Source organism: Stenotrophomonas sp. STEN035 (assembly GCF_056759935.1).
Map to the genome: position 1 here is coordinate 1 of NZ_JBRRDY010000009.1, position 57,671 is coordinate 57,671.

Below are 57,671 nucleotides of genomic sequence, written 5' to 3' on the forward strand. Positions count from 1 at the left end.
GCTCCTCCCCCCGCTCCCCCCCAACTCCACCTACCCGCCCCCGACCGCGGAGGCTCGCTGCGTCCGCCGCCCCCCCCGCGCCTCCCCCCAGCGACCCCCCCCCCCCCACTACAGTTGGGGCCGTCGATATCGCTTGCACGCCGGCTGGAGTAGCCTGCTGGTCCCGCAATCGCAGTAACCGCCATGAGCGAACACAAAGCCCACCAGCTGTCGATGACCGTCCTGATGTCGCCGGAGATGGCAAACTTCTCCGGCAAGGTCCACGGCGGTGCAATCCTGCGCCTGCTCGACCAGGTCGCCTATGCCTGCGCCAGCCGTTATGCCGGCAACTACGTGGTGACGCTGTCCGTGGACCAGGTGACCTTCCGCCAACCGATTGCCGTCGGCGAGTTGGTCACCTTCCTGGCTTCGGTCAACTACACCGGCAACTCATCGATGGAAGTCGGCATCAAGGTCGTTGCCGAAGACATCCGCAAGGGCGCAGTGCGCCCCCCCAATAGCTGCTGGGCGTGGTGGTCCTGGTGCGCGCCAGCTCGGCCGGCCAATACGGTCAGGCTTTGCTGGTAAAGCCTCTGCCGAGCATGGCTCGGCACTACAGGAAAGGCTTCAACCGGTGTTCTGCACGCCTTGCGATACACCGTTCACGCAAGCCACCAGGGCACGCAGCAGGCCTTCGTCCTGGCGGTCACTTGCACGCCAGCGCTGCAGCAGGTCCACCTGCAGGATGCTGATCGGGTCGATATAGGGATTCCGCAGGCGGATCGACAAGGCCAGCCGTGGGTCCTGCTCCAGCAACTCCTGCTGGCCACTCAAGCGCTTCACCCAATGCGCGGTCAACGCCAGCTCCTCGCGGATCAGCGGGAAGAACTGCTCGTGCAGCGGGCCGGCCAGCTTGGAGAACTGCTCGGCGATATGGATGTCGCCCTTGCTCAGCACCATCGACATGTCATCGAGGAAGGTCTCGAAAAACGGCCAGTCGTGCGCCATCTCTCGCAGTGTCTGTTCATGCCCTGCATCAGCGGCGGCTTGCAGGCCACTGCCGACGCCGAACCAACCCGGAATCACCGCGCGCGCCTGGCTCCAGGCGAACACCCACGGAATCGCCCGCAGATTGGTCAGCGCCGCATCCTGACCCAGCCGCCGCGAGGGTCGCGACCCAAGCGTCATCCGCTCGATCACATCGATCGGTGTGGCCTGGCGGAAGTAATTCATGAACTGCGCATCACCAACAAAAGCGCGATACGCAGCTGAGCTCTGCTCGGCGACCAAGGCCATCACCGGCTTCCACTGCTCCTCGCGCGGCTCGTCGGCACGCGGGCGCAAGCTGGCACGCAATACCGCGCCAGCGGACTGCTCCAGCGAGCGCAACGCCAACGCACGGATACCGTACTTGCGATGGATTACTTCGCCCTGCTCGGTGACGCGCAGGCGGCCACCGATGCTGCCGCGTGGCGAGGCGTTCACTGCATGGGTGGTCTTGGTGCCACCGCGACTTATCGAGCCACCGCGACCGTGGAAGAAGGTCAGCTTGACGCCAAATTCCGCCGCCGTTTCCAGCAGCTCGACCTGTGCATGCTGCAAACCCCAACGCGAGGCAGCGATGCCGCCGTCCTTGCCGCTGTCCGAGTAGCCCAGCATCACCATCTGCACGTCATCACGCGCGGCCAGATGGGCGCGGTAGACCGGATCGGCAAGCAGATCACGCAGCGTTGCAGTACCACGCTGCAGGTCGTCGACGGTTTCAAACAATGGCGCTATATCCAACGGCACCGCGTTGTCCGCATCCAGCAGACCACCACGCCGAGCCAGCGCCAGCACTGCGAGCACGTCGCCACGATCATGCGCCATCGAGATGATATAGCTGCCCAAGGCATCGGCGCCGTGGCGACGCCGCGCGTCAGCCAGTGCAGCGAACACCTTGTCCAGACGCTGCCCGGCTTCGTCCTCGCCGCGCGCCAGCACTGCAGTGCCTGCGGCGTACGGCGACAGCAACTGCGCGCGTGCCGTATCGTCCAACGCGTCGAATGCATCCTGCCCGCCCAACACTTCGGCCAGCGCGCGCGAATGCACACTGGATTCCTGGCGCACATCCAAACGCGCAAGATGGAAACCAAACGTGCGCACGCGCCACAGTAGACGCCGCACCGAGAACCAGCCGGCGTGCTTGCCCTTGTTGGCGTCCAGGCTGTCGAGAATGAGCTGGATGTCGTGGATGAATTCTTCCGGTGACGCGTATGCCCCCGGAGCGTCTTCCAATGTCGCCTGCAGGCGCGCGCGCATGCGGTCGTTGAGCAGGCGGTACGGCATGTCGGCATGACGCGGGCGCGACTTCACCTGCGGCAGCAGTTGCTGGTACTCCTGCACACGCGCCTGAACTTCAGCACTCACACCAACCAGTTCGGTCGATTGACTGAGCAGGCTGGCCAGCGCCACCATGTCTTTCAGATACAGCCCGAGCACCGCGCTGCGCTGTGCGTTCAAGGTGTTGGTGATGGTGCCGGCGTCCACGTTCGGATTGCCGTCCATGTCACCGCCCACCCAGGTGCCGAAGCGCAGCAGACGCGGCAGCGGCAGGGTTCGGCCCCAGGTGTCGCGCAGCGCCTGTTCCAAGGATTCGTAGAACACCGGAATCACCCGGTACAGCACGCGAGTCAGATAGAAGCCGACATGCTCGCGCTCATCATCAACGGTCGGGCGCACTGGCGAGGAATCGGCGGTCTGCCACGATGCGGTCAAGGCCATGCGAAAACGCGCGGCATCGGCGGCTTGCTCGCCGGGCGTGCGTTGGCCGTCGAGGTTGTCGACCAAGGCAGCAACCATCAGTTGTTCTTTTTCCAGCAGGGCACGGCGCACGGCCTCGGTCGGGTGCGCGGTGAATACCGGTTCGATGTCGATCTGCGGCAGCCACTGCGCCAGTTCCTCCGGCGTCACGCCCTGCGCCTTCAGCGCAAGCAACGCGTCATGCAGGCCTTCCGGCTGCGGGCGCTTGGTGCCTGCGCGCTGGTAGTCACGGCGGCGTCGGATGCGATGCACGCGCTCAGCGATGTTGACCACCTGGAAGTAAGTACTGAAGGCGCGCACCAGCGCTTCGGCATCGCGTGGCGAACGTCCTGCCAACTGCGCGCTTAGCGGAGCCAACGGCGCCTGGCTTTCACGGCGGGCAATCGCCGCCGTGCGCACGTCTTCCACCTCGTCGAGGAAACCGGGCGATACCTGTTCGGAAATCAGATCACCAACCAGTGTGCCGAGGCGACGTACATCGTCGCGCAGTGGCAGGTCGGGGGTGGCGAAGACAACGCTGCTGCGGTACTCGTTCATCTAAGACGTAGAGCCTGGAGAGCGGAAACCCGTCAAGCCTACCGCAAAAATCAGCACAATTTTGCAGTGCACCAAACCTGAAACAGTTGCATCTGAATGTTGTCTGGCAGCTGTCCTTTTGGACAGAAAGGTACGCCGGATCAGTCAGTTCGAGGACATGACGAAACAGCGCTTCACCTGTAGTGCCGATCCATGCTCGGCACTACGTTGCTTCGCTCTTGCTCAAAGCCCCTCGCCCGCTTGCGGGAGAGGGGTTGGGGTGAGGGCGGCTTTTTGCTTTGGCCGGTAACGCCCCTGCCGAGCATGGCTCGGCACTACGGGAAGGCGCCAAAGCTTGCCCCTCCCCAACCCTCCCCTTTGCACTGCGTGCAAAAGGGAGGGAGCGGTTCATCAGCGCTTCTTGCCTGCCTCTGCACCCAACCAACGGTCCAGCCAGTCTTCGCTTTCGGCCAGCATCGTCATGATCGATTCGCGTGCGCGGTAAGCATGCGATTCGTTCGGCAGCATCACCAGGCGCGAGGTACCGCCCAAGCCCTTCACCGCAGCGAACATGCGCTCGCTCTGGATTGGGAAGGTGCCGGAGTTGTTGTCGTCCTCGCCATGGATGAACAGGATCGGGTCCTTGATCTTGTCTGCGTAATTGAACGGCGACATCTTCTGGTACACCTCCTGCGCCTGCCAGTAGTTGCGCTCTTCGGCCTGGAAGCCGAACGGCGTCAGCGTACGGTTGTACGCACCCGAACGCGCAATGCCCGCCTTGAACAGACGCGTATGCGCCAGCAGGTTCGCAGTCATGAAGGCACCATAGGAATGGCCGCCCACCGCAATGCGCTCGCGGTCGCCGACGCCACGCTTCACGACCTCATCCACCGCGGCCTGTGCGCTGGCAACCAACTGCTGCACATAGGTGTCGTTCGGCTCGGTGTCACCTTCGCCTACGATCGGCATGGTCGGGTTGTTCAGCACCACATAGCCCTTGGCCAGGAAGGCCTGCGGGCCCCAGTAGCTGATGGCATTGAAACGGTACTTGGAACCACTGACCTGGCTGGCATCGGCAGCAGATTTGAACTCAGCCGGGTAAGCCCACATCAGCAGCGGACGCGGGCCATCTTTCTTGGCGTCATAACCCGGCGGCAGCAGCAGGTCGGCGGTGAGCTCCACACCATCGGCGCGCTTGTAACGGATCTGTTCCTTCTTCACTCCACACAAAGCGGGCAGCGGATGGGCAAAATGCGTCAGTTCGACCGGCTGCGCATCTGCAGCCAGACCACGCGCATACAGATTGGCCGGTACGTCGTTGGATTCGCGATAGGTCAGGATGCGGCCTGCTTCGCCTTCGATGATGCCCAGCGGCATTTCGTAGTACGGCGCCTGCGAGTGGAACAGGCGTTCGCTCTTGCCACTGTCCAGGTCAACGCGGTCCAGGAATGGACGATCACCTTCAGCCGATGCGCCGTCACCAATGCGATAGAAGCCCTTGCCATCAGCGGTCAGCTGCAGGCGCGAGCGGCCGCCGTCATCCATCTGCAGCAAGGGCTCGCCCGGGTCGCTGTAGCGATCATCTTCCGAGCGCTGGACCAGCAGCGTTGCGGCCTGGTCCAGATGATCCGGGGCAATCTTCCACTGCTTTACCTGACGGCTCTTCCACCAGTACTCATCCAGCAAGGCCAACTCGCCATTGGCCCAGGTAACACCTGCGTAGCGCGAACCCAGCTGCGCCAGCGTCACCGGCGGCTTTTCAAAGGGTGCTGCCTGCAGCATCACCGCATCGCGCACCTTGGCCTCGCGCGACGGGTCACCGCCATCCTGTGCTTCGGCCCACACCAGCGAGGCCGGTGCATCGGCACGCCAACTGATCGAACGCACGCCGGTGGGCACTGCGTCATTGCCGGTCGGCAGGCCATCCACCAGCGGCAGACGCGCCACCGTGTGCACCAGCTTGCCCTGCGCATCCAGCACTTCGATGTTGCGCGGGAAACGGCTGACCGGCACCGCATAGGAGAACGGCCGCTGTACGCGCTGGCTCAGCAGGTACTTGCCGTCCGGCGAGGCCGACAGGCCCAGATAGATGCCCACCGCGCCGACCGGCTTGCTGTCGCCGCTGATCGACACCCGCACCGGCTGTGCCTGCAGGTAGTACTCGAACAGACGCGCATCGTCTTCGTTCTTCAACAGATCCTGATAGGTGCGCACGGTGCGCACGCCCTGCCCAGCCTCGGTCTGCTGCACCGCCGGCCCGATCGGGACGCCGTCGCCGTGCGGCGGCTCGCCCTGCCCGGCGGGACGCTGCATCACCAGCAGCGCATCGCTGCCCGGCAGCCACGCATAGCCGTTGCCGACGATGCTGTTCAGGCGCTCGGCCACCCGCCGCGCACTGGCGGTCTCCACATCCACCAACCACAGCTCATTGCTGCCGGTGGCCGGATTCAGTTGGTTGAAGGCCAGGTACTTCTGGTCCGGCGACCAGGCCAGCGAGGCCACCGACAGCGGCTGCGGCAAACCATTGATCTGGCGCTCCTTGCCATCACTGGTGGAGGCCAGCCACAGCTTGCTGCCGAACGAAAAGCGGCTGTCGGACACGGTCTTGGGATTGATGCGAAGGCCAGCCAGCTTCAGCTCCGGGGCCGCCACCTGGGCGATGGAGGGCAGCGCCGGGGTCTGCAGCAGCGCAGTCAGGTCACACTTGGGCGACAGGTACAGGCTGGGCGCGCGTGGAGCGTCCACCACGGCCTGCAGCGCCGCCGACGGCAGCCGGTAGCCTTCGCCCTGCTGGGCGCCCTTCTGCGCCGGCGGCGGGGTCAACGCCATGACCGGAGGTACCGCCAGCAGCAGGCCGGCGCACAGCACCAGGGCGGCCGAAGCGCGGCGACGGCGGTGGGGAGACAGGTTCATGGCGCATTCCTATTGGACGAAAACAATCCTCCAACTTAACAATCCCCATCGACGCTGGCCCCTGCCGTTGGTTGGGCCCGCGGCGCGGGCACGTCACCGCGATATACTGGGCGGCCCGTTCCGAGGGGCGCTGCGACCGTTGGGTGGACCCGTCCACTACAGCCCGTGTTCTTGCACGGACTTCCCAAACGGCCAGGCTCGGACGGCTTTCACGCAACAACGGCGCCCGGCGAACGCGAGCCTGCTCGCACCACACCGGAGCTCTAAATGAACGCTGTTGCCACTACCTTCTCGCAGGAAGGTGATTACAAAATCCGCGATATCTCGCTGTCCGATTGGGGCCGCAAGGAACTGGACATCGCCGAGCACGAAATGCCGGGCCTGATGTCGATCCGCCGCAAGTACCAGGCCGAGCTGCCGCTGAAGGGCGTGCGCGTGACCGGCTCGCTGCACATGACCATCCAGACCGCAGTGCTGATCGAGACCCTGAAGGACATCGGCGCCGAAGTGCGTTGGGCCTCGTGCAACATCTTCTCGACCCAGGACCACGCTGCCGCTGCGATTGCCGCCACCGGCACGCCGGTGTTCGCCTGGAAGGGCGAATCGCTGGAAGAATATTGGGACTGCACCCTGGACGCGCTGACCTTCACCCTGGCCGACGGCACCCTGACCGGTCCGGAACTGGTGGTCGATGACGGCGGCGACGTCACCCTGCTGATCCACAAGGGCTACGAGCTCGAGAACGGCAGCAACTGGGTCAACGAGCCGGCTTCCTCGCACGAAGAACAGGTCATCAAGAACCTGCTCAAGCGCGTTGCAACCGAGCGCCCGGGTTACTGGGCCCGCGTGGTCAAGGATTGGAAGGGCGTCTCCGAAGAGACCACCACCGGCGTGCACCGCCTGTACCAGCTGGCCCAGGCCGGCACCCTGCTGATCCCGGCGATCAACGTCAACGACTCGGTGACCAAGAGCAAGTTCGACAACCTGTACGGCTGCCGCGAGTCGCTGGCCGATGGCCTGAAGCGCGCGATGGACGTGATGCTGGCCGGCAAGGTTGCCGTGGTCTGCGGTTACGGCGACGTCGGCAAGGGCTGCGCCGCCTCGCTGCGTGCCTACGGCGCACGCGTGGTGGTCACCGAAATCGACCCGATCTGCGCCCTGCAGGCCGCAATGGAAGGTTTCGAGGTCAACACCATCGAATCCACCCTGGGCCGTGCTGACCTGTACGTCACCACCACCGGCAACAAGGACATCATCCGCATCGAGCACCTGAGCGCGATGAAGGACCAGGCCATCGTCTGCAACATCGGTCACTTCGACAATGAAATCCAGGTCGATGCACTGGTGGGCTACAAGGGCGTGCAGCACGTCAACATCAAGCCGCAGGTGGACAAGTACATCTTCCCGAACGGTAACGCGATCTTCCTGCTGGCCGAAGGCCGCCTGGTCAACCTAGGCTGCGCCACCGGCCACCCGAGCTTCGTGATGTCCAACTCGTTCGCCAACCAGACGCTCGCACAGATCGACCTGTGGGCGAACAAGGACAGCTACGAGAACAAGGTGTACCTGCTGCCGAAGAAGCTGGACGAAGAAGTTGCCCGTCTGCACCTGGAGAAGATCGGCGTCAAGCTGACCACCCTGAGCCAGGAACAGGCCGACTACATCGGCGTGCCGGTCGACGGCCCGTTCAAGCCGGACCACTACCGCTACTGATTTGCTTTGCCCTGTCTTGCTTTAGCCCCTCTCCCGTTCACGGGAGAGGGGTTGGGGTGAGGGCAAGCTTTGCAAAGAACGGGCGCCGCAAGGCGCCCGTTCTGTTTACGGCACAATCAGCCATCGCGACTGCCTGCCGCCTCCATGACTCCGCACGTCCCCGATGCCATCAGCGAACAAACCACCCTCGCCTGCGAGGTGATCCAGCAGCAGCTGGCAGCCAATCTGCTCGCCATTTACCTGTACGGCTCCGCGCTCGACGGTGGTTTGAAGCCACGCAGCGACATCGACCTGCTGGTGATCGTGGCCAACCACCCGGACGACGCCACGTTGCGGAATCTGCAGCGCGCACTACTGGCCATCTCCGCCCCACCCGGCCAGCACCCAACGCTGCGTGCATTGGAAGCGACGCTCATCGCCCTTGCTGAGGTTGTGCCCTGGCGCCATCCGGCACGTCGCGAGCTGCAGTTCGGCGAATGGCTGCGCCAGGACATCCTTGCCGACATCCTGGAGCCGCCATTGCATGATCCAGACCTGGCCATCCTCCTGACCAAGGCACGTCAGCACAGCATCGCCCTGTACGGCCCAGCCATTACCAAACTACTGCCAGCGGTACCCCAGCGCGACTTCCAACAGGCGCTGGTGGACACCCTGAAACTGTGGAATGCCCCCGACGACTGGCGTGGCGAGGAGACCAACATCGTGCTCACGTTGGCACGCATCTGGTACAGCACCCAGACCGGCCGCATCGCACCCAAGGATGTGGCCGCCGATTGGCTGTTGCAGCAACTACACCTGCAGCACCATGCCGTCGTCACCCAGGCACGCGATGCCTATCTTGGCCAAGGTGATCCCGCTGCGCTCTGGCCAGCCTCGCAGCTCACCGCCTTCATCCACGCCGCCAAAGTGCACATCGCTGCGATCCTCCCGCCAAGCAACGACTGAATCGCCATTACACAATGGTTTGTCGCATCATTGCCCAGCACCTCTCCTCTCAGGAAACACACATGACCAGCAGCGAAAAAGTCCAAGGTCCGGCATCGTATTTCCCGTCTATCGAGAAGACCTACGGCAAGCCTATAAAGCACTGGCTGCAACTGCTGGAGACAGTCAAGGACAAGAAGCACATGGAGCAGGTGGCATTCCTCAAGGAGCAGCACAACATCGGCCACGGCCATGCCAACGCACTGGTCGCTTACCAGCGAGCACAGAACGGAGGCTGACAGCCCCGCAGCAAGCCCCACACGCGACGGCAACGCGCCCGCCCCTCCCTGACAAAAATCCCACCATGCAGCCCACCCTCATCGAGCGCCCAGCCTTCACCGTCATCGGCATGGAAGCGATCTTCCGCGACGGCGAAGATGGCTACGCCGAACTCTGGCAACGCTTCATCCCGCGGGAAAATGAAGTCATCGGGAAGCTCGACCCCGTCGTCAGCTACGGCGTCTGCGCACCGCAGCCTGATGGCACGGTCCGCTACATCACCGGCTTCGAAGTTCAGGACGACGCAGCGATCCCGGAGGGCATGGTTCGCGCCCAGGTTCCTGCACAACGCTATGCCGTGTTCACCCACACCGGCACCGCCCCGCAGATCAGCGCCAGCTTCCATGCCATCCACGATCACCTGCTCGCTGAACACGGACTACAGGCAAAGGAAGGTGTTGATCTGGAACGCTACGACGCGCGGTTTGACGATCCGTTTGATCCAGCCTCGCAGATGGAGCTGCATATCCCGATCCACTGATCGGCAACGCCGGCAGCTTCGCGCACTTCAGCGACCACATGCAATTCCAGCTAGGAACGAAACCAAACGGGCGCCCTATGGCGCCCGCTTCGCATGCGCGCAGAACGTCAGCCGCGATGAATCGAGACACCTCCATCCACCAGCATCGCCGCGCCGGTCATGAATGAAGACTGGTCCGAGGCAAGGAACATCGCCGCCGCCGCCAATTCGCACGGATCAGCAATACGCTTCAGTGCATGCAACTGCGCCACCTGCGCCATCGCTTCGGGCGAGCCATTCATTTCATGCGCCATCGGAGTGTCAGTGCCGCCGGGCAACAAGGCATTCACTCGCAGTCCCTGCGGTCCGAACTCGGACGCCAATGCCTGGGTCAGGCCGATGATGCCGGACTTGCTGGCTGCATAGGCCGCAGCACCGGCGAAGCCCACCGTATGACCGACGAAGGTTGAAGTGAATATCAGGCTGCCAGCGCCGCTGCGCAGCATTGCCGGTACCTGATGCTTGGCAGCAAGAAACATCGCGGTGAGATTGGTATCCAACGTGCGCTGCCAATCAGCCAGCTCCACCTCCGGCGTCGGCCCCAATGGCCCCATCATGCCGGCGTTGTTGAAGGCCACGTCCAGCCGACCGTACTGGTCCAACCCCAACGCGACCAAGGCCTTTGCATAGCCTTCTTCGCAGACATCGCCCGGCAGGCAAACAGCGCTACCGCCACTGCTGGAAATCTCCATGACAAGCAGATCCAGCTCGACTGCGCGGCGCGCGCCCAATACAAGCGCTGCGCCTTCAGCGGCGAACAGCACTGCTGCAGCGTGGCCGATGCCAGAGCTGGCGCCGGTGATGATCACGACTTTTCCCTGTAGCTGCTTCATGTAAGCTCCAATCAACGAAGGAGCTGCATGCTGCACCCGCTACGGCAGCGTTGCCCGCCAGATTCGGACACCAAAGCCGGCGAGTCAGCGCCGCGACCGCTCAACCACGATGGCTGACATCACACTGCAGGAGAGAACATGAGCGACTTCACCGACGTGCGCTTCACCCTCGCCGTGCAGGACCTGGCCAAGTCCACCGATTACTACGCATCGGTCCTCGGCCTGCAGATGGACTTCAGCGCACCTGGCTGGAGCTTCATGTCGCGCGGCAGCTTCCGGGTGATGCTGGGCGAATGCAGCGATGCATTGCCGCCACATGCACTTGGTGACCACTCCTGGTATGGCTACGTCACCGTGTCGGATGCCGCTGCCCTGTTTGATGAATACCGAACCGCGGGTGCGGAATTCACCCAGCAGCTCGCTGACAAGCCATGGGGTATGCGCGAATTCGGAGTGCGCACCATAGACGGCCACAGAATCATGTTTGGCCAGGAGCTTTGAGGGTTCGCCAGGATGCAGACGGACGCTGGGCGCTGGAGCGCGCTTACCTCGGCTGTTGTAGGAGCGGCGTAAGCCGCGAAACTGGTACATCTGCAGATGGCACAAATACCTGCAAGCTCCAGCACCATCAGCTTCGCGGCTTACGCCGCTCCCACAGAGCAACCAGCTTAGATTGCGCCGGGGCGAAGGCGCAGGCTTCCAAGCACTTGATCCCATAGCCCCAACGCCTGCGCGTCCTCGCGGAATGCCGGTGCATCGGCCTTGTCTTCGGTCAGCAACTGCAACGACAGGAACGGGAACTGCAAGGACTCCGCGCGGCCCTGCGATTCCCACAGGAAGGCATACATCTTGCGTCCGCCATCTTCGGCGTGGGCAAGAATCTCCTGCCCCTGGATCGGCCCGACATTGCGTTCACCACGGCGCAGGTTGCGCATCCGCGCCGCGGCCGCAGCATATTCCGGCGGCAGGTCCGAAGCCCGTTGCAGCAAGGGCTGGTCGGGCTTGCCGGTGACATACGACATCAACGTCATGCGCGCACCGGGATAGGCACGCGGACGCAGGCCGATGGTCATTTCCTCGCTATTGATGCGGTTGCCAGCAATGAAACCCGAATCAATGCAGAAGCCTGCGGTCGTCGGAATGGTATTGGGATCGCGGTAGCTGATCCTTGGCCGCAAGGCGCGGTAGTTCTCGATCGCGGCTGGCAGCTTCGCGGCCTCGGTCTCGCCACTGACCAAGTATTGCACGTTGTGCGTTGGGTCCAGCACGTAAAGCTCCTGGCGATGGCCGGCGCGGCTACTTTCGCTTACCCATGAGGTAAGCAGCACCGCATTATCGTCAAAGGTTGTCGTGCTCACCGACATCGACTCACCACTGCGATGCCGGTCTGCTGTCAACGTCGCGTCACGCGCGGCCACTCGCTGACGGAACTCCTGCAGTGATACGCCGGTAGTCGTCTCAACCTTCTTACGTGCATACACGTAGCCGGGCTGGATCGAGGTCGCAGCAGGCACATCCAGCAGGAATCGGCCAACGCACAAAGTCTTCATTTCGCTTCCCTGTCGTTTCGGTGCCGCGCCGGCAACGCCGCCCGAGGCAAAGGTCAGTAGTACCGCAGCCAGCAAGCCATGCAACAGCGGCCGGCGCGTCATCGCGTGCAACAACTCATGCCCAGTCCGCGCCCTGTGCAAGCCGCACGGCGGCGTACAGTGTTGCCCAGCGGGTGCGCTCGTCGTTGTAGCTGCCTTGATGGTCATAGCCTTTTTTCCCTTTCAGCGCGTACTGCCCGCTACCGAAACTGCCTTGACGGAAACATCCTGTGACCTCAGCTTTAGGGGCCGCACCTGAACACGCCGGTACTGTGCCATCACCGGGATCGGTGGGATCAGCGATCTCCAGCTTGATCACACCAACGGCGTCCTGCAGTTTGATCTTGCCATTGTGGTTGTCCGATACCGGCGTCACCGAATCCACGCCGGTCATGCTGCCACCGCTCCAGGCCAGTGAACCCCAGGCGAGCTGTTTGGCGTCATCGCCGTAATGCGCGAAAGTCGGCTTGTGGTACTTGCGGGTGATGTCCTTATGAAAGTCCTTCACACCTTCGACAATGATCTGGAAATTGCTGCGCGGTGAAAGCGCAGGACCATCTTCTTCTTCGCGTGCCGATGCAGCAGCCGCTGTCGGCGCACTCGGATCAAGCAACTCGGTGTTGCCTTCGGGAACCAACCCATACCACTTGGTGTTGAGATAGATCTCGCTGTAAGGATCGCCGCCAACAGGCAGCTTTGGGCCCTCGTCGCCCAGCTGAAGCCACGCCTTACCCTCGTTGTAGTCAGCGGCAGGCAACAGCTCCAGACCGCCTGCAGATCGAGCCAGGATAGCCACCACTTCCCCGGCATCGCGACCCAGAATGATGCTGGGGGCACCGGTATAGCCGGCACGGCAATGGTGGTAAGTCGCCGCTGCGCCGGTCGCCGGCATCACGCCATGCGATATACCCAGCAACTTGCCGTAGTTGGCCACCTGCGACACCGCGCGCGCTACCAGGCCGCCCATCGAATGGGTAACCAGCAACACCTTCTGCGCGTTGATACCACGCGTGGCGTAGTACGGCAGGATCACGTTGTCGATGCGCGCGATGATGTCCTGGGCCGAGAAGCGATTGCTCTGCAGCCAGTTGTAACCACCGGACCAGACCTCGAAGCGGTAGTGCGCTGCATGCTTGGCCTGCTCCAAGGTGAGCGCGACATTGCCGCCTACCGTCTCGCCATATTCGGCTGGCGCACGCGCGCCCTCTTCCGCCCACCATGGCTGCAGCTTGCCCGCCGACATCAGGTCATTGAGCTTGCGGTGCATCTCGGCCATCACCGGGTTGTAGGCCGAGCGCATCAACTGGCCCCAGCCACGCTCGCGCGCCAACGCCTCGGGAATGACATCTTCCGCGTCCAGCGGGCCGCGATCATCCACCTCCGAGGTCCACGGATTCAACAAGCGTTGCCGCGTGGCGGCGCCACGGAACAGGAACACGAACATCTGCCCGATAGCACCCAGCACCGCGCCCACACCATCGGTGTTCGGCGGCCGCCATACCGGGTCGCCGGTGATCTTCGACTTCAGATTGGTACCCATGATGCCGGGCAGGAAGATGACCGGAATGACCGCATCAGTATCTGCTTCGACCACCTTGTCGCGCTTGTCCTTGACCTGGGTAAGCCGCGCACGCGCGACCGGCCGGCCATCCTCGTCCCAGTCTCCGCTGGGCAGTACAACTTCCTGTTTCTCTTCCATGCGCTAGACCTTCCCCAGAACCTTGATGAGCACCTCATCGATACCCTGCCCGCGCTGCCGTGGCAGGCGCCCCTGCGCATCGGTGACCACTTCGCTACGGCCACCATCACCGCGCGTGATCTGCACACGTGTATTGGGCATGGGATCGCCCGTGGCACGGTGCCGCACCACGTACACATCGTCGAACTGCGCGTCGGGCCAACTGTTCATCTCGGTGGACAGATGGGTGGCAGCGAGGAAGCTCTTCTTGCTCGCATGCACGGTGATCTTGCCTGGGCAGTTGAAGCTGATGTTGCCGCCTTCGATGGTGACGCTGGCACCACCGGTAGTGGCGATGTGCAAGGTCTTGCCGGCAGTCAGTTCCACTACGCCCTGGGCGCTGGCTGCGCGCAGCGCCTGCCGTGACTGAATGCGCACTTCGTCTTGTTGTGCCTGCACGTTCAATTGATCGGTGCCGGCCACAACGCTCAGCGCATTGCCATCATCGGCACCGCCTTCCACAGCACTGGCCAACATGCCAATGGCCTGGCCAGCGTGCAGGCGTGCAGCGCCCATCACGGCGGTATCGCTGTCGCCGCCACTGGCCAACAACAGGCCTTCACCGACCGACCAATGCAACGCCTGTCCTGCGACATGGACAATGCCGGCCGGCGCTGCGAACCCCAGCAGCGGATCACCGCTATGTGGTATCCGGCCCTCGCCCGCCGTCGCCTGACGTTGCTTGGCCTCGCTGCTTGCCGCCTGGTGTTCCATTCCGGAGACCGTGGTCTTGGCGCTGGCCAGCATCGCGGCGAGCGGTGCCTGATCTGGCACGATGTTGGAACGGTCCTTGCCGCGTGCACCTTCCTTCATCGCCAACGCGGTGGTCAGGTGCGTGTGCGCCGCTTGATTGAAACGGGTGCCCAGACCTTGCAGCTGATTGAGCAGTGCCGCCGGCTGCACGGCCTCACCGGCAGGACTGTTGGCGCGGTGTGCGTAAGCACTGAACCACGCGCCCGAGGTTGTGCGCACCGCACCCCAGGCATCACTGCGCAGTTCGAAGCCAGTGCCACGCAGGCTGCCCAGGAAATTGTCGGCCTGATGGCGAAGATGGCCAAGGCTCAACTGCGAGGTCTGCTGGCTGCTGGCCAGCTGTACACGCAGTTGCTGGTCGCTGTCATCAAACAGCAGGTGATTGCTGCCTTCACCGCCATCCCATTCGCGCGAACGGATGCCCCACACAGCGCCGGCATTGCGGTGCGCATCATCGCCTGCGCCAGCCGCGTGCCAGGCCGGTGCATGGCCGCCACTCAGATTGCCTTGCGCGCTGGCGGTGCCATCGCGCGCCTGTGCATAGGCGCTGTGATCGGCGTCGGCACTGGCACCCGCAGGCGTGGGCGCAACACCCGCTTCGCCACGGCCGTTGTACAGCGCGCCCAGCACGATGGGCCTGTCGATATCGCCATCGAGGAAACCAACCAGCACTTCCTGGCCGATGCGCGGCAGAAACTGTGCACCAACCCCAGGGCCGGCATAGCGCTGCGCTACCCGCAGCCAAGTGGTGTCGCCCTGTCCATCCTGGAAGTGGAAGCGCACCCGAATCCGGCCAAGGCTGTCGGCATGCACGTCCTTGCTGTTGCCACCCTGCCCCGCGACGACCACAGCGGTCTGATAGCCCGGTACGGTAGGCCGCGGATTGAGCCGATGACCGTTGCAATCCTCCAGCGCCGGCCGCCACGGCAAGCTCCGCTCGGTCGCCTTGAAGCGATTGGCGTAACCCACTTTCTCCGCATGCTGCCACAGCCCGGCATCCGCGCCCGTCATCGGCGCGCCACCCAAGGCATCGTCCATCGCTTGGCGTACATCGGTGGGCAGGTTGTTGATGCCTGCGTGCTCCACGTCCACCAGCAACAACTCCGGCGCGGTCGCAAACGGCGCCTGCTGCACCTCAATCCAGTTACCGGACTGGAAACCACGTACCGTGCCTTGGCCCTGCCAGCTGCGTCCGTGGACTTCATGCGCCTGCGCCTGCAAACGCGCGTACCAATCGGCCGCACCGGCATTGCTGAATGCATAGGCACCCACGGCGTCATAGCTTTCGCGCATGGAGGCGTCACCACCGCCGTCCAAGGGCAGCTGAGCACTGATGCTGCGCACCTGGCGGTAATCATCGCTGAGCAGACTCAGGCTGGTGCTGCCCAGGGCGCGGCGTCGGCCCAGCATCTGGATGCTGTCCGTGGATTCGGTGGCATCACTGCGGTGGAAGCGAACGCCGGCCGCCGCGCTGCTGGCGTCCTGCGGCAGGCTCAGGCTATCGGCGAAGATCTCCATGCCGTTGCCGCAAGAGGATTGTTCCTCGGCGTAGAGACGCCAACCCAGCCCTTCCTCGGCCAACAGCCGCTGCAGGAAATCCAGATCGCTCTCGCGGTACTGCACGCAATAGCTGCGCACGCGCGTACCAATGAATTCATCGCAGCCTTCGGCCCAGCGCCAATTGGCCAGGTCCGGATAGTCGGCAAGCACGGCGTCGACGATCTCGCGCACGCTCTTGTCCTGGAACACACGGCTGTGCCGCGCATGCTGCAGCCACCAGGTCCACGATCGCAGCGACACGCGATAGCGCACCAGTCCGCCATCACTGCCCATGCGCTGTGCGTGCGCAACCAGACCACTGCGTTGCTGCTCGCCGCCATCCGCCATGCGCATCACCAGCACCGCCCGAGTGCCAAGCAGCGTATCCAGCGCAACGCCTTGATCGGTGGACAGCACATCCACATCCGTCTGCGCATGCGCAGACAGGCCATCGCGGCCCCACCAGCGTTCGACCATGCCCCCGCCAAATCCCGAGCATCGCCATTGATACTGACGCTGTGCATCACTCGGCGCAGCCACCTGCGCCATCAGGCTATTCAGCTTTTCCATGCCAACCCAATGCGTTTCCCGTCTGCCATTCAGCAGACGTAATCAGATCCCCCAAGCCGAATCTATCAGAACTTTCCTATAGCCCGCGTTACGGGTTGGAGGAGGCGGATTGGTGGGAACAGCGGGGAATCTGCCGGAATCACTGGGTTTGCTGTACGCAAACAGGAAGGCATTTAGCCTGTTCACAATGGTGCTGACACCAAATATTTGCGATTTGAGCGACCAACATCACGTTTTCGCGACAGCTAACACAACCATCTAGTCACGTCGTACCACCGGTCCAAGCGGATACAACGCCAGCGGACCGCCCACCAACAATCCATCGGATCACTACACTTGGGTCTCGTCACCTCGACTAGGGATGCCCACGCAGCCTGCAGAAGCGGAGCAGCCAGTTTCAGCATTGGCTACGCCGGACATCTGTCGTTGACGTCCATGCCCCCGATCACCTCGTGAGCATTTGATATCAAAAGCCGCTCGCATCCTGCTGGTCACGCCTGGCCAGCAAAAAATTTGTACCTCGACTAGTAATGACCTGCCCTTGGCGGCGCCTTGCTTCGATACCAATCCATGCACTCTGGATCACGTTTGCATGTTTCCGCGGGGGTCAGCAGTCGATCGGGGAAATTCAAGTGACCAGGGTAATAACCAGAGGCATAAACCTTAATTTTCCGACCTGGAAAGAATGCAACCCACAAATAACCCGAATTGATCATCGAATACGGGGGAACTTCAACCTCTTCTGCATACAAAGAATGCTTATCACGCACATACAGTGCGTCATCACTCCATTTTACTGTCACCTTCGTTCCAGGTTTCCAAGGATAAGGCAACGCAACACTTCCCGCAGAACCGTTGCCGTTATTGTACGGCTGAACCGCTCCGCCCCAAGATCCATTTACATAGATTGATCCAATTGGCATATCTGTATAGTTCAAGCCGGACAGACTAAGCCCAATTTTATCAGGCGCGAACTGGGACCCGTCTTTCTCACTTGCCTGACATGCTGCGAGCGCCCCCAAAAGACCCATGAGGGGAATAACCAGTCCTTCGTGTGACCGAGCTTCAAATAGAGAATTTAAGAAAGGCTTAAAATTTAGTCTCAACACAGAACCTCCGCTTAAACGATTGGAGGCGCAACGGCTTGCGGGTGCAGTGAAGCCGAGCAGTGGATCGTCGTCGTGCGGGACGCGCCCGCCGCCTGCTTTGGCATGACGCGAGCGCCGGCGTCGCTGCGTCGCAAGCGATTGGCCCGAGTAGCGCTACGGAGGTGACACATATTGCTTTGACGATCTTCATGATCTCTCTTGGCTGGGAGGGGGTTGCTGCACGCGTGCACAGCCTCAAAAACACCCCTCCCCAGCCCTCCCCTTCGCTATGCGAAAGGGAGGTCTCTGACTGCGTTGACTGTGGTGTCGGCTTGCCCAACAGGCGCTAGTGATTCGGCATTTTCGGATTGATACGCCGCAGATGAAGGTCGTGCAAAATCGAGTCGAAACGCTTTTTAGGTCAGCGCACATTTATTGGGCACAACCTCAAGAAAAGTTACCCTTCCAATCCAGACATACAACCTGCCGCATGCTAACTCAATCAATAACGGGTCGGAGCTCAATTTGTTCCATATGGAACCTCAACGCTGAACGTTTCACCATCGTCCGATTTGAGCACATAGGTATGCACAACACCATCGTCGTCAGCTAACAAATGACCGCTCCAGTCTACTGTGTAGACATGGCCATCTATATGCAACATAGCCAGCCCGACAACCTCACTGTTCTCTGGCAGCAGCAATCCGCCGAGCCCCCCACCACGCGTCATGGATATTCCATCGACTTGACGCTTATCTACGGGAAAGTCATAGCTACCAAGAGCATCTATTAACTTGAGTTCCACAACTCTAGGCCTATAAGGAGCCGCATCCAAATTCCAGTTGTTGACTAGATCATTGACCCACGCCCCGGGAATGTAAAGTTTCTCACCAAGATAGGTTTCGCTCAATTCACCACCTTCGACCACGGCACAGCAAACAACTCGATTTGCAACCAAATCATAGGCCGCAAAGCGCTCACCCTGCGCGGGAATCGACGGCAGCATACCGAAGAAATAGTTCTTTCGATAATCCAACTCGGTCCCCACCGACCGCCAACCACCGATCAGCGGACCCGCATTACCCGCTTGAAGTTCTTGCGCTCCGCCGATCTTTTGGTCGGGCGAGAAAACCACTGGCTCAACCTCAGTCGCACCACCGCTTGACGTACCGCCACCGGGCGCTTCCCGCCCCCCCAGTTGAGAGTCATTTCGCGATCGGCACGAAAGCACCAAACCAAAACTTACGGCCAGCAAAAGGAAATACATAATTCTTCGCATTTTAGTTCCCTGTCGCTGACCAATGCGGATCATCTTTTTTTCTTTTCTCGCCAGCATGGTTCCAGTGAACTACCCCGAAACTGTGACCCACACTAATAATCCCACGCTCCCCCCCTATCAAGACACTAGCACCACTTGCATCAACAACAGTCTTCCCCAAACCCCAGCCAGGATCGAACCTCATATCAATGGCATCCCCACGATTATGATTTGACCTATATTGCTTTGCGACGGCGTCTTGAGTTCTATATAGCCTATGCATTAGCCGCGCTGCCTCCTTCGCTTTCGCCATATCCGGCTGCCCGAGCTCATTCAAATGTAGCCAATCAATCCTAACTGGTGCATCTCCGTTCTGCGGCTCAAACGGAGGAACTTTATCTGGAGACAAGCCGTCGCAGATTTCTTTGGCGTAGTACATCAAATATGATCGCTGCGGCGGACGAAGCGTGTTCGAAATAGTCACCTTCACCCCACCCGCTTCGAGCGCCGCTACAAACCTACGAACATTACTTTGAAATGGCTCCACAAGATCAGCGATGCTCCTGCTGGCAGGGAACTTCGAGTGCCAGTCTGCCCCGCTCTTGTGTACAACTCCATCATCGTTGCTTTCTTGGACTCTCAAGGGGGAATGGAAGTTACTCAGAATTCCAATCGGATGAAGATGGTAGACATCCGGCTTCGTTGGAAACCCATTTACCTTACCCGCAACATCCGCCCACCAGCGCAGCTGGCCTATCCGAATTTTTTCGGCCTGCCACTCTGGTGTTCCGTCCAGCATCAGCGGGTCCAGCGCATTCCATTTGTCATCGGCACCACCCCACTCGCTTTCGTAGCGCACGATCAGACGGCTCAGGGCTTGCAACAACATTGGCTGCCTGCTCGCTGCAAGCATCTCTGCCTTGCTGATGTGCCCATTGCGATTAGTGTCCAACGGCTCATGCAACTTCCGGATCAGCACGCTCTTTTCAACCTTGTCCGCGCGCCTCTGGAATTGCAGTACCTCTTCTTTCGTCAACACTCCAAGCTTGAGCAAACTAGCTGTGAACAGGTCAACTGGCTCGACACCTCTCTCTTCAAAGGCTTCGAAGCTCAGTCCAATCCAACATAGTCCGAACAACCGGGGCGCTGCGGCTCGCGGTAAAAAATTAAAAAAATTTCCACCTGAATCAGCAGTCTCCGGATCGAGAATTTCCCCCTGGTGGGAGGAAATCATTATCGCGGGCGAATGGTAGCAACGACTGCATCCCACAAACCCATAGCCTCCTTGTCAGTCAGCTTCGAATCAAACTTGACTGGGGGCTTACCTGATGGCAGACCGCGAGGAGTTTCATATGCTATCGGGTTAGTATTCTCCAAGCTCACGTCTTCGCTCGAAATTTCAGTCACCGTACTCATCGATAGTACAAAAGAAGGCGTGGACAAGCTTGGGGACGCTCGCATTGACCACAACCCGAAGGACAAAGAATGACGTCCTTCAAGTTCCTCGACTCGCACAAGCGCTTGCTCCGCATCTTCGCCAGCGACAGAGACAGCCCCCTTTCGAAGAACAGTCATTCCTCGCCCCAAAAATTCAGATGCCTCTTCGACTCGACTTACCAAGGTCTCGCCCGACCCCGACTTCTCCATGCTGCTGGTATAGAACTCAAATAACAACCCTTCTTGCCCTCGCCCATGCGACGTCTGAAAGTTTGCCACTTCGTAATCTTGGGTCGAACTAATCAGTAGCGGTCCGAGGCAAAAAGCATCTTCTTTAGCACCGCCGCCTGCTTTCGTCACTTCTATCTGATCCACCAATTTCTCCACGCGACTCGATACTGCGTCACCATCGCCCGGATAGGAGTCTCCCTTTATGAACACTTGGACGCCGCCGATCAAAACGTGTGCCTCATAGGTAACTGCACGAGTGGTTTCTATACTTTGATATCGCTCAACTAATCGAACGCCCTCTCTGACTTTGCTCTCACCCCTAAAAATCGACGCACCAGACTCCAAGCTAATCTCGGACTTTATTGAACCAACTCGCTCGCCTACACGATAATCAAACAAATCCAGATCAACATTCTGATCAACAACCGAAACTTCTACCGTTCGAAAATCACTATCCTTCCCGTAGTAAAGTGTAACCATCGCAAATGGGGACCACTGAAACCGGCGAGGAACAGCTACAACCATCCGCCCGAGACAGTCTTCCCTCATATCCCGAGTAAACTCGTCTATCACTTCTTTCTCCTTGGCGCTAGGCTCGCCACATCCAGATAAAGTGGAAACCAATAACAACATCGAAAGCGCGATGACTGATACTTTCACCTAGAGCACCTCCGCCTCTCCAGCTATCTTCATAAGTGCATATAGAGTTACGTATTGCGCATCGCGATTACGGTAAGATTCTTCATGCGCGAATCCGCTCAATCTAAACTGCTGACGAACGCAATCTGCTCCCAACTCCATTGGAGCCCGGCCAGAGGAAAGCGGAACCGTACCATCGCCCGCCCCATCCTGCATTGCACATTCAATTTTCCAATAACTCAACGGTTGTCGCGGATACGCCCCCTGGCGCTGCTCAGCAGTCAACACCTCTCTTATGTAAATAGGGCCGACACCTTGGTCAGACACGTCGCCAAAACCAAGGCGCCCAACTACTGCCGTATTCGGACGATCCTTGCTTGGATCCAAGTATGCATTGGTATCATCTCTAACCACCCATTTCACAGCTTCGAAACTTGGTTTATCAGAACCACCACCATAATAAACGTAAGTGTTCCTATGGCAGGAATTAATCAGCCGCTGATGGAATGACTTCGCCGCCCCAATATTTGTAGCGTATTGCTCCCAACTAAGCGGAACCCCTCCCTCAGGACGAAGCCATTCCTCTCGAACCAATCCCCACCACCGATCGCGGCGAAGATAGATATCATCGTAAGGATTATTTACAGGTTGAACATTCAACGCTTTCCCGCCCGCCTCTTCCACGCTCAGCCATTGACGCCTGTAGCTCGAATTCGGCAATAGCTGCAGTGCCCCAGGCGCCTGCGAAAAAACCGCGGTAACTTTCTTTCCGTCGTTTCCGATCGCAAAACCGGCCCCAACGTCTTCATCCCTCATCCCAACTTTACAGCGCCGATAAGCTACCGCCGCTCCTAACGCAGGCATGACTCCGTGAACAATTCCTGCGACCTTTCTTTCCATTCCAGGGAGGCTCTGACACGCACGCGCCACCAAACCACCCATCGAATGCGTAATTAGCACAACCTGCTTGCAAACTGCGCCACCAGCGTTGTTTTCAGCAATTACGCTATCGATTCGCCGTCGTAATTCCCTGGCAGCCATTTCATTAGTTTCGAGCCAATTGTAGCCAAACGCATAAACGGGCATCCTGAATTTTGAGCGCCGCAGAAGATCATCAGTTGTTATCGGGACCACCACCCCCTTCTCTGCACCACGGGGCAAGTTGGGCATTTCCATCGCAACTCCACTTGGCAATTGAGGCGCGTTATATCCCGTCTGAATAGGCGCGGTTGGGGCTACCTCGATCGCACCGGGAATCTTGAAATCTCTCCAATAGACCGCCGCCGTCATCGCCTGCTCTCTGTTCAGCTTGTCTTCCAGCCATACCAGAAATTCTTCATAGCTAGCCTGACCAACCTCCCCCCAGCCACGCTCCCTGTACTGTTCGAAACTTCCTATATCGCCAGCTAGTCTTCTTGGAATCGCGCCCCCGCGATCCACTTCGACACGCTGCGGATGCAGGACACTTTGACGTATTCCGGCAGATTTCCTCATCCATTGGGTAACAACTGATATCGGCTTTTCTCCGAGGCCCTTGTCCAGCCTCCAAACAGGTCTCCCTTGCCCCCCATTTATTCTTTCCTTCAAATTTGACCCCATAATTCCAGGGACAAAAATTACTGGCAGAACACTTCTTTGTGGAACAACCAGCCTTACCGCATCCTGTAGCGCTGTTGATGTCAAATTCCACCCAAAGGTGGTTTCTCCATCCCTATTTGTTTTCCCGTGCGCTTCGCGCTTCGGATCCACCGGAGCAGTCATGCTTCACCGTCCTTCCTGTCTGGCCCCAGTAATTTAATTTCCATCGACTCAAGACCAACTCCGCGCTGCAAAGGGACACGGCCTAGCGCATCCGTCACGCCTCGTATAATCCCACCATCAGCGCGCAAAATTTCATAACGATAGTCTGCGGCGACAGTCCCATCCTGAAACTCTGCATAAAAACTCTCATTGAACGACGATTGAGGCCACTCGTTCATCTCTTTGGAGAGAAATGTAGGCCCCACAAACGACTTCTTGCTCGCATGCACCTTGATCGTGCCCGGGCAGTTGAACGTTATGTTCCCGCCTTCGATGGTCACGCTGGCACCACCAGCAGTAGCGATATGAATCGTCTTACCTGCAGCGAGCTCCATCACGCCCTGCGCGCTGGCTACGCGTAGCGCCTGCCGCGATTGCATGCGTACTTCGTCGTTCTGTCCCTGCACATTCAACTCACCGGTGCCGGCCACTACGCTCAAAGCATTTCCGCCGTCAGCGCCTCCCTCAACCGCACAGGCCAACATGCCGATGGCTTGCCCTGCATGCAGGCGCGCATTGCCCATCGCTGCGGTGTCGCTGTCGCCGCCGCTGGCCAGCAACAGGCCTTCGCCTACTGACCAGTGCAGGGCTTGCCCTGCTACATGGACGATGCCTGCGGGTGCGGCAAAGCCCAGCAGCGGGTCGCCGCTGTGCGGGACGCGTCCGTTGCCTGCGGTTGGCTGGCGCTGGGCGGCTTCACCACTCGCGCTGTCGAATACGTTGCCTGTGACGGTTGTTTTTGCGCTTGCCAGCATTGCAGCCAGTGGTGCCTGATCCGGCACGATGCTGGAGCTGTCCTTGCTGCGTGCGCCCTCCTTCATCACCAACGTGCTGGTCAGGTGGGTGTGTGCGGCCTGGCTGAAGCGGGCGCTCAGGCTTTGCAGCTGGTTGAGCAAGGCGGCTGGTTGCACTACCTCGCCAGCTGGGCTGCTGTTGCGATGCGCATAGGCACTGAACCAGGCACCGGAAGTGGCGCGTACTGCGCCCCAGGCGTCGCTGCGTAGTTCAAAGCCGGTGCCGCGCAGGCTGCCGAGGAAGTTGTCGGCTTGGTGACGCAGGTGACCGAGGCTCAGCTGCGAGGTCTGTTGGCTACTGGCCAGCTGCACGCGCAGCTGTTGGTCGCTGTCATCGAACAGCAGGTGATTGCTGCCTTCGCCTCCCTCCCATTCGCGTGAACGGATGCCCCAGACAGCACCGGGGTTGCGATGGGCGTCCTCGCCAGCGCCCGCTGCGTGCCAAGCCGGGGCGTGGCCGCCACTCAGGTTGCCTTGTGCGCTGGTCGCGCCATCGCGGGCCTGTGCGTAGGCGCTGCGGTCTTCACTGGCGCTGGCGCCAGCCGGTGTTGGTGCGATGCCGGCTTCGCCGCGGCCGTTGTAAAGCGCGCCCAGGACGATGGGGCGATCGATATCGCCATCGAGGAAGCCGACCAGCACTTCCTGGCCTATGCGCGGCAGGAACTGTGCGCCCACGCCGGGGCCGGCGTAACGCTGCGCAACCCGCAACCAGGTGGTGTCGGCTTCGCCATTCTGGAAATGGAAGCAGACGCGGATACGGCCCATGCTGTCGGCATGAACGTCCTGGCCCTTACCGCCGTGCGAGGCGACCACGCGCGCGGTCTGGTAGCCCGGCGCGGTCGGTCGCGGGTTCAAGCGCTGGCCAGTGCCATCCGTCAACGCAGGCCGCCACGGCATGGCGTGCTCGGTGGCCTTGAAACGATTGGCGTAGCCCACCTTCTCGGCTTGTTGCCATAGCGCGGTGTCTGCTGCGTCGATAGGTGCCTTGCCCAGCGCTTCATCCATCGCTTGCCGAACATCGGTGGGCAGGTTGTTGATGCCGGCGTGATCCACCTCGGTCAGCAGTAATTCTGGTGCTGCGGAGAACGGGGCCTGCGACACCTGCAACCATGTGCCTGATTGGAAACCGCGCACCGTACCTTGGCCGAGCCAAGTACGACCGTGCACCTCGTGCGCCTGTGCCTGTAGCTTGGCGTACCAAGCTGCCGTAGCAGCGTTGCTGAAAGCATAGGCGCCAACCGGGTCGTAGCTCTCGCGCTGCGATTGCTCACCACCGCCATCCACTGGTAGCTGAGCGCTGATGCCGCGCACGGAGCGATAGTCATCGCTGAGCAGGCTGATGCGGTTACTGCCCAGTGCACGTTGCCGGCCCAGCATCTGGATGCTGTCGCTGGACTCGGTGGCATCGCTGCGATGGAAGCGCACACCAACCTTTGCGCTGGCCGCATCCTCCGGCAACGTCTGGCTGTCGGCAAAAATTTCCACACCGTTGCCGCAGGCTGCCTGCTCATCCGAGTACAGCCTCCACCCCAATCCTTCCTCGGCCAGCAGCCGCTGCAGGAAATCCAGGTCGCTCTCGCGGTACTGCACGCAATAGCTGCGTACGCGCGCACCTATGAATTCATCGCAGCCTTCGGCCCAGCGCCAACTGGCCAGGTCCGGATAGTCCTGCAGAGCGGCATCCACAATCTGGCGCGCGTTCTTGTCCTGGAAAACCCGGCTATGGCGTGCGTGCTGCAACCACCAGGTCCAGGATTGCAGTGACAGACGGTAGCGAACCAGCCCACCATCGCTGCCCATGCGCTGCGCCGATGCAATCAAACCGCTGCGTCGCTGTTCGCCACCATCCGCAGTGCGGATCAGCAAAGCTGCCTGCTTGGCGAGCAGTGCATCCAGGTCGATGTATTGATCAGTGGAAAGTACATCCACCTCGGTCGATGCATGTGCGGACAACGCGTCCCGCCCCCACCAGCGCTCGACAACGTTGCCGCCAATCTCAGCGCACTGCAATTGGTACTGACGCTGCGCATTGCCCAGCACAGCGACTTGTGCCAGAAGGTTATTCAGCTTATCCATGCCTATTCCAGATGTGATGACCGTCTGCAATCTGCAGACACCAATCGGATTCCTTTCGCGGAATTTACCAGAAGTCGTCGTAACCGGTTTTCACGGCACTGGATTTTCGTATACGGATGAGAGCCGAAATCGTTGACGCAGCAACTGTCACCTCGCAGGCGGGAAATCTGTTCTATTTCAAGGGTTACTACCTGCTTTGCAGCCGTATATAACTGATTGAAAATTCGTATTCTCTTGCCCTGCAGACTTCGATTTTTGAGATTCATCTTGAATGTCAGAACCTGCACCGGACTCGCTACCAGGCCGGCAATTTGGACAGTGCCACAGCGCAGATAACGCAATGCCAGCCCTTTTGAGCGATGATCGGTACGCACTATCTGGATTCAGTCGTACCCAGCACTTCACCCACCCGCGTTGCCCTGCACTACCACCGAGCCAAGGACCCGCCACATGCAGTGGATTGATGATCTTGAAGTGGATGCCTGGAATACCGTGATTGAAGAACTTGTCTGGCACCTACGCAACGGCCGCACGCCGACTGCAATCACCCGTCAGCTGGTGCCTGACCGGGGAATTGAGTTCCGCTTCGACGGCGTGGATCCTGCATTTCTGCCGGTGCCAGACGAGGCTTTTGAAACGCACTGGAAAGATGCCATCGCCATCATTGCGCGCTTCCCGCAGCTCAATGCGCTACGCTTTCGCTGCAATGTGTGATCCCTTGATTCGCATCGACACGGCGGATCAGCGCGGTTGATAGTCGGTAGCACTACCGTAAGCGCTGCGCATCCGGGGAGTTGGATCTACTGATCTATCAGACTGACTGCCAACAGCCCCGGGGGCACTGCCCTTACCCGGGCTACGGCTGCTAGCCGGGAAAGCTTGGGTGTTCGGATTTTTGCCAGGAGCACCCCTCCCCGACCCTCCCCTGCACCTTCGGTGCAAGGGAGGGAGCGAAGCGGATCAGACCAGGTCTGGATGACGATCGATCAAGGCCTGCTTGCGCCGCTCAAGATCGGCGAGCTTGTCCTGCATGTCGTTGATCTCCACGTCCAGGCCATCAACGCTGGCCTCGATATGGTCGTACTGTTCCTGCAGCAGCTCACGCGCTTCGCGGCGGCTGCCTGCATTCGGCGTATCGCCACGCATCGGCTTGTTGGCCGTCTCGTGCATGAAATACGCGGTTACCAGACCAATCAGCGCTACCACCATCAGGTAGTACGCCGGCATCATCAGGTCACCGGTGGTCTCCACCAGCCAGGCCGCAAGCGTCGGCGTTACACCGGCGATGATCACCGAGATATTGAACGCACTGGCCAGCGCGCTGTAGCGCACGCGTGTTGGGAACATCGCCGGCAAGGTTGAGGCCATCACACCGATCAGGCAGTTCAACAAAACCGCCAGCAACAACAGGCCGACAAATATCCAACCGGTATTGCTACTGGTGATCAGATGGAAGGCGGGAATCGCTGCAACCAGCAGGCCAAGACTGCCCGCGGCGATGAACGGCCGGCGGCCAATACGATCACTGGCCATGCCCACAAACGGCTGCACGAACAGCATGCCCACCATCACCACGATGATGATCAGCACACCGTGGTCTTCGGAGTAATGCAGGTTGTGCGACAGGTAGGTGGGCATGTACGTCAGCAACATGTAGTAGGTGACGTTGGTCACCAGCACGATGCCGACGCAGACCAGCAGCGAACGCCAATACTTGGTCACGATCTCCCTGAAAGAGATACGCGGCGCGCTGCCGACGGCATCCTGGTCTTCCTTCTCCATGCGCTCCAGCTGCTCGGTGAAGGCTGGCGTTTCCTCAGCCGCATGACGCAGATACAGGCCAATCAAGCCCAGCGGCGCGGCGAGGAAGAAGGGAATACGCCAGCCCCATTCAAGGAACTGTGCTTCGCCAACGATGCTGCTCAGCAATACCACCACGCCGGCACCGGAGACAAAACCAATGATCGAGCCGAAGTCCAGCCAGCTGCTGAGGAAGCCGCGGCGCCTGTCCGGCGCAAACTCGGCCACGAACACCGCGGCACCGGTGTACTCACCACCAACCGAGAAGCCCTGCGCCAACTTGCACAGCAGCAACAGGATAGGCGCGAGTATGCCGATGCTCTCATACGATGGAATCAAGCCAATACAGAAGGTGCTGATCGCCATCAGGATGATGGTTGCCGACAGCACTTTCTGCCGGCCGAATTTGTCCCCCATGACCCCAAAGAACACGCCGCCCAGCGGGCGCACCAGGAACGGCACCGAGAACGTTGCGAGCGCAGCGATGGTCTGCACGCTGGGCGACGCTTCCGGGAAAAACACCTTGCCCAAGGCATAGGCGACAAAGCCGTACACACCAAAGTCGAACCACTCCATCGCGTTGCCCAACGCGGCGGCGGTGACTGCTTTTTTTACTTTTGCCTTATCGATGACGGTGATGTCTTCGATTTGCAGCGGCTCATTGCGGATAGTGGATTCACCTGTAGACATGACAGGACCAGTCCTCCCGTTACTGAGTTGATTGCGTGCTTGGCCTTGGCTTGCATGAGTTCGCGCAGGCCGTAATGCGCACGAAGGAATGCCCCACGGCAAGGCCACGGGGACGGTCAGGGACAGAAAAAACCGGGATCATCCCGGTAAGGCGTAGTGCCGGCTGTCCAAGCATCAACAGGCAGGGTGCCTGTGCGTAATCGCTGAATGATGCTGAGCCGGCGCATTTTACGCGAACAGCTGTTAAGGCTTGTTAAAGACGCGTCTGCAGCAGTTCCGTGCAGGCACGCAGCACATTACGCTTCAACGATGAACACGGCGAAACGCGCGTGATAGCAGCACGATGAGGCCAGTTGCCATGCAACCCACTGCGTAGCAGACGATGTCGCCCCACGAGAATGTATTGCCGATGATCGTGTACATCACATCACCACGCGCGTAACCAAGACGCTCTGCGACATGGAAGTACTGAGCGAACTCGATGCCGCAGGCGGACACGAACACCATCAGCAGAACCAGGCAATCATTGATACGCAACACACTGCGGATCATGGCGTAGAGCAGGATCACCACCAACACATCGCCCAGATAGGCGCGTACCCACGACACATGCGGCAGGCATGTAGCGATGATCACCTCGACGCCAAACACCAGCAGCGCCAGCACTAGATGCCAGCGACTGATTGCGAACCTGCCGCTCAGCTTCGTGCCGAGCGGCACCGGATCAGCGCCAGTTTGCATTGGCACCCCAGAACTCCACGGCTCGCGCATAAGCTGCACGATCAATCGGCACACCGGAGCCACCTTCCTCAACACCCAGCGCGTTGCGCATCATGGTGATGGGCGCCATCGGGATTTCTTCAGCCGTGGCGGTATACAGGCAACCGACAACGCCCCAGTCAGCCTCGATCGGCGAGCCTTCCTTCTCCAATTGTTCGCGGCTGTAGAGGATGACCACCAGGTAGTCGGCTACCGCCGGCTCGACACCTTCAAACCAGCGCACCAGCACTGGCAGCTCCTCGCGGCTGCGGGCCTCGTAACCCGAACGCAGCAGATGCCGGTTCTGCTCGGTGACCGGAACGGTCAGGCAGCGGGTGCTGGTCCAGTTCCTGTAGACATGCAGTTTGCAGAACGGTGCATAGCCATCGAGCACCTTGTCGGCAGCATGCGTGTTCAAGTGCTGCTCGAATTCCTCGGCACTGCAGTCCTGGATGGTATTGGCGCGCGGCGTGCGCGGGAACAAACGAGTACGTGCAAACGGCGTCAGGTAGATGGACATCATCGCTTCCAACAAAGGAGGGCGACATTGTCGGCGATCAGTGCGAAGACCGGAACCGTTACGCCCGGCCGCCCCCTGCCTGCTGAGGGCGGCCGCGGTCAATCTCAGACCTGCGCTTGCGCCTCTTGTTCGGCCACATCCATCGATGGCGTGCGCCAGCCGGAGTTGACGCCCCATAGATAGAACACGACGCCAATCGCCGCCACCAGCAGCAGGTCCCAGCCATAGCTGAGGTAGCCAGCACCGCCGAAAGCCGTGCTGCCCGCCCACGACACCAATGCCAGCAGCGGCAGATAGCAGATCAGCCATAGCGCGCCTTTCAGCTGCCGGGAGAAATCATGCCAACCAATCTTGCGCTGGTAGTAGATATAGACAGGCAGGGCGACAACCATCAGCAGGATGATTTCACCGGTCAACGGCCAGCGTGCCCAGTACAGCAGCTCGGTGGCCATCACGAACGCCACACCCGCCAGTATTGGCAGCGCGATCACCCGCAACGGACGATGCAGGTTGGGCGCGGTGCGGCGCAGTGACATCACGCTGATCGGCCCGGTCATGTACGAAATGACGGTGGCCACCGAGATCACCGCCGCCAGCGTGCCCCAGCCTCGGAAGAAGAACAGGAACAGGAACGACACCGCCAGGTTCAACCACATCGCCGGACGCGGCACGCCCCAGCGTGGGTGGATGTTGCCCAGCACCTTGGGCGCGGTACCGTTCTGCTGCATGCCGTAGATCATGCGCGCAGTGGTGGCGGTGTACGTCATGCCGGTGCCGCTGGGGCTGACGAAGGCATCCACGTACAACAGCATCGCCAGCCAGTGCAGGTTGAGAATCAAAGCCAACTGGGCGAAGGGCGAACGGAAGTCGATGCCATGCCAACCGTGCTCAGCCAGCATCTGGCTCGGTACCGCGCCGATGTAGGCCACCTGCAGCAGTACATAGATCACTGCCGCCAACAGGATCGAGCCGACTACCGCGAACGGAATGCTGCGACCGGGATTGCGTGCCTCACCGGCCAGATTCACCGGGCTCTGGAAACCGTTGAAGCTGAAAACAATGCCAGCTGTTGCGATGGCTGTAAGGATGGCGGAGAAATCCAGGATCGGCGTGCCGGGTCCTTTCAATCCAACTGAAAAGTTTTCGCTATGAAAGCCACTTGCTATCAAGGCCACGCCGGTCAGCGTCGGCACGATAAGTTTGAAGATGGTGATGGCGCTGTTGGAGTGCGCGAACAGTTTCACGCTCCAGAAGTTGATCAGGAAATAGACGACCACCAATACCGCTGCGATCAGCAGGCCGGCATGGCTGAGCTCGCCCATTCCACCCGGCTGCTGCACATACATATCCTGCGCCCACTGCCACGGCCACGACGCCATGTACTGCACCGAGGCTTCGGCCTCGACCGGGATGACCGAGACAATGGCGATCCAGTTGGCCCAGGCCGCAATGAAGCCAACCAACGAACCATGCGAGTAATGGCTGTAACGCACCATGCCACCGGATTCGGGGAACATCGCGCCCAGCTCCGCGTACGTCAGCGCGATGGTGAGGATGATGGCTGCGCCCAGCACCCACGCCCAGATCGCGCCGGGCCCAGCCAGGCCGGCCGCGCGCCAGGCGCCAAACAGCCAACCAGAGCCGATGATCGAGCCCAGGCCGGTAAGCATCAGGGCGATGGGGCCGACGTCGCGGCGGATGGCGCTGGAGTCGCTCATGCTGGCTTTCCGGTTGTGGCGACGCCGAAGTGGCGCTGGCGTCGGATCATCGCAAACCGAACGTTAAGCCGAGCGTGGTTTTTGCTGGCTGGGCGTTACTGCCAGAACCGGCATAACCAACGGATTGCCACGGTTCATTGACATGCCGAAAGCGGCAAAGCTCCGCCCCCTCCCTTGCGCCGAAGGCGTAGGGGAGGGTTGGGGAGGGGTGCCTTTTGCGGTGAACTCAACGTTCAAGCGCATTTGATTTACGGCTTCTGCTTCCGCTCCCTCGCGCAGTGCACAAGCTCAAATGCAAAGAAGCAAAGCCCCCCTCCCCAGCCCTCCCCTTGCCTGCGGCAAAGGGAGGGAGCAGAGCTGCAGCCTTCATTGGCTGCCAGCAGCCGCACATCGCAATTAACGCCCACCCCAGCCCATACATATCTACGACGCAACTCCGACAACAGCCCACCGACAGTGGCAGCACTCCCGCGTAGATAGCTGCCATGTCGCCGACCGATTCACTCAACAATTCACTCAGCAAAGTTCCCGCCATCACCCTCGGTTTCTGGATCATCAAGATCCTCGCCACCACCTTGGGCGAAGTCGGCGGTGATGCCGTCACCATGTCGATGAACCTCGGCTACCTGATCGGTACGGCCCTGTTTGCCACCGTGTTCGCAGTTGCGGTATTCGCGCAGATCCGCTCGCCAAACTTCCGGCCCTGGGTTTACTGGTTCGCCATCATCGCCAGCACCACGGTCGGCACCACCCTGGCCGACTACGTCGACCGGTCGCTGGGCATTGGCTATACCGGCGGCACCACGCTGCTGCTCGCCTTGCTGTTGAGCACGCTGTTCGTCTGGCAACGCTGCACCGGCAGCATCTCGGTTACCCAGATCAATTCGCCGCGCAGCGAGCTGTTCTATTGGCTGACCATCACTTTCTCGCAGACCCTGGGCACCGCCCTGGGCGACTGGGCAGCAGATACCCAAGGCTTGGGCTATACCGGTGGCATCGCCTTGTTTGGTGGACTGCTGGCGTTGGTGGCGCTGTTGTACTTCTACAGCCGTATCTCCCGCACCGCCCTGTTCTGGTCGGCCTTCATCCTGACTCGCCCGCTGGGCGCAGTGGTCGGCGACTTCCTCGACAAGCCCCTGGATCACGGCGGCCTGGCCTTGAGCCGGTATACCGCCACGGTCGTTCTGCTGCTTGCCATCGTCGCCTGCATCGCCCTGCTGCCACAGCGCCCGGCCCGCCAGGCCCACTGAGTTTGCTCCGCCCGGCTGCGGTCTCGGCTGAAACCATTGAACATCCATCTTGATAGAGAGATATAATCACCAACATCCCGTCAGACCCGGCCGCTTCCAATGACCGCGCTCAGCTTTGAGTTCTACCCGCCCAAGACCGACGACCAGCGCGCCCAGCTGGACCGCACCGCCGCCAGGCTCAAGGCCCACGCGCCGGAATACGTGTCGTGTACCTTCGGTGCCGGTGGCTCTACCCTGAGCTACACCTCCGAGACCGTGCGTCATCTCAACCAGCACCACGGCCTGCAGGCAGCCCCCCATCTGTCCTGCGTCGGCGGCACCCGCGAGGAAATCCGCGAGCTGCTCAAGCTGTACCGCGCCATCGGGGTGAAGCGCATCGTCGCCCTGCGCGGCGACCTGCCCTCGGGCATGGGCTTCCCTGGCGACCTGCGCTACGCCTCCGAGCTGATTGCCTTCATCCGTGCCGAACACGGCGATGCCTTCCGCATCGAAGTAGGCGCCTATCCGGAAACCCATCCCCAGGCCAGCGACGCATTGACCGATCTGCGCCACTTCAAGACCAAGATCGATGCCGGCGCCGATGCCGCCATCACCCAGTATTTCTACAACGCCGACGCCTATTTCCACTTCGTCGATGCAGCACGCAAGCTGGGCGTGGAGGTGCCGATCATTCCCGGCGTCATGCCGATCTCCAACTTCAGCCAACTGCGTCGCTTCTCCGAGCAATGCGGCGCAGAGATCCCACGCTGGGTCAGCAAGCGCATGCAGGCCTATGGCGATGATGCCGAATCGGTACGCAGCTTCGGCGCCGACGTGGTTGCCGGGCTATGCGAGCGCTTGATTGCCGGCGGCGCGCCGTCGCTGCATTTCTACACGCTCAACCTGGCCAAGCCGACCAATGCTGTATTGGAGCGCATCGGCAAAAGCTGAGCGTTCATCACTTCCTGCGCGCAGGGCCAACCGCTACCCTTGGCCGATGCGCCTGCTGTTACTCCTGTTGCTCACCTGCTCCGCCTTGGCGGCATTCAATGCGCGCGCGCAGAAGATCAATCGCTGCACCAATGCGCAGGGCCAGACCGTCTATGGCGACAAACCCTGCGAAGTAATGGGTGCCCGCGCGCGACTCCTGCCGGGCACGCGTGCGGCTGGCGGCAGTGGCCTGTATCGCGACAGCTGCGCGCGTCGGCTCAGTGAACTGGTTGCGCAGATCCAATCGGCTGCCGATGCGCGCGATCCAAATCGCCTGTCGGGCATCTATCTTTGGAATGGGCTTTCCAGCGCCGCCGCAACCCGGGTCATGGACAGGCTGGATGAGATCGTGCAGCGACCGCTGATCGACATCGCGCCGGTATTCCCCGAAGAACCGGCCTATGTGCCCGCGCCGCCCGAGCCATTCACCTATACCGACGGCACGCCGGTCGATCCTGCGCAGACGGCCGGCAGCAGTGGCTATCCGGATGTGCAGGCAATCAGCAATGCCGGCAGCGGCCCACGTCGTCCAATCGCCTTGCGCCTGGAGCAGACCCTGCCGCGCAGCGCCACGCCAACACGGACCATTCTGCACCTGCGCCGCCAATACAACTGCTTCTGGATCACCCTCTAAGCGCGACGCGATACCGTCAGCTGCTCAGATCTGCGGCCACAAAGCGCGAATCGCGGCCACACCCAAGGCACCATGACGGCGTGCGGTTTCGACATCGCCAGCACCCATACCGCCAATCGCATAGATCGGCAGCGAGACCCGCTCACGCAGTTCGACGAAAGCATCCCAGCCCAGGCTGGCAGCATCCGGATGGCTGGCCGTGGCCTGCACCGGCCCCAGCACCGCAAAGTCGCAGCCCAGCCGCTGTGCCGCCTGCAGCTGCGCAAGATCGTGGCAGGACGCGGCCACCAGTAATGCTTCGGGCAGAGGCCGTGCCTGCAGTTGCACTAGCTGCTCGCTGCCCAGGTGCACGCCAACACCCAGCTCACTGGCCAGCTCGATATCGCGGTTGATCAGTACTTCCACCTGCTTGCCAAAGCGCTCCACCACGGTTCGGGCCAAGGCCTGGCGCTGCGCTGCCATCGGGGTGCGCAGCTGGATGCGGCGGATGCCAGCGGCGATGGCGGCCTCGATCGACGCCAGCCAGAGTTCCTCGCCCTCGGTCGGCTCGGGTGTGACGAGGTAGTGGCAGGGCTGGCGCAGCGCCGCCACCACCGGCAGGTCGGCCGGCGGCATCGAATAGCGCGCCAGCTTGTCCGGGGCGACCCAGGTGATGGCCTGGCCTTCACGGCCACGCGCAGTGCCTTTCCAATGGCGCACGCGGCGCACTTCCAGGCGCAGGCGCTTGTCCGGGTAGATCTGCGGCACGTCCATCACCCACTCGCCGATCTCGGCCTCGATACCCAGCTCCTCGCGCAGTTCACGTACCAGCGCCTGCTCCGAAGTCTCGCCGGGCTCGCGCTTGCCACCGGGGAACTCCCAGAGGCCAGCCATGTCGCTATCGCCGGTGCGCCGGTTGAGCAGGATGCGGCCACGCGCGTCAGTGATGACGGCGGCCACGACGTGGATCGAGCGTGAAGGGGGTGTCATGGACTGAGCATGCCGAAAACAGGGCTGTTGGTGCAATCGTTCGCTGAGCCCCTGTAGTGCCGAGCCATGCTCGGCAGGGGCCTTACCAGCGATGCATCGGACAGCCCATCGGCTTCGCGGCTGACGCCGCTCCCACAAAAACCTGCCAGCCTGTAGTGCCGAGCCATGCTCGGCAGGGGCCTTGCCGGCGATGCATCGGACAGGTCATCGGCTTCGCGGCTCGCGCCGCGCCCACAAAAAACAAGCCGACTGTAGTGGCCCACCCAACACACCCACGGGCAAGACGCGCTATACCCCCCCCACACCCCCCCCGGGGGTTGGCTCCCTGGCGGGCCGGGGGGGGGCGCCCGCCCGGTCCCCCCCGGCCCGCCCGCCGCCCCCCCCACTACAGGGGCGGTGCTCAAAAAAAGCCCCGCACTAGGCGGGGCTCTTGGTCAGTTCAGTTGGCCGTGGCAGTGCTTGTACTTCTTGCCACTTCCGCACGGACAGGGGTCGTTGCGGCCGACCTTGGGCGCGTTGGCCTCGTCGATCACTTCCGCTGCTTCCTCGTCGGCACTGTAGCCACCGTTGTCCTGATGCTGGAACTGCGACATCTGCAGGCGTGCCTCGGCCTGCTGACGCTCCAGCTGCTCCATCGCCATCACTTCTTCCTCGCTGCGCACGCGCACGCGCGACAGCATGGTGATCACTTCGCGCTTGACGTCCTCCAGCATCTGCGAGAACAGCTCGAAGGCTTCCTTCTTGTATTCCTGCTTGGGCTGCTTCTGCGCGTAACCGCGCAGGTAGATACCCTGACGCAGGTAATCCATGCGTGCCAGATGCTCCTTCCAGCTCTGGTCGAGTACGGTCAGCATCACGTGCTTTTCCAGTGCCCGCATGGTCTCGGCGCCAACCGCCGCTTCCTTCTGCGCGAAGTGCTCGTCGACGCGGTCGATGACCTTCTGCACGATCGCCTCGGCATCCAGTTCCTCGTGCGCCTTGACCAGGCCAACCACGTCCATCTCCACGCCGAACTCGCCTTCCAGCGTGGCCTGCAGGCCCTGCAGGTCCCATTGCTCGTCCACCGAGTTCGGCGGCACGAAACGGGAGACCAGGTCATAGATCACGTCGCCACGGATGCCGTCGATGTTCTCCTTGACCGACTCGGCGTCCAGCAGCTCATCGCGCTGGCCGTAGATCACCTTGCGCTGATCGTTGTTGACGTCGTCGAAGTCGAGCAGGTTCTTGCGGATGTCGAAGTTGTGCGCTTCAACCTTGCGCTGCGCCTTCTCGATCTGACGGCTGACCATGCGGTCTTCGATGACGTCGTCTTCCTTCATGCCCATCATGCGCATCGCCTTCTGCACCCAGTCAGAGGCGAAGATGCGCATCAGGTTGTCTTCCAGCGACAGGTAGAAACGGGACGAACCCGGGTCACCCTGACGGCCAGAACGGCCGCGCAGCTGGTTGTCGATACGACGCGATTCGTGGCGCTCGGTGCCGACGATGTGCAGGCCGCCAGCAGCCTTGACCGCTTCGTGACGCTCCTGCCATGCAGCCTTCACTGCCGCCTTCTGCTCGTCGCTGATGTCTTCACCCAGCTCGTGCAGTTCGGTCTCCAGCGAGCCGCCGAGCACGATGTCGGTACCACGGCCGGCCATGTTGGTGGCGATGGTGACCGAGCCCGGACGACCAGCGTTGGCGACGATGGTCGCTTCGCGGTCATGCTGCTTGGCGTTGAGCACTTCGTGCTTCACGCCAGCCTTGCGCAGGTGCTCGGACAGCATTTCCGAGGTTTCGATCGAGGTGGTACCCACCAGCACCGGCTGGCCGCGCTTGGCGCATTCTTCAATGTCCGCCAGCACCGCGTTGAACTTGCCCTTGCGGTTGAGGAACACCTGATCCGGGTAGTCCTTGCGCACGGTCGGCTTGTTGGTCGGGATGACCAGCACTTCCAGGCCGTAGATGCTCTGGAATTCGAACGCTTCGGTATCGGCCGTACCGGTCATGCCGGACAGCTTCTTGTACATGCGGAACAGGTTCTGGAAGGTGATGCTGGCCAGCGTCTGGTTCTCACGCTGTACCGGCACGCCTTCCTTCGCTTCCACTGCCTGGTGCAGGCCGTCGGACCAACGACGACCGGCCAGGGTACGGCCGGTGAATTCATCGACGATGACGACTTCGCCGTCACGCACGATGTAGTCCACGTCACGCTGGTAGATGGCGTGCGCGCGCAGGGCGGCATTGAGGTGGTGGACGACGGTCAGGTTCTGCGCGGCGTACAGGCCGTTGTCGTTGTCCGCACCGATGATGCCGGCTTCGCGCAACAACTCCTCGGCGTGCTCCATGCCGGCTTCGGACAGGAAGACCTGCTTGCCCTTCTCGTCGACCCAGTAGTCGCCCTCGCCTTCTTCGGTTTCCTGCTTGATCAGGCCCGGCACCACGCGGTTGACGCGGATGTACAGCTCGGGGGAATCGTCAGCCGGACCGGAGATGATCAGCGGGGTACGCGCCTCATCGATCAGGATGGAGTCGACTTCGTCGACGATGGCGTAATGCAGGCCGCGCTGGTAACGGTCGGCGCGGGTCAGCGCCATGTTGTCACGCAGGTAGTCGAAGCCGAATTCGTTGTTGGTGCCGTAGGTGATGTCGCTGCCGTAGGCCTCGCGCTTGTCGCTGTGCGGCATGCCCGGGTAGACCACGCCGACGCTCATGCCCAGCCAGTTGTACAGCTTGCCCATCTGCGCGGAGTCGCGGCGGGCCAGGTAGTCATTGACCGTGACCACGTGCACGCCCTTGCCTTCCAGCGCGTTGAGGTAGACCGGCAGCGTTGCCACCAGGGTCTTGCCCTCACCGGTACGCATTTCAGCGATCTTGCCCAGGTGCAGGACCATGCCGCCGATCAGCTGCACGTCGTAGTGGCGCATGCCGAGCACGCGCAGGGAGGCTTCGCGGCAGACCGCAAAGGCTTCCGGCAGCACCTTGTCCAGCGCTTCGCCAGCGGCGATGCGCTCACGGAACTCGGGGGTCTTGGCCTTCAGCTGGTCATCGGAGAGCTTCTGCATCTCCGGTTCCAAGGCATTGATCTTGGCGACGATACGGTTGAGCTGGCGAAGCTGGCGCTCGTTACGGCTGCCAAAAACGCGGGTAAGCAGGCTGTTGATCATTGAAGGAACCGGTTTGAATGAAATGCCGTGCGACCTGGCTCACCCCCTGGGTTCACCGGTCACAAACGAAACAGGGCGCAATGCGCCCTGTCGATGGCAACGCCTATTGTAGCTTGGGGCGGACGCTTGGGTTTCAAGCACCCCCAAACAAGTCAGCCGAAGCTGACCTGCTGCCCATCAGCCACGGCTGACCCGGCCGACCGGCGTATTGCCGCCCTCGCCAAGGAATTTGCGCGGGTTCATCACCACGCCGTTCTGCCAGACCTCGAAATGCACGTGGGCGCCGGTGGAGCGGCCGGTGGAGCCAGCCTTGGCCACTTCCTGCCCGGCCCGCACCAGCCCGCCTTCACGCACGGTCAGGCGCGAATTGTGCGCGTACAGGGTCTTGTAGCCATTGCCATGGTCGATCTCGACCACATTGCCGTAACCGCCCTTCACACCGGAGAAGCTGACCACACCGTCAGCCACGGCCAGCACCGGGTCACCAACGCGGGCGTGGAAGTCCATGCCCTTGTGGTTGCCAACACCGCGGCCGAACGGGTCAGCGCGGCCACCGAAGCTGGAGGTGACGTAGGTGTTGCGGATCGGCATGCGCGAAGGAACAGCATTTTGTTCGAGCTGGTGATCGAACAGCAGCGATTCCATCACCGACAGCTGCTTGCCTGAAGCAGCGAAACGCTGCTCCAGCACCTGTAAGTCGGTGTTTACCGCGCTGACCGGGATGTCCTGGGTCGGGCCGGGTTCGCCTTCACCCATACCGGGGGTTTCCTGGAAGTCGAACTCACCGTCTTCCAGCTTGCCCATCTGGGTCAGCCGCTCACCCAGGGCGTTGAGCCGGGTGGCCTGCGCCTGCAGCTCGCCGAGGCGGGCGGCCAGTGCGTTGACCTGGGTCTGCGCGTCGGCGCGGACCTTGGCCAGCTCCTGCTCCTGGTGGTCTACCTTGGATTGCAGCGCCGAGTCGCCAGCCATGCCGATGGCGAAGCTCAGGGCTACACCCATCAGGCAACCAAGGCCAAGTACGCTACCCAACAGGGCTTGAGGACGATCCTCGAAGAACATCTGAACACGTGACAATGGCGTCTTAGCCTTCTGTTCACGCGTTTTGATTACGATCTTTTTAAATGTCATTGAAGAATTCTTATGTCAGAGCCGAAATCCAGTGTTCGTTCCCGTTCCGCGCCCAAACAGGCGCTGGAAGCGGCGATGGCGGACAAAGCAGGTAATCCGCTGCGCCGGGCCCTGTGGCTCGATGCGATGGACCGGCAATTGCGCCCCCATTTGCCGCCGGCGCTGGCTAACCGTTGCCGGTTGGCCAATGTGGACGGCGAACACCTCGTTTTTCTCGTCGAATCGCCGGTCTGGCACGCCAAAGTAAGGCTTGCCGAAGAACAGCTGCTCGACGCGGCCCGATCCATCGGGCTGAAGGCCACCCGGGTGACCGTCAAAACTGCGACCGCGTCCGCGCACTCCCCAGTGCGTAACGATCAACGCAGCACAGCAGTAAGCGAAACCACGCACAAAGGACTGCGCGACGCGTTGGCTGCCCTGCAGGATGTGAAATCAACAAAATCCTGAATGGCCACCGGGCGCCTGATCGGCCCCGGCCTCCAACCGACCGTCCTACGGACCGGATTGGAGCCAGCAGGAATCCTAGCCGCGGAATGCAGCGAAGGAGTTAGTCTTTTGTTAATTAATAGTTAAATTCAGACTAGAACCCGGATCGGGTTCACACTATGACGACAATTAGGACTGGTCGTAGTCTGTGAAGGCCGCGTCTCTTACGACCTCACCGCTATTTAACTTAGGCGTAGGCCGGGATGCCATACAGCACCGGCTCGGCGGCTACCGGCGAGTCGTAGCTGGCCCATTCCCAGGCGCTCTGGTCGGCCAGAAGCGCGCGCACCAGCTTGTTGTTGAGCGCATGGCCGGACTTGAAGCCCTCGTAGGCGCCCAGCACCTGCCCACCGGCCAGATACAGGTCGCCGATGGCGTCCAGGATCTTGTGGCGGACGAATTCGTCGGTGTAACGCAGGCCGTCGTCGTTCAGTACGCGGAACTCGTCGAGGACGATGGCGTTGTCCATCGAGCCGCCCAGTCCCAGGTTGCGCTCACGCATGTACTCAAGGTCACGCATGAAGCCGAAGGTACGGGCGCGCGAGATTTCCTTGATGTAGGCGGCAGAGGAGAACTCGATCTCCACCCGCGACTGCTTGGCCGGGATCATCGGATGATCGAACTGGATGGTGAAACCCAGTTTGTAGCCCTCGTATGGCTCGAAGCGGGCAATCTTGTCGCCGTCGCGCACTTCCACTGTCTTGAGGATGCGCAGGAAACGCTTGGCCGCACCCTGCTCGACGATGCCTGCCGACTGCAACAAGAATACGAACGGGCCAGAGGAGCCGTCCATGATCGGCAGTTCGGCCGAGGACAGCTCAACGATGACGTTGTCCACGCCGAGGCCGGCCAGGGCCGACATCAGGTGCTCAACGGTCTGGATCTTGGCGCCTTCACAGGTCAAACCGGTGCACAGGGTGACTTCGGTGACCAGATCGGCACGCGCCGGGACTTCCACCACCGGATCCAGATCCACCCGTCGGAACACGATGCCATGGTCAACCGGTGCCGGGCGCAGGGTCATATAGACCTTGTCACCGCTGTGCAGGCCGACGCCGGTGGCGCGGATCGTGTTCTTGAGAGTGCGTTGCTGGATCATGTGTATGTAAGGCCGGAGGGGCCACGCACGCGCAGCCAGGGGGACAAACAAGAATAACACGCGTTAACACGCGCCCTTTGCAGTGCCAAATTCGACCGTCAGCTGCCGTCCAGTACCGAAAATATCGCCGGGCCGGCCTTGGCCCGGCGATAAAGGACATGGTGTTCCCGCCGGGGTGGACAGCCCCGACGTGTCAGCTCTGTTTCCAGAGGCCGACCAGTCCGACCAGCGGCGCCGTTGCCGGCGCACGCGATGATCGGGCCAGGATGGCCCCCGCTACCGCATCAGTCAGCCTGGCGGCGCAGGAAGGCCGGGATGTCCAGGTAGTCGTTCGGCAGCTCTGCAGCAGCCGGCGACGCCGACGAGGTGGAAGCAGACACGGTGTCCGAGCTCGGACGACGCAGGCCCATGCCCATGGTGTGACCCACGGCCTTGGCCACGGCATCGGCCGGGCTCTCGTACTCTTCAAACTCGGCCTGGCCGGTGGTGGCGTTACGCACCAGCTTGATCGGGCCGCGCTCGCCCGGACGCTGCGCGTTCTTGGCAACGGCACGGTTCAGGCCGGTGGCAACCACGGTCACCTTGATCTCGTCACCCAGATCCGGATCGATCACGGTGCCGATCACCACGGTGGCGTCTTCCGACGCAAAGGCATGCACGGTGCGGCCGATTTCGTCGAACTCGCTCATGGTGATGTCGGTGCCGGCGCTGATGTTGACCAGCACGCCATTGGCGCCGGCCAGGTTCACGTCGTCCAGCAGCGGGTTCTGGATAGCGGCCTCGGCGGCAGCCTGGGCGCGGTCATCACCACGTGCGGTGCCGGTGCCCATCATCGCCAGGCCCATTTCCGACATCACGGTGCGCACGTCGGCGAAGTCGACGTTGATCAGGCCCGGACGCACGATCAGATCGGCGATGCCCTGCACGGCGCCCTGCAGCACGTCATTGGCAGCGCGGAAGGCCTGCACCATGGTGGCATTGCGGCCGAGCACGGTGATCAGCTTTTCGTTCGGGATGGTGATCAGCGAATCGACGTGCTGGCTCAGCTCTTCGATGCCCTTCAGTGCCACCTGCATGCGGCGACGGCCTTCGAACGGGAACGGCTTGGTGACCACGGCAACGGTCAGGATGCCCATTTCCTTGGCCAGCTGTGCCACCACCGGTGCAGCACCGGTGCCGGTGCCGCCGCCCATGCCGGCGGTGATGAACACCATGTCCGCACCCTGCAGGGCGTCCATGATGCGCTCGCGGTCTTCCAGTGCGGCCTGGCGGCCGACTTCCGGGTTTGCGCCTGCGCCCAGACCCTTGGTTACGTTGGTACCCAGCTGCAGCTGCAGCTTGGCGCCACAATTCTTGATTGCCTGCGAGTCGGTGTTGGCGGTGATGAATTCCACGCCATCCACGCTGCTGTTGACCATGTGCGCCACGGCATTACCGCCGCCGCCGCCCACGCCAACGACCTTGATCACCGCGTTCGGTGCCATCTTTTCAATCAGTTCGAAATGCGCCATGTCCATGTCCTCTCTATTGCCGTGATTGGGTCGAGCATCCGGGAAGAATCCTTCTCCTTCTGCGCCCGCCCGCACCGGCGAGTTGTTTTAGGTGTACCGCTTCGGGTTGCCCCTGCACGGTGGTTGTTGCTTGCTTCAATGACTGCGTTACTGCACTTCGTCTTGCCTTACTGCTTGTCCTGCTGACTGCCTCACTGCCCTGCCACCGGTACCGCGCTCAGAACTCGCCGCGGAACCAATTCTTCAATTTGTTGAACATGCTGCCGGCGCGCCCGGTGGGCAGCGACGGACGTCGCGGGTGTTCGATCTGGCTGCCCATCAGAAGCAGGCCGACGCCGGTGGCATGCACCGGGTTACCGACCACCTCGCCCAGGCCGGTGACGTGCTGCGGAATGCCAACGCGTACCGGCATCTGCAGCATTTCCTCGGCCAGCTCGACCACGCCTTCCATCTTCGAAGCGCCGCCGCTGAGCACCAGGCCCGCACGCACCATTTCCTCGAAGCCGGAGCGGCGCAGTTCGGCCTGCACCATCTCGAAGATTTCCTCGTAACGGCCCTGCACGGCCTGCGCCAGCGAATGACGCGGCATGCGACGCGGCGGGCGATCGCCGACCGACGGCACCTGGATGCTTTCTTCGGCCGTCGCCAGCTGTGCCAGCGCACAGGCGTAACGCACCTTGATCTGCTCCGCTTCCGGGGTCGGCGTGCGCAGCATGTGGGCGATGTCGTTGGTGACGTGGTCGCCGGCGATCGGCAACGACGCGGTATGGCAGATCGCGCCCTGGATGAATACCGCGATGTCGGTGGTGCCGGCGCCGATGTCGACCATCACCACGCCGAGCTCGCGCTCGTCGGCGGTCAGCACGGCCACGCTGGAGGCCAGCGAGGACAGCACCAGATCGTCCACCTGCAGACCGCAGCGCTGCACGCACTTGCTGACGTTTGCGGCGGCTGACTGTGCACACACGACCAGATGGGCGTGCACTTCCAGGCGCACGCCGGTCATGCCGACCGGATTACGGATGCCTTCCTGCGAATCATCCAGCACGTACTCACGCGGGATCGCATGCAGGATCTTCTGGTCGGCGGGGATGGCCACGGCCTTGGCCGCGTCCAGCACGCGATCCAGATCGCCCCAGCTCACTTCGCCTTCGCGGATCGGGGTAATGCCCTGCGAGTTCCGGCACTGCACGTGATTACCGGAGATCGAGGCGTACACCGAGCGGATCTCGCAGCCGGCCATCAGCTCGGCTTCTTCGATGGCGCGCTGGATCGACTGCACGGTGGATTCGATATCCACCACCACGCCGCGCTTGAGACCGCGCGATTCGTGCGAGCCGATACCGATGACCTCGATCGGGCTGCCCGGCGAGTACTCGCCGACCAACGCCACCACCTTGGAGGTGCCGATATCCAGGCCAACGATCAGTGATTTGTCACCCTTGCGGTTCATGTCCTGTCCTGCGTCTGCTTTGTTGCCGGCGGCGGGGTTCCCCAGCTCAGCGTGAATCCATTGGTATAGCGAAGGTCGGCGCGCACGATCGGCACCTGGGTGCGGGTCAGCTGCGGCAATACGCGCACGAAGCGGCTCAAGCGTGAGCGAGCGTCGTTGCGGCCAACGATCACTTCGGTGCCGTTATCCAGCGCCAGCGACCAGCTGCCGCGCGCGTCCATCGCCACTTTGCGCACGTCCACACCGGCCGGTGCGAACAGAGCGCGCGAATCGTTGTACAACTCGACCACTTCGGTGGTCATGCCATCGGGGCCATCGAGTTCGGGCAGTGGTGCGTTCTCCAGACCATGCGGCACCGCGAACAAGCGGCCTTGCTCGGACAGCAGGCGATCCTTGCCCCAGCGTGCAAACGGACGGTGCTCGACGATGCTTACTTCCAGCACATCCGGCCACTGCTTGCGGACCTGCGCGCTTTCCACCCACGGCAGCTTTTCCACTGCAGCCTGCGCGTCCTGCAACTTCACTGCGAAGAAGCCCGAGCGTGCATACGGCAGCAAGGCCTTCTGCAGTTCTTCAGCCGGCACGCGCTTGAACTCGCCATGTACGCGCAGCTTGGCCAGCGGCCAGCGCTCCGCACCGACCCAGCCATTGACCACGGCCACTACTGGCAGCACCACCAGAGCGATGGCCAGCAACCAGGCGAGTATGCGCAGCACGGCATTCATCGTGCGTCCTCCCCTGCAGCGCGGCCGCAGGCCACCGTCGCAGCCCGCAATGCGGTTGCTTGGGTACGGCGCAGCGGCAGCGCGATAGGCATCATTCGCCCTTGGCCTCCTGGAAGCCGTGGGTGACCACCTGCTGGACAACGGCGCCGATGTCGCCTGCCCCCATCATCAACAGCAGATCGCCGTCCTGCAGCACGTCGGGCAGCACCGAAGCCAGATCGGCGGAATGACTCACCACCACCGGCTCGCTGCGGCCACGCGCGCGAATTGCCCGTGCCAGCGATTTGGAATCGGCCCCCGGAATCGGCGCTTCGCCGGCCGGGTAAACCTCGCTAAGCACCAGCGCGTCCACTTCCGACAGCACCGCTGCGAAAGCGTCGAACTGATCACGGGTACGGCTGTAACGGTGCGGCTGGAACGCCACCACCAGACGCTTGTCCGGCCAGCCGCCACGGGCAGCGGCAAACACCGCTTCCAGCTCGCGCGGATGATGACCGTAATCGTCGATCACGCGCACCTTGGCGCCCTTGTGGGTGGTGACTTCGCCCAGATCGTTGAAGCGACGGCCAACGCCTTCGAACTTCTCCAACGCAGCAGCGATGTCTTCCGGCGCCACGCCCAACTGCCAGGCCACCGCAGCGGCAGCCAATGCATTGAGCACGTTATGCTTGCCCGGCAGTGCCAGCGTGACCGGCACGCTGGTGCCTTCCGGCAGACGCAGGGTGAAGCGCATGCGCGGGCCATCCTGCACCACGTCTTCAGCGCGTACGTCGGCATTGCTGCTCAGGCCGTAGCTCATCACGTGACGCGGAGTCTTGGCAGCCAATGCGGCCACTTCCGGATCATCGATGCACAGCACCGCCAGGCCGTAGAACGGCAGGCGCTGCAGGAACTCGGCGAACGCTGCCTGCACGCGGGCGAAGTCGTTGCCGTAGTTCTCCAGATGGTCGGCGTCGATATTGGTAATCACTGCCACCAGCGGATTCAGACGCAGGAAGCTGCCATCGCTTTCATCGGCCTCGGCCACCAGCCACTGGCCGCCGCCAAGCTTGGCGTTGGCACCGGCAGCCAGCAACTGGCCGCCGATCACGAAGGTCGGGTCCAGCTTGCCTTCGCTCAGGATTGCAGCGGTCAGCGAGGTGGTGGTGGTCTTGCCGTGGGTACCGGCGACGGCGATGCCGCGACGGAAACGCATCAGTTCGGCCAGCATCGCCGCACGCGGCATGATCGGAATGCGCTGGCTGCGCGCTTCCATCAGCTCGGGGTTGTCGTCGCGGATGGCGCTGGAAACCACGATGCAGTCGGTGCCCAGCACATTGGCAGCGGAATGGCCGCGCATGACACGCGCGCCCAGTCGCGCCAGGCGGCGGGTGGCGGCGTTGTCGGCGTTGTCGGAACCGGAGACTTCATAGCCCAAGGTCAGCATCACTTCGGCGATACCGCTCATGCCGGTGCCGCCGATGCCGACGAAATGCACGCGCGGGAAGGCGCGGACCAGGTCGGTGGTGTCGTTGAGGCGGCGGATCATGCCTGGCCTCCGGTGTGGCTGGCGCGGGTGCGCGATGCCGTGTTCATGCTGCTTCCTCAAGAATGATGTCAGCGATGCGTTCGGCCGCATCGACCTTGGCCAACCCACGCGCGGCTTGCGCCATCTGCATGCGGTGGCCGGGATTGTTTGCCAGCGTGCGCAGCACGCCTTCCAGGTTGGTCGCCAGCGCGTCGTCCTGCTTGAGCAGTTCGGCGGCACCGCGTTCGACCAGATATTCGGCATTGCGGGTCTGGTGGTCGTCGACCGCAGCGGCGAACGGCACCAGCACGCTGCCGATACCGACCGCACACAACTCGGCCAAGGTCGACGCGCCGGAACGGCACACCACCAGATCGGCCCAGCTGTAGGCGGCCGCCATGTCCTTGATGAACATGTCGACGCGGCCTTCCACGCCAGCAGCGCGGTAGGACTGCAGTGCTTCTTCGTGCAGCTTCTCGCCGCACTGATGCCAGACCTCGATGGCGACGCTGTTACCGAGCGCAGCCATGGCCTTGGGCATGGCGTTGTTCAGGGCGCGTGCGCCCTGGCTGCCGCCCAGTACCAATACCCGCATCGGTCCACTGCGACCAGCCAGACGCTGCTCCGGTGCCGGCAATGCGGCGATCTCGGCACGCACTGGATTGCCGACCACCTCTTCCTTGCCTCCGGCAAAGCTGCCCGGAAAACCGGACAGCACGCGGCGCGCGAAACGCGACAGGATGCGATTGGTCATGCCCGGCGCGCGGTTCTGTTCGTGCACCAGCAACGGCAGGCCATGCAGGCGGGCGGCGATGCCACCCGGTCCGGAAGCAAAACCACCAAAAGCCACCACCGCACGCGGTTTGCGATCACGCAGTACATAGCCAGCACTGCGGATCGCGCGCATCACCCGGATCGGAGCGCCCAGCAGGGCCAGCTTGCCCTTGCCGCGCAGGCCGGAGATGGCCAGCGTGTCGACGTGGATGTCGTGCTGCGGAACCAGACGGGTTTCCATCGCGCCGTCAGCACCCAGCCAGGTGACCGGGACGCCGCGCTCGCGCAGCACCTTGGCCACGGCCAGACCCGGGAAGATATGGCCGCCGGTACCGCCGGCCATGATCATCACCGGACGCTGGTCCTTGTTGGTATTCGCGGAGGCCATCAGGCGATCCTCCCGAAAGTTGGCTCGACGCGCTGCTGCATGCGGCTGGTGCCGCGCGCGGCACTGCTCTGCGCTGCGGCAGCAACCGCGGTTGCGGTGTCCATGCGCGGCTCGGCCGGTGCGGCGTCGTGCGTTTCGGCAACGTCCAGTTCGACGCCATCGAGGTCCTCGCGGACTTCCTGGCGGCGCACCGCACGGTTGTATTCATAGGACACGCGCAGCAACAGGCCCATCGCCACGCAGGTCATCATCACACTGGAGCCGCCAGAGGAGATCAGCGGCAGGGTCAGGCCCTTGGTCGGCAGCATGCCCAGGTTCACGCCGATCGAGACGAAGGTCTGCAGGCTGATCCACAGGGCAATGCCGAAGGCGATGTAACCAGCAAAGTGGCGGCGCATTTCAATACAGCGCAGGCCCAGCCAGAACGCACGACCGACCAGCAGCACATACAGGCTGATGATGCCGCACACGCCGATGAAACCCAGCTCCTCGGCGATCACCGAGAAGATGAAGTCGGTATGCGATTCGGGCAGGTAGTTGAGCTTCTGGATCGACGCACCCAGGCCCACGCCAGTCCACTCGCCACGGCCGATCGCCATCAACGCATTGGACAGCTGGTAGCCCGAACCCAACTGGTCCTGCCACGGGTCCATGAACGAGGTGACGCGACGCATGCGGTAGGGCTCGAAGATCACCAGCGCGATCAGGCCCGGCAACAGCAGCAGCACCGGCAGGATGATGCGCTTGATCTGCGCACCGCCCAGCACCAGCATGCAGGTGGTGATGCCCAACAACAGCATCGACGAACCGAAATCTGGCTGCAGCAACAACAACACGACCAGTACGCCGACCACACCAACCGGCTTGAGCATGGCCTGCCAGGTGGCATTGACCTCGTCACGGAAGCGCACCAGGTAGCTGGACAACCAGACGATGTACAGCACCTTGACCGCTTCCACGGTCTGGAATTTGGAGAAACCCAGGTTGATCCAGCGCTGCGCGCCGTTGACGCTGCTGCCCAAACCCGGCACGAACACCACGATCAGCAGCGCGAAGCAGCCCAGCAACAGCAGCTGGTTGTACTTCTCGATCTCCTTCAGCTCCACCCGCATCGTCACCGCAGCCAGGATCACGCCGATGGCAATGAAGATCAGGTGGCGGGTCAGGTAATAGAACGGACTCTGCGTCAGCGCGATGGAGCTGGAAGCCACCATCACGATCCCGATCGAAGCCAGCGCCACGGCGGCGCCAAGCAGCCACTTGTCGTAGCTGCCACCAATGGCTTCAAGTCGGGTTGCCTGACGCGCGTAGTCGTCCATCAGCGCACCTTTAGCGTTGCCAGGCCAATCAACACCAGCACCACCGAGATGATCCAGAAACGCACGATCACACGCGGCTCAGGCCAGCCCTTCAGCTCGAAGTGGTGGTGGATCGGCGCCATGCGGAACACGCGCTTGCCGGTGAGCTTGAACGAAGCCACCTGGATCATCACCGACAGGGTTTCGATCACGAACACACCGCCCATGATCACCAGCACCAGTTCCTGGCGCACGATCACCGCGATGGTGCCGAGCACCGCGCCCAGCGCCAGCGCGCCGACGTCGCCCATGAACACCATGGCCGGATAGGTGTTGAACCAGAGGAAGCCCAGGCCCGCACCGGCAATCGCCGCGCAGATGATGACCAGTTCACCGGCGCCGGGAATCTGCGGAATCTGCAGGTAGCTGGAGAACACCGCATTGCCCGAGGCATAGGCGAACACGCCCAGCGCACAGGCCACCAGCACCGTCGGCATGATCGCCAGACCATCCAGACCATCGGTCAGGTTGACCGCGTTGGAGAAGCCGACGATCCAGAAGTAGGCAATCGCGACGAAGCTGATGCCTGCCAGCGGCAAGGCGATCGACTTGAACATCGGGATGTAGAAGGTGAGCTCAGCCGGCACCACCGCGGTCTTGTACAGGAAGATGCCGGCGGCCAGACCGAAGATCGACTGCAGCGCGTACTTCCAGCGCGACTTCAGGCCGTTCGGGTCGCGCTTGGCGATCTTCAACCAATCGTCGTACCAGCCGATCGCACCGAAGCACAGCATCACCACCAGCACCAGCCACACGTAGCGGTTGCGCAGGTCGCCCCACAGCAGCACCGAGACCAACACCGTGGTCAGGATCAAGCCGCCGCCCATGGTCGGCGTGCCGGCTTTGGAGAAATGCGACTGCGGGCCGTCCTTGCGGATCGGCTGACCGCCCTTGAGCTGGGCCAGGCGACGGATCGCCATCGGGCCCAACCACAATGACAGCGACAATGCCGTCAGGGCGGCGAGGATGCCGCGGAAGGTGATGTAGTTGAACAACCGGAACAGGCCGTCCAACTGCTGTAGCCAACGGGCCAATTCAAGCAACATGTGTAGTGTCCTCGCCGCGCTTCAACAGCGCAGTCACGATCTTGTCCATGGCGCTGCCGCGCGAGCCCTTGACCAGGCAACGCACACCAGCATGAAGTTCGGTTTCCAGCGCGGCTGCCAGCGCGGCGTGGGAGTCGAAATGACGCCCGCCTTCGCCGAATGCCGCCGATGCCGCTGCGCTCAGCGGTCCCAACGTGTACAGGCGCTTCAGCCCGGCTTCGCGCGCACGCTGGCCGGCCTGTGCGTGCAGCGACTGCGCGTCCGGGCCCAGCTCACGCATATCGCCCAGCACCAGCCAGCCTTCGCCCTTGCCGGCTGCCAGCGCGGTGATCGCCGCTGCCAGTGAGCCCGGGTTGGCGTTGTAGCTGTCATCGATCAGCACTGCACCGTTGCCCAGCACGTGCGCCACCTGACGACCAGCGACAGGACGCGCCTGCGCCAGGCCTTCGACGACCAGCGGCAGCGCAATACCAGCGGCCAACGCCATCGAGGCGGCGGCCAATGCATTGAGTACGTTGTGCCGGCCCGGCAGCTGCAGCACGACCTCGGCATCACCTTGCGGCGTGCGCAGCTGGAAGCGTGAACCAGCCTCGTCGAGCACGATGCCGGTCGCGGTGACGTCGGCGCTGACTTCCAGACCGAAGCGGATCACCTGATGGTCACCAGCACGCGCAGCGAAGTACGGCGAGAACGCATCGTCGGCATTGACCACCGCAACACCGCCATCGCGCAGGTCGTCGTAGACGGCTGCCTTGGTGTTGGCGATCTCCAGCAGGCTGCCCATGCGCTCCAGATGTGCCGGCGCGACATTGTTGACGATGGACACGTCCGGCGCGGCGATGGCGGTCAGGTAGGCGATATCGCCCGGCTTGCCGGTGCCCATCTCGTAGATGGCGAAGTCGGCATCTTCCGGCGCATCGATCACCGCCAGCGGCAGGCCGATCTCGTTGTTGCGGTTGCCCGGCGTGGCGTACACATGCTGGCCCAGCACCGCAGCAGCGTGCTGCATCACGGCCAGCAGCAGGTTCTTCACGCTGGTCTTGCCGTTGCTGCCGGTGATGGCGAACACGCGGGTAGCGCGCTGCTGCTGCATCGCGGCGGCAATCTTCGCCAGCGCCAGCTCGGTGTTGGCAACCACGATCTGCGGCACTTCCAGCGGCAACAGGCGATCGACCAACAGGGCGCTGGCGCCCTGCTCGACCGCAGTGGCGGCAAAGTCATGGCCGTCGAAACGCTCACCGCGCAGGGCGACATACAGGCTGCCCGCTGCCAGCGTGCGCGTGTCATTGCTGACCGCATCGATGCTGGCGTCGTCGCCGTGGATTTCGCCACCGGCCCAATGGGCAATCAGCGACAGCGGCGTGCGCTTCATGGACGCACCTCCGCAGCAGCGGAACGGCGCGCCTGCAGCGCACGCGATGCCACGTCGGTGTCATCGAAAGGATGTTTGATACCTGCAATCTCCTGGTAGGGCTCATGGCCCTTGCCGGCGATCAACACGATGTCGCCAGCCCCTGCCTGTGCAACCGCGGCGTCGATGGCGCGGGCGCGATCGCGCACCACGTTCACCTGCGCAGGCGTCACAAACCCGGCCATGATGTCGGCGACGATCACGTCACCATTCTCGCCGCGTGGATTGTCGTCAGTGACGAATACCACGTCGGCCAATTCCTCGGCAATTGCCGCCATCTGCGGACGCTTGCCGGTGTCACGCTCGCCACCGCAGCCGAACACGCACAGTAGACGGCCATCAAGATGGCCATGCAGGCTGCGCAGCGCCTGTTCCAGCGCATCGGGGGTGTGCGCGTAATCGATGACCACGGTCGGCTCGCCCTGGCCGCCGAGGCGGTTCATGCGGCCACGGATCGGCTGCAGCTGGCCCAGCACCTTGGCGATGCTGGCATTGGTTTCACCCAGACCATGCAGCGCTCCGGCAACCGCCAGCAGGTTGTCGATGTTGAAACGACCGAGCAGCGGCGAGCGCAGCGCATGACGTTCATCACCAATGACCAGATCAAAGCCCAGCCCCTGCCCGTCCAGCACCAGATTCTCGGCGCGGATGGTGGCGCCAGCCTGACCCGTCGAGCTCAGGCCGATAGCCTGCACGTCCGCCGCCAGCGTGGTGATCAGCTCACGGCCGAAGGCGTCGTCCAGATTGATCGCCGCTGCCTTCAGGCCCGGACGATGGAACAGCTTGGCCTTGGCCGCGCCGTAAGCTTCCATGTCGCCGTGATAATCGAGGTGATCGCGGGTGAGGTTGGTGAACACCGCCACGTCGTAATGCACGGCATCGACGCGGCCCTGATCCAGGGCATGCGAGCTGACTTCCATCGCCACTGCCTTGGCACCGCCATCGCGCAGCTGGGCCAACACTTCATGCATCTGCAGCACCAGCGGCGTGGTGAAACCAGTCGGCACCACATCGCCGTACAGGCCAACACCCAGGGTACCGATCGAGCCGCTGGGCGTGCCCAGCAGATGCCAGGCCTGGCCGAGCAGCTGCACGGTCGAGGTCTTGCCGTTGGTGCCGGTGACGCCCACCATGGTCATCGCCCGCGAGGGCTGGCCGTGGAACTGGTCGGCCATCGCGCCCATGCGCGAACGCAGACCGGGCACAGCGATGGCATCGGCCGGTGTCGGCAGTTCGGCCGGAGCCGGCGGATCAAACAGGATTGCGGCCGCACCGGCAGCCTTGGCCTGTTCGACAAAGCCCAGCCCATGCGCGCCAAAGCCGGCGATTGCGACGAACGCATCACCGGCCCGTACATGCCGCGAATCCAGAACCAGGCCGCCGATCTGCGGGTCCTGTGACAGGACCAGATCCGGCAGCAGCTGTGACAACTTCATTGTGTGGCTCACTGGCGCACCTCCGTGGCGGCTGGCGTCGGAGCGACAGCCGTCGGCAGTGCGGCATCAAATTCGGCCGTGGCGTTCGGTGCCTCGTCCGGGTCCTGCGGAACTGGCAGCGGCGCAGCACTGCTGCCCGGCTTGCCACCCACCTTGCCAGCGGCCTGCGCAGCCAGCCACGACTGGATGTCGTCCGGCGGCACGTCCATCAAACGCAGCGTGCCTTCCATCACGTGGTGGAACACCGGTGCGGAGACCAGACCACCGTACTGCAGCGAGCCCTGCGGGTCGTTGACAACGATCACCGCGGCGTAGCGCGGCGCAGTGGCCGGCACGACACCGGCGAACAGCAGGTTGTAGTGGCCGCGCTCGTAGCCGTTGGGGCCGTTCTTGCGCGCGGTGCCGGTCTTGCCGGCCACGTGGTAACCGAGGATCGCCGCCTGCTTGGCGCCGCCGTTGGTGACCACGGTTTCCATCATGCGCACGACTTCGCGCGCCACTTCCGGGTCGATGACCTGGCGCGCTTCGTTGCGCTGGCCCTTGATGAAGGTCGGCTGGATCACCTGCCCGCCATTGGCCAGCGCCGAGTACGCCTGCGCGATCTGCAGCGGCGTCACCGACAGGCCGTAGCCGTAGGACATGGTGGTCTTGGTGGTGCCATACCAGCTCGGGCTGCCCGGGCGCGCGACCACACCCGACGATTCGCCGGGGAAGCCGCTGTGCGGTGCCACGCCGTAGCCGAAGCCACGCACCGAGTCGTAGAAGGTCTGATCCGGGATGCGCGCCACGATCTTGGCCGCACCGATGTTCGAGCTGCGGGTGATCACGCCGGTGACATTGAGCACGCCGTTGTTACGCGGCACGTCACGGATGGTGTAACGACCCAGCGACATGTAACCCGGATTGGTGTCGATGATCGTGTCCGGCGTCACCACGTGGTTCTGCAACGCAGTGGCAATGGTCAACGGCTTCATCGTCGAGCCGGGCTCGACCAGATCGGTGACCGCGCGGTTGCGGCGCGTGTCCGGGGTAGCACCACTAACCGAATTCGGGTTGTAGGTCGGCAGGTTGGCCATGGCCATCACTTCGCCGGTAGCCACATCCATGATCACGATGGAACCACCAGCCGCCTTGTTGGTGGTGACCGCATTGCGCAGCTCGCGCATCGCCAGGAACTGGATGCGGCGGTCGATACTCAGGGTCAGGTCCTTGCCCGGCTCGGCAGGACGCACCAGATCGATGCTCTCGACGATCGCGCCCTTGCGGTCGCGGATGACACGCTTGGCGCCCGGCTTGCCGCGCAGCCATTCGTCGAAGGCCAGCTCCAGCCCTTCCTGGCCGAGATCATCGATATTGGTGAAGCCCAGCACGTGTGCCATCGCCTCACCCTGCGGGTAGTAGCGACGGAACTCGCGCTGCGAGAACACGCCCGGAATCTTCAGCGCGACCACCTGCTCGGCCACATCCGGATTGATCCGGCGGCGCAGGTACATGAATTCCTTGTCGGCCTTCTGGGTCAGCTTGGTGGTCAGCTCATCCACCGGCAGCGACAGCGCGCGCGCCAGCTCGGGAATACGCTCGGGCGTGCGCAGCAGCTCCTGCGGATTGACCCAGATCGATGCCACCGGCGTGGACACCGCCACCGGCTCGCCATTGCGATCGGTGATCATGCCGCGCGAGGTCGGGATCGGCACATCGCGCAGGAAGCGGGCTTCGCCTTCACGCTGGTAGAAATCGTTGTTGATCAGCTGCACATACGCGGCACGGCCGACCAGCGTCACCGCACACAGACCCAGCCCCACGCCAACCATCAGCATGCGGTTACGCAGGTTGAACTGCGTGCGGGTACGGTTGCGGCTGGGCTTGTTCATGGCCGGATCACCACGATGTCAGCGGCCTCGGGGAACTTCATGCCGAGGCGGCCACGGGCTTCCTGGTCCACGCGCGTGGCCTGGGCCAGGGTTGCCTGCTCCAGCTGCAGACGGCCGAACTCGATGTTGATCTCGTCGCGCGCGTGTTCCAGCTTGGACAGCTCGACGAACAGCTGGCGGTGGCGATGGCGCATGAACACCACGCCGATTGCCGAGGCAATCGTGCACGCCAGCAGGACGATCAACAGCAGGCGGCTCATCCGGCCACCTCGCACTTTTGGGCCACGCGCAGCACAGCGCTGCGCGAGCGCGGGTTCATCGCCAGCTCGTCGTCATCGGCCTTGATGGCGCCACCGATCAGTTCCAACGTCGGCACGAAGGCCTGCAGCTCCGGCAGCCGACGATTGGTCGGCGGCGCCTTGGCATGGCGGTTCATGAACTGCTTGACGATGCGGTCTTCCAACGAGTGGAAGCTGATCACCGCCAAGCGGCCACCGGGCTTGAGCCGCGCCATCGCCGCGTCCAGACCGGCTTCAAGGTCGGCCAGTTCGCGGTTGATGTGGATGCGGATGGCCTGGAAGCTGCGCGTGGCCGGATGGATCTTGTCCTTGCCGCGCGGCATCACCGAAGCGATCAGCTCGGCCAGCTCAGCGGTACGCGTGAACGGCTGCTTCTCGCGACGGGCAACAATGGCACGGGCGATGCGACGGCTCTGCCGCTCATCGCCATAGGTGAAGAGCACATCGGCGATTTCGCGGTCTTCAGCGCGGTTCAACCAATCCGCAGCGCTTTCACCCGAATCCGGGTCCATGCGCATGTCCAGCGGGCCGTCCTTGCCGAAGCTGAAACCACGCTCGGCCACGTCGAGCTGCGGCGAGGACACGCCCAGGTCGAACAGAACGCCATCCAGGCCGGCAGCGGTTTCGCTCCAGTCCAGCAGATCGGCAAAGCTGCCGCGATAGATCGAGACACGGCCGTCCGGCGCGAAATCGCGCTCGGCCACGGCAATGGCCTCTGGATCCTTGTCCATCACCAGCAGACGCCCGTCCGCGCCGAGCTGGCGCAGCACGCCGCCAGCGTGACCGCCACGACCGAACGTGCCATCCAGATAAGTACCGTTTTCGATCACCCTCAGGCCCTCAAGGACCTGGGTGTACAGCACCGGCAGGTGAGCTGCCGGCGGCTGCGACACCGTTGGGTGACCGGCCTGCGCTCCTCCGCGCACCCGGGCACCCCGGCTCACAACTTCAGATCGAGAAGCCCATCGCCCAGATCCTCGTCAGACAACGTCTGCTGGATCAGTGCGCGATGCGCTTGCTCGCTCCACAACTCAAACTTTTCACCCATGCCCATCAGCACTGCTTTCTTCTCGATGCCCACCGCGCTGCGGTGACTGGACGGCAGGCTGATACGGCCATTGCCATCCAGTTCCAGGTGGGCGGCCGAGCCGACAAGCTTCTGCTGCAGGGTGCGCACTACACGCTGGGTATTGGGCTTTGCCATTACGTCGTCCCGCACCCGCTCCCACTCCTGCTCTGAGTACAACCACAAGCAACCGGCTTCGAACGGGTTGTAGGTCAGCACAAGGCGATTACCGCTGGCACGCGCGACCAGGTCGCGATAAGCGGTTGGCACCGCCATGCGTCCCTTGTCGTCAACCGTGATGGCAGTCTCACCCTGGAACACGCCTGTGGCACCCGTTCGTTGGTTTTGCTTGGGAAGTTATTGAACCACGAAAAACCACAAAAAACCCGGTTTCCCCTCTGATGCCCACCTTAGCAGCGGCCTTAGGGTTGTCAACAACTTTTCGTGCACAAAATCACGTGCCGCATCAATGGTTTGCAGCAATGTTTAGAGAGTTGTTCAAGGTTTATCCACAAGTTACTGGTTTATCTCAAATTTTGAGATTCCCATGAAATTCAGTGGTGTAGAGGTGGCGTGAAAACGGACCCCCAGCCCAGCCGCCATTCAGCAGCACTTGGCTGACACCCGCGCAAAACGGCACACTCCGTGCATGTGCCTTGTCGCTCTCGCCTGGAAAACCCACCCGCATTGGCGCCTGCTCATGGCCGGCAACCGCGACGAATTCCACGCCCGCCCAACTGCGCCCCTGCAGCGCTGGCCATTGCCGCACGACAACGTCATTGCCGGCCGCGACCTGCGTTCCGGCGGCAGCTGGGTGGGAGTGAATCTGCGCGGCCAAGCCGCCGTGGTCACCAATGTGCGTGACCCGAGCGCAGCCACCGGCGGGCCTTCGCGCGGTGAACTGATCGCCAGCTACCTGGCCGACGGACAGCCGGCCACGGACTATGCCGACACTCTGGCCAGCCGGGCGTCGGCGTTTGCACCGTTCAATCTATTGGTCGCCGACGCCGAGAGCTGCAGCTATCTGGGCAACCATCCACAGGCCCGACAGGACCTGGCGCCGGGCGTGCATGGCATGTCCAACGGTGCGCTGGATGCACCCTGGCCCAAGACCCGTCGTTTGATGAGCGTACTCGAGGATTGGCTTGCCGCAGGGAATGACGGCCTGGAGCCGCTCTGGGCAGCGCTGGCTGATGAGCAGCAGGCACCAGACGCACAGCTTCCAGCTACCGGTGTTCCGCTGGAGTTGGAACGGCGGCTGTCGAGCGCGTTCATATGCGGGACCGACTACGGCACCCGCGCCAGCACCATCGTGGCTATCGGTCAGGATGGCGGCGGCTTCATCCATGAACGCCGCTTCGGACCAGAGGGTGTGTATTTGGGGGAGACGCGCATGCAGATTGGGAAAGAAGGCCTGGGCTCCTAGCCCCCTCACCTTGGCTGAAGCCTGATCCCCTCCCTTTTGCCGCAGGCGAAGGGGAGGGCCAGGGAGGGGTGCTTTGGCTTTGGCTTTGGCTTTGGCTTTGGCTTTGGCTTTGGCTTTGGCTTTGGCTTTGGCCCACAGCCAAAGCAAGATCAAAAGCTCCCCCCATCCGCCCTTCGGGCAC

Annotated in this window: 43 protein-coding genes, 2 pseudogenes and 1 riboswitch; of the genes and pseudogenes, 12 read left to right on the forward strand and 33 right to left on the reverse strand. The window is 62.2% G+C overall.

Annotated elements, in window-relative coordinates:
* Positions 1 to 183 precede the first annotated feature (183 nt).
* Positions 184 to 507: pseudogene (locus ACVOLL_RS06440) on the forward strand (acyl-CoA thioesterase); the annotation flags it as partial.
* Positions 508 to 606: 99 nt separating this feature from the next.
* Here ACVOLL_RS06440 and ppc read toward each other — a convergent pair.
* A complete protein-coding gene (gene ppc / locus ACVOLL_RS06445) occupies positions 607 to 3,318 on the reverse strand; it encodes a phosphoenolpyruvate carboxylase (RefSeq protein ID WP_481512148.1) in 2,712 nt (903 codons plus the stop codon).
* A 390-nt stretch (positions 3,319 to 3,708) separates the two neighbouring features.
* A complete protein-coding gene (locus ACVOLL_RS06450; RefSeq protein ID WP_481512149.1) occupies positions 3,709 to 6,210 on the reverse strand; it encodes an alpha/beta hydrolase family protein in 2,502 nt (833 codons plus the stop codon).
* A 116-nt stretch (positions 6,211 to 6,326) separates the two neighbouring features.
* Positions 6,327 to 6,445: riboswitch (S-adenosyl-L-homocysteine riboswitch) on the forward strand.
* Positions 6,446 to 6,477: 32 nt separating this feature from the next.
* Between ACVOLL_RS06450 and ahcY the strand changes: the two genes are divergently transcribed.
* The 4 genes from ahcY (at position 6,478) to ACVOLL_RS06470 (ending at position 9,667) form a co-directional block, all read left to right on the forward strand.
* Positions 6,478 to 7,923: an adenosylhomocysteinase gene (ahcY, locus tag ACVOLL_RS06455; RefSeq protein WP_481512150.1), complete on the forward strand. Its 1,446-nt coding sequence runs from the start codon at positions 6,478 to 6,480 to the stop codon at positions 7,921 to 7,923.
* Positions 7,924 to 8,067: 144 nt separating this feature from the next.
* Entirely contained in the window at positions 8,068 to 8,868 is an 801-nt protein-coding gene (locus ACVOLL_RS06460; RefSeq protein ID WP_481512151.1) for an aminoglycoside adenylyltransferase family protein, read from the forward strand.
* Between the two features lie 62 nt (positions 8,869 to 8,930).
* Positions 8,931 to 9,146 carry a DUF4287 domain-containing protein gene (locus ACVOLL_RS06465; RefSeq protein ID WP_481512152.1) on the forward strand — a complete coding sequence of 72 codons (216 nt, stop codon included), beginning with the start codon at positions 8,931 to 8,933 and terminating at the stop codon, positions 9,144 to 9,146.
* Between the two features lie 65 nt (positions 9,147 to 9,211).
* A complete protein-coding gene (locus tag ACVOLL_RS06470) occupies positions 9,212 to 9,667 on the forward strand; it encodes a GyrI-like domain-containing protein (protein WP_481512153.1) in 456 nt (151 codons plus the stop codon).
* A 107-nt stretch (positions 9,668 to 9,774) separates the two neighbouring features.
* Here ACVOLL_RS06470 and ACVOLL_RS06475 read toward each other — a convergent pair whose 3' ends face one another.
* On the reverse strand, positions 9,775 to 10,539 hold the full coding sequence (locus tag ACVOLL_RS06475; protein ID WP_481512154.1) for an SDR family oxidoreductase: 765 nt from the start codon (positions 10,537 to 10,539) through the stop codon (positions 9,775 to 9,777).
* Positions 10,540 to 10,677: 138 nt separating this feature from the next.
* Between ACVOLL_RS06475 and ACVOLL_RS06480 the strand changes: the two genes are divergently transcribed.
* A complete protein-coding gene (locus ACVOLL_RS06480) occupies positions 10,678 to 11,040 on the forward strand; it encodes a VOC family protein (protein WP_481512155.1) in 363 nt (120 codons plus the stop codon).
* Positions 11,041 to 11,207: 167 nt separating this feature from the next.
* Here the strand turns inward: ACVOLL_RS06480 and ACVOLL_RS06485 are convergent, their stop codons facing one another.
* From ACVOLL_RS06485 to ACVOLL_RS06525, 9 genes are all read right to left on the reverse strand, one after another.
* Positions 11,208 to 12,089, reverse strand: coding sequence for a T6SS immunity protein Tli4 family protein (locus ACVOLL_RS06485; RefSeq protein ID WP_481512156.1), 882 nt, complete (start codon positions 12,087 to 12,089; stop codon positions 11,208 to 11,210).
* Positions 12,090 to 12,204: 115 nt separating this feature from the next.
* Positions 12,205 to 13,827, reverse strand: coding sequence for an esterase/lipase family protein (locus tag ACVOLL_RS06490; RefSeq protein ID WP_481512157.1), 1,623 nt, complete (start codon positions 13,825 to 13,827; stop codon positions 12,205 to 12,207).
* Between the two features lie 3 nt (positions 13,828 to 13,830).
* Positions 13,831 to 16,728 carry a type VI secretion system Vgr family protein gene (locus ACVOLL_RS06495; RefSeq protein WP_481512158.1) on the reverse strand — a complete coding sequence of 966 codons (2,898 nt, stop codon included), beginning with the start codon at positions 16,726 to 16,728 and terminating at the stop codon, positions 13,831 to 13,833.
* 524 nt (positions 16,729 to 17,252) lie between these two features.
* Positions 17,253 to 17,759, reverse strand: coding sequence for a DUF3304 domain-containing protein (locus ACVOLL_RS06500; protein ID WP_481512159.1), 507 nt, complete (start codon positions 17,757 to 17,759; stop codon positions 17,253 to 17,255).
* 577 nt (positions 17,760 to 18,336) lie between these two features.
* Entirely contained in the window at positions 18,337 to 19,128 is a 792-nt protein-coding gene (locus tag ACVOLL_RS06505) for a hypothetical protein (RefSeq protein WP_481512160.1), read from the reverse strand.
* Entirely contained in the window at positions 19,097 to 20,308 is a 1,212-nt protein-coding gene (locus ACVOLL_RS06510) for a hypothetical protein (protein WP_481512161.1), read from the reverse strand. The genes ACVOLL_RS06505 and ACVOLL_RS06510 overlap by 32 nt, the downstream gene beginning before the upstream one ends.
* Positions 20,308 to 21,402 carry a T6SS immunity protein Tli4 family protein gene (locus ACVOLL_RS06515; protein ID WP_481512162.1) on the reverse strand — a complete coding sequence of 365 codons (1,095 nt, stop codon included), beginning with the start codon at positions 21,400 to 21,402 and terminating at the stop codon, positions 20,308 to 20,310. Before ACVOLL_RS06515 ends, ACVOLL_RS06510 begins: the two co-directional genes overlap by 1 nt.
* Positions 21,403 to 23,142, reverse strand: coding sequence for an esterase/lipase family protein (locus ACVOLL_RS06520; protein ID WP_481512163.1), 1,740 nt, complete (start codon positions 23,140 to 23,142; stop codon positions 21,403 to 21,405).
* A complete protein-coding gene (locus tag ACVOLL_RS06525; RefSeq protein ID WP_481512164.1) occupies positions 23,139 to 26,051 on the reverse strand; it encodes a type VI secretion system Vgr family protein in 2,913 nt (970 codons plus the stop codon). The genes ACVOLL_RS06520 and ACVOLL_RS06525 overlap by 4 nt, the downstream gene beginning before the upstream one ends.
* A 450-nt stretch (positions 26,052 to 26,501) precedes the next feature.
* Here ACVOLL_RS06525 and ACVOLL_RS06530 point away from each other — a divergent pair, with 450 nt between their 5' ends.
* Positions 26,502 to 26,765 (forward strand): hypothetical protein, encoded by a 264-nt coding sequence (locus ACVOLL_RS06530; RefSeq protein WP_481512165.1) that lies wholly within the window; start codon positions 26,502 to 26,504, stop codon positions 26,763 to 26,765.
* Positions 26,766 to 27,011: 246 nt separating this feature from the next.
* Here ACVOLL_RS06530 and proP read toward each other — a convergent pair whose 3' ends face one another.
* The 4 genes from proP to ACVOLL_RS06550 form a co-directional block, all read right to left on the reverse strand.
* Positions 27,012 to 28,541: a glycine betaine/L-proline transporter ProP gene (proP, locus tag ACVOLL_RS06535; RefSeq protein ID WP_481512166.1), complete on the reverse strand. Its 1,530-nt coding sequence runs from the start codon at positions 28,539 to 28,541 to the stop codon at positions 27,012 to 27,014.
* A 303-nt stretch (positions 28,542 to 28,844) separates the two neighbouring features.
* Entirely contained in the window at positions 28,845 to 29,282 is a 438-nt protein-coding gene (locus tag ACVOLL_RS06540) for a ribosomal maturation YjgA family protein (protein WP_481512244.1), read from the reverse strand.
* Entirely contained in the window at positions 29,266 to 29,820 is a 555-nt protein-coding gene (locus ACVOLL_RS06545) for a DUF3228 family protein (protein WP_481512167.1), read from the reverse strand. The genes ACVOLL_RS06540 and ACVOLL_RS06545 overlap by 17 nt, the downstream gene beginning before the upstream one ends.
* Positions 29,821 to 29,924: 104 nt before the next feature.
* Positions 29,925 to 31,538 carry an APC family permease gene (locus tag ACVOLL_RS06550; RefSeq protein WP_481512168.1) on the reverse strand — a complete coding sequence of 538 codons (1,614 nt, stop codon included), beginning with the start codon at positions 31,536 to 31,538 and terminating at the stop codon, positions 29,925 to 29,927.
* 485 nt (positions 31,539 to 32,023) lie between these two features.
* On the opposite strand from ACVOLL_RS06550, the gene ACVOLL_RS06555 reads away from it, so the two are divergent.
* The 3 genes from ACVOLL_RS06555 to ACVOLL_RS06565 all read left to right on the forward strand — a co-directional run bounded on the left by ACVOLL_RS06555 (position 32,024) and on the right by ACVOLL_RS06565 (position 34,391).
* Entirely contained in the window at positions 32,024 to 32,788 is a 765-nt protein-coding gene (locus ACVOLL_RS06555; protein ID WP_481512169.1) for a COG4705 family protein, read from the forward strand.
* Positions 32,789 to 32,887: 99 nt separating this feature from the next.
* Positions 32,888 to 33,718, forward strand: coding sequence for a methylenetetrahydrofolate reductase [NAD(P)H] (gene metF, locus ACVOLL_RS06560; protein ID WP_481512170.1), 831 nt, complete (start codon positions 32,888 to 32,890; stop codon positions 33,716 to 33,718).
* A gap of 46 nt (positions 33,719 to 33,764) precedes the next feature.
* A complete protein-coding gene (locus tag ACVOLL_RS06565; protein ID WP_481512171.1) occupies positions 33,765 to 34,391 on the forward strand; it encodes a DUF4124 domain-containing protein in 627 nt (208 codons plus the stop codon).
* A gap of 24 nt (positions 34,392 to 34,415) precedes the next feature.
* Here the strand turns inward: ACVOLL_RS06565 and ACVOLL_RS06570 are convergent, their stop codons facing one another.
* The 3 genes from ACVOLL_RS06570 to ACVOLL_RS06580 all read right to left on the reverse strand — a co-directional run bounded on the left by ACVOLL_RS06570 (position 34,416) and on the right by ACVOLL_RS06580 (position 39,634).
* Positions 34,416 to 35,360 (reverse strand): Nudix family hydrolase, encoded by a 945-nt coding sequence (locus ACVOLL_RS06570; protein WP_481512172.1) that lies wholly within the window; start codon positions 35,358 to 35,360, stop codon positions 34,416 to 34,418.
* A 434-nt stretch (positions 35,361 to 35,794) separates the two neighbouring features.
* The gene (gene secA, locus ACVOLL_RS06575) at positions 35,795 to 38,506 is read right to left on the reverse strand and encodes a preprotein translocase subunit SecA (protein WP_481512173.1); all 2,712 of its coding nucleotides are present in this window, start codon (positions 38,504 to 38,506) and stop codon (positions 35,795 to 35,797) included.
* A 177-nt stretch (positions 38,507 to 38,683) separates the two neighbouring features.
* On the reverse strand, positions 38,684 to 39,634 hold the full coding sequence (locus ACVOLL_RS06580; protein WP_481512174.1) for a M23 family metallopeptidase: 951 nt from the start codon (positions 39,632 to 39,634) through the stop codon (positions 38,684 to 38,686).
* A 12-nt stretch (positions 39,635 to 39,646) separates the two neighbouring features.
* Here ACVOLL_RS06580 and ACVOLL_RS06585 point away from each other — a divergent pair, with 12 nt between their 5' ends.
* The gene (locus ACVOLL_RS06585; RefSeq protein WP_481512175.1) at positions 39,647 to 40,081 is read left to right on the forward strand and encodes a DciA family protein; all 435 of its coding nucleotides are present in this window, start codon (positions 39,647 to 39,649) and stop codon (positions 40,079 to 40,081) included.
* Between the two features lie 226 nt (positions 40,082 to 40,307).
* On the opposite strand, the gene lpxC is transcribed toward ACVOLL_RS06585, so the two are convergent.
* The 14 genes and pseudogenes from lpxC to mraZ all read right to left on the reverse strand — a co-directional run bounded on the left by lpxC (position 40,308) and on the right by mraZ (position 56,385).
* Positions 40,308 to 41,219: a UDP-3-O-acyl-N-acetylglucosamine deacetylase gene (lpxC, locus tag ACVOLL_RS06590; RefSeq protein WP_481512176.1), complete on the reverse strand. Its 912-nt coding sequence runs from the start codon at positions 41,217 to 41,219 to the stop codon at positions 40,308 to 40,310.
* A 284-nt stretch (positions 41,220 to 41,503) separates the two neighbouring features.
* Positions 41,504 to 42,730, reverse strand: coding sequence for a cell division protein FtsZ (ftsZ, locus tag ACVOLL_RS06595; RefSeq protein WP_481512177.1), 1,227 nt, complete (start codon positions 42,728 to 42,730; stop codon positions 41,504 to 41,506).
* 217 nt (positions 42,731 to 42,947) lie between these two features.
* A complete protein-coding gene (gene ftsA, locus ACVOLL_RS06600) occupies positions 42,948 to 44,183 on the reverse strand; it encodes a cell division protein FtsA (RefSeq protein WP_481512178.1) in 1,236 nt (411 codons plus the stop codon).
* Positions 44,180 to 44,908, reverse strand: coding sequence for a cell division protein FtsQ/DivIB (locus ACVOLL_RS06605; RefSeq protein ID WP_481512179.1), 729 nt, complete (start codon positions 44,906 to 44,908; stop codon positions 44,180 to 44,182). Before ACVOLL_RS06605 ends, ftsA begins: the two co-directional genes overlap by 4 nt.
* 91 nt (positions 44,909 to 44,999) lie before the next feature.
* Positions 45,000 to 46,436: a UDP-N-acetylmuramate--L-alanine ligase gene (murC, locus tag ACVOLL_RS06610; RefSeq protein WP_481512180.1), complete on the reverse strand. Its 1,437-nt coding sequence runs from the start codon at positions 46,434 to 46,436 to the stop codon at positions 45,000 to 45,002.
* A gap of 43 nt (positions 46,437 to 46,479) precedes the next feature.
* Positions 46,480 to 47,577 (reverse strand): undecaprenyldiphospho-muramoylpentapeptide beta-N-acetylglucosaminyltransferase, encoded by a 1,098-nt coding sequence (murG, locus tag ACVOLL_RS06615; protein ID WP_481512181.1) that lies wholly within the window; start codon positions 47,575 to 47,577, stop codon positions 46,480 to 46,482.
* Between the two features lie 185 nt (positions 47,578 to 47,762).
* Positions 47,763 to 48,896, reverse strand: a pseudogene (ftsW, locus tag ACVOLL_RS06620) (putative lipid II flippase FtsW); the annotation flags it as partial.
* A complete protein-coding gene (mraY, locus tag ACVOLL_RS06625) occupies positions 48,896 to 49,981 on the reverse strand; it encodes a phospho-N-acetylmuramoyl-pentapeptide-transferase (RefSeq protein WP_057627465.1) in 1,086 nt (361 codons plus the stop codon). The pseudogene ftsW and the gene mraY, both read right to left, overlap by 1 nt.
* Positions 49,971 to 51,353 (reverse strand): UDP-N-acetylmuramoyl-tripeptide--D-alanyl-D-alanine ligase, encoded by a 1,383-nt coding sequence (locus tag ACVOLL_RS06630; protein WP_481512182.1) that lies wholly within the window; start codon positions 51,351 to 51,353, stop codon positions 49,971 to 49,973. The genes mraY and ACVOLL_RS06630 overlap by 11 nt, the downstream gene beginning before the upstream one ends.
* On the reverse strand, positions 51,350 to 52,828 hold the full coding sequence (locus ACVOLL_RS06635) for a UDP-N-acetylmuramoyl-L-alanyl-D-glutamate--2,6-diaminopimelate ligase (RefSeq protein WP_481512183.1): 1,479 nt from the start codon (positions 52,826 to 52,828) through the stop codon (positions 51,350 to 51,352). Before ACVOLL_RS06635 ends, ACVOLL_RS06630 begins: the two co-directional genes overlap by 4 nt.
* Before the next feature lie 8 nt (positions 52,829 to 52,836).
* On the reverse strand, positions 52,837 to 54,699 hold the full coding sequence (locus tag ACVOLL_RS06640; RefSeq protein WP_481512184.1) for a peptidoglycan D,D-transpeptidase FtsI family protein: 1,863 nt from the start codon (positions 54,697 to 54,699) through the stop codon (positions 52,837 to 52,839).
* Positions 54,696 to 54,959 carry a cell division protein FtsL gene (gene ftsL, locus ACVOLL_RS06645; protein ID WP_282266357.1) on the reverse strand — a complete coding sequence of 88 codons (264 nt, stop codon included), beginning with the start codon at positions 54,957 to 54,959 and terminating at the stop codon, positions 54,696 to 54,698. The genes ACVOLL_RS06640 and ftsL overlap by 4 nt, the downstream gene beginning before the upstream one ends.
* Positions 54,956 to 55,924, reverse strand: a complete 969-nt coding sequence (gene rsmH / locus ACVOLL_RS06650) for a 16S rRNA (cytosine(1402)-N(4))-methyltransferase RsmH (RefSeq protein ID WP_481512245.1) — start codon at positions 55,922 to 55,924, stop codon at positions 54,956 to 54,958. Before rsmH ends, ftsL begins: the two co-directional genes overlap by 4 nt.
* Positions 55,925 to 55,938: 14 nt before the next feature.
* Entirely contained in the window at positions 55,939 to 56,385 is a 447-nt protein-coding gene (mraZ, locus tag ACVOLL_RS06655; protein WP_057627453.1) for a division/cell wall cluster transcriptional repressor MraZ, read from the reverse strand.
* Between the two features lie 328 nt (positions 56,386 to 56,713).
* On the opposite strand from mraZ, the gene ACVOLL_RS06660 reads away from it, so the two are divergent.
* Positions 56,714 to 57,490 (forward strand): NRDE family protein, encoded by a 777-nt coding sequence (locus ACVOLL_RS06660; protein WP_481512185.1) that lies wholly within the window; start codon positions 56,714 to 56,716, stop codon positions 57,488 to 57,490.
* Positions 57,491 to 57,671: the final 181 nt, after the last annotated feature.

Bases quoted from the DNA above. Each gene is read 5' to 3' on its own strand.
- ppc (WP_481512148.1), bottom strand. From the start codon at position 3,318: ATGAACGAGTACCGCAGCAGCGTTGTCTTCGCCACCCCCGACCTGCCA.
- ACVOLL_RS06450 (WP_481512149.1), bottom strand. From the start codon at position 6,210: ATGAACCTGTCTCCCCACCGCCGTCGCCGCGCTTCGGCCGCCCTGGTG.
- ahcY (WP_481512150.1), top strand. From the start codon at position 6,478: ATGAACGCTGTTGCCACTACCTTCTCGCAGGAAGGTGATTACAAAATC.
- ACVOLL_RS06460 (WP_481512151.1), top strand. From the start codon at position 8,068: ATGACTCCGCACGTCCCCGATGCCATCAGCGAACAAACCACCCTCGCC.
- ACVOLL_RS06465 (WP_481512152.1), top strand. From the start codon at position 8,931: ATGACCAGCAGCGAAAAAGTCCAAGGTCCGGCATCGTATTTCCCGTCT.
- ACVOLL_RS06470 (WP_481512153.1), top strand. From the start codon at position 9,212: ATGCAGCCCACCCTCATCGAGCGCCCAGCCTTCACCGTCATCGGCATG.
- ACVOLL_RS06475 (WP_481512154.1), bottom strand. From the start codon at position 10,539: ATGAAGCAGCTACAGGGAAAAGTCGTGATCATCACCGGCGCCAGCTCT.
- ACVOLL_RS06480 (WP_481512155.1), top strand. From the start codon at position 10,678: ATGAGCGACTTCACCGACGTGCGCTTCACCCTCGCCGTGCAGGACCTG.
- ACVOLL_RS06485 (WP_481512156.1), bottom strand. From the start codon at position 12,089: ATGAAGACTTTGTGCGTTGGCCGATTCCTGCTGGATGTGCCTGCTGCG.
- ACVOLL_RS06490 (WP_481512157.1), bottom strand. From the start codon at position 13,827: ATGGAAGAGAAACAGGAAGTTGTACTGCCCAGCGGAGACTGGGACGAG.
- ACVOLL_RS06495 (WP_481512158.1), bottom strand. From the start codon at position 16,728: ATGGAAAAGCTGAATAGCCTGATGGCGCAGGTGGCTGCGCCGAGTGAT.
- ACVOLL_RS06500 (WP_481512159.1), bottom strand. From the start codon at position 17,759: ATGGGTCTTTTGGGGGCGCTCGCAGCATGTCAGGCAAGTGAGAAAGAC.
- ACVOLL_RS06505 (WP_481512160.1), bottom strand. From the start codon at position 19,128: ATGATCCGCATTGGTCAGCGACAGGGAACTAAAATGCGAAGAATTATG.
- ACVOLL_RS06510 (WP_481512161.1), bottom strand. From the start codon at position 20,308: ATGATTTCCTCCCACCAGGGGGAAATTCTCGATCCGGAGACTGCTGAT.
- ACVOLL_RS06520 (WP_481512163.1), bottom strand. From the start codon at position 23,142: ATGACTGCTCCGGTGGATCCGAAGCGCGAAGCGCACGGGAAAACAAAT.
- ACVOLL_RS06525 (WP_481512164.1), bottom strand. From the start codon at position 26,051: ATGGATAAGCTGAATAACCTTCTGGCACAAGTCGCTGTGCTGGGCAAT.
- ACVOLL_RS06530 (WP_481512165.1), top strand. From the start codon at position 26,502: ATGCAGTGGATTGATGATCTTGAAGTGGATGCCTGGAATACCGTGATT.
- proP (WP_481512166.1), bottom strand. From the start codon at position 28,541: ATGTCTACAGGTGAATCCACTATCCGCAATGAGCCGCTGCAAATCGAA.
- ACVOLL_RS06540 (WP_481512244.1), bottom strand. From the start codon at position 29,282: ATGCAAACTGGCGCTGATCCGGTGCCGCTCGGCACGAAGCTGAGCGGC.
- ACVOLL_RS06545 (WP_481512167.1), bottom strand. From the start codon at position 29,820: ATGTCCATCTACCTGACGCCGTTTGCACGTACTCGTTTGTTCCCGCGC.
- ACVOLL_RS06550 (WP_481512168.1), bottom strand. From the start codon at position 31,538: ATGAGCGACTCCAGCGCCATCCGCCGCGACGTCGGCCCCATCGCCCTG.
- ACVOLL_RS06555 (WP_481512169.1), top strand. From the start codon at position 32,024: ATGTCGCCGACCGATTCACTCAACAATTCACTCAGCAAAGTTCCCGCC.
- metF (WP_481512170.1), top strand. From the start codon at position 32,888: ATGACCGCGCTCAGCTTTGAGTTCTACCCGCCCAAGACCGACGACCAG.
- ACVOLL_RS06565 (WP_481512171.1), top strand. From the start codon at position 33,765: ATGCGCCTGCTGTTACTCCTGTTGCTCACCTGCTCCGCCTTGGCGGCA.
- ACVOLL_RS06570 (WP_481512172.1), bottom strand. From the start codon at position 35,360: ATGACACCCCCTTCACGCTCGATCCACGTCGTGGCCGCCGTCATCACT.
- secA (WP_481512173.1), bottom strand. From the start codon at position 38,506: ATGATCAACAGCCTGCTTACCCGCGTTTTTGGCAGCCGTAACGAGCGC.
- ACVOLL_RS06580 (WP_481512174.1), bottom strand. From the start codon at position 39,634: ATGACATTTAAAAAGATCGTAATCAAAACGCGTGAACAGAAGGCTAAG.
- ACVOLL_RS06585 (WP_481512175.1), top strand. From the start codon at position 39,647: ATGTCAGAGCCGAAATCCAGTGTTCGTTCCCGTTCCGCGCCCAAACAG.
- lpxC (WP_481512176.1), bottom strand. From the start codon at position 41,219: ATGATCCAGCAACGCACTCTCAAGAACACGATCCGCGCCACCGGCGTC.
- ftsZ (WP_481512177.1), bottom strand. From the start codon at position 42,730: ATGGCGCATTTCGAACTGATTGAAAAGATGGCACCGAACGCGGTGATC.
- ftsA (WP_481512178.1), bottom strand. From the start codon at position 44,183: ATGAACCGCAAGGGTGACAAATCACTGATCGTTGGCCTGGATATCGGC.
- ACVOLL_RS06605 (WP_481512179.1), bottom strand. From the start codon at position 44,908: ATGAATGCCGTGCTGCGCATACTCGCCTGGTTGCTGGCCATCGCTCTG.
- murC (WP_481512180.1), bottom strand. From the start codon at position 46,436: ATGATCCGCCGCCTCAACGACACCACCGACCTGGTCCGCGCCTTCCCG.
- murG (WP_481512181.1), bottom strand. From the start codon at position 47,577: ATGGCCTCCGCGAATACCAACAAGGACCAGCGTCCGGTGATGATCATG.
- mraY (WP_057627465.1), bottom strand. From the start codon at position 49,981: ATGTTGCTTGAATTGGCCCGTTGGCTACAGCAGTTGGACGGCCTGTTC.
- ACVOLL_RS06630 (WP_481512182.1), bottom strand. From the start codon at position 51,353: ATGAAGCGCACGCCGCTGTCGCTGATTGCCCATTGGGCCGGTGGCGAA.
- ACVOLL_RS06635 (WP_481512183.1), bottom strand. From the start codon at position 52,828: ATGAAGTTGTCACAGCTGCTGCCGGATCTGGTCCTGTCACAGGACCCG.
- ACVOLL_RS06640 (WP_481512184.1), bottom strand. From the start codon at position 54,699: ATGAACAAGCCCAGCCGCAACCGTACCCGCACGCAGTTCAACCTGCGT.
- ftsL (WP_282266357.1), bottom strand. From the start codon at position 54,959: ATGAGCCGCCTGCTGTTGATCGTCCTGCTGGCGTGCACGATTGCCTCG.
- ACVOLL_RS06660 (WP_481512185.1), top strand. From the start codon at position 56,714: ATGTGCCTTGTCGCTCTCGCCTGGAAAACCCACCCGCATTGGCGCCTG.